General features: G+C 63.7%; 51 protein-coding genes, 1 tRNA gene, 1 rRNA gene and 1 riboswitch (1 of these 54 running past the window's edge). Of the genes, 21 read left to right on the plus strand and 32 right to left on the minus strand.

The window, feature by feature from the left end:
- From BT173_RS14600 to rplU, 9 genes are all read right to left on the minus strand, one after another.
- Positions 1 to 198: ribosomal RNA gene (locus tag BT173_RS14600) — 16S ribosomal RNA — on the minus strand; the annotation flags it as partial.
- Between the two features lie 452 nt (positions 199 to 650).
- Positions 651 to 1811, minus strand: a complete 1161-nt coding sequence (locus tag BT173_RS14605) for a THUMP domain-containing class I SAM-dependent RNA methyltransferase (protein WP_072429411.1) — start codon at positions 1809 to 1811, stop codon at positions 651 to 653.
- 11 nt (positions 1812 to 1822) lie between these two features.
- Positions 1823 to 2173, minus strand: coding sequence for an MmcQ/YjbR family DNA-binding protein (locus BT173_RS14610; RefSeq protein WP_072429412.1), 351 nt, complete (start codon positions 2171 to 2173; stop codon positions 1823 to 1825).
- 72 nt (positions 2174 to 2245) lie between these two features.
- Positions 2246 to 5056 (minus strand): ATP-binding protein, encoded by a 2811-nt coding sequence (locus BT173_RS14615; protein WP_072429413.1) that lies wholly within the window; start codon positions 5054 to 5056, stop codon positions 2246 to 2248.
- Between the two features lie 42 nt (positions 5057 to 5098).
- On the minus strand, positions 5099 to 5752 hold the full coding sequence (locus tag BT173_RS14620) for a hypothetical protein (RefSeq protein ID WP_072429414.1): 654 nt from the start codon (positions 5750 to 5752) through the stop codon (positions 5099 to 5101).
- Positions 5753 to 5789: 37 nt separating this feature from the next.
- Entirely contained in the window at positions 5790 to 7055 is a 1266-nt protein-coding gene (locus BT173_RS14625; RefSeq protein WP_217651481.1) for a hypothetical protein, read from the minus strand.
- A gap of 11 nt (positions 7056 to 7066) precedes the next feature.
- On the minus strand, positions 7067 to 8191 hold the full coding sequence (gene obgE / locus BT173_RS14630; RefSeq protein WP_072429416.1) for a GTPase ObgE: 1125 nt from the start codon (positions 8189 to 8191) through the stop codon (positions 7067 to 7069).
- Positions 8192 to 8315: 124 nt separating this feature from the next.
- On the minus strand, positions 8316 to 8588 hold the full coding sequence (gene rpmA / locus BT173_RS14635; RefSeq protein ID WP_072429417.1) for a 50S ribosomal protein L27: 273 nt from the start codon (positions 8586 to 8588) through the stop codon (positions 8316 to 8318).
- Between the two features lie 17 nt (positions 8589 to 8605).
- On the minus strand, positions 8606 to 8917 hold the full coding sequence (gene rplU, locus BT173_RS14640) for a 50S ribosomal protein L21 (RefSeq protein ID WP_072429418.1): 312 nt from the start codon (positions 8915 to 8917) through the stop codon (positions 8606 to 8608).
- Between the two features lie 223 nt (positions 8918 to 9140).
- Here rplU and BT173_RS14645 point away from each other — a divergent pair, with 223 nt between their 5' ends.
- On the plus strand, positions 9141 to 10109 hold the full coding sequence (locus BT173_RS14645) for a polyprenyl synthetase family protein (protein WP_072429419.1): 969 nt from the start codon (positions 9141 to 9143) through the stop codon (positions 10107 to 10109).
- A gap of 55 nt (positions 10110 to 10164) precedes the next feature.
- Positions 10165 to 10241 (plus strand) — tRNA-Pro (locus BT173_RS14650).
- 192 nt (positions 10242 to 10433) lie between these two features.
- Here BT173_RS14650 and gabD read toward each other — a convergent pair.
- From gabD to BT173_RS14690, 8 genes are all read right to left on the minus strand, one after another.
- The gene (gene gabD, locus BT173_RS14655) at positions 10434 to 11888 is read right to left on the minus strand and encodes an NADP-dependent succinate-semialdehyde dehydrogenase (protein WP_217651482.1); all 1455 of its coding nucleotides are present in this window, start codon (positions 11886 to 11888) and stop codon (positions 10434 to 10436) included.
- A gap of 54 nt (positions 11889 to 11942) precedes the next feature.
- On the minus strand, positions 11943 to 13205 hold the full coding sequence (gene gabT, locus BT173_RS14660; RefSeq protein ID WP_072429420.1) for a 4-aminobutyrate--2-oxoglutarate transaminase: 1263 nt from the start codon (positions 13203 to 13205) through the stop codon (positions 11943 to 11945).
- Between the two features lie 170 nt (positions 13206 to 13375).
- Complete coding sequence (locus tag BT173_RS14665; protein ID WP_072429421.1) at positions 13376 to 14800, minus strand: gamma-aminobutyraldehyde dehydrogenase; 1425 nt, start codon at positions 14798 to 14800, stop codon at positions 13376 to 13378.
- Positions 14801 to 14870: 70 nt separating this feature from the next.
- The gene (locus BT173_RS14670) at positions 14871 to 15698 is read right to left on the minus strand and encodes an ABC transporter permease (protein WP_072429422.1); all 828 of its coding nucleotides are present in this window, start codon (positions 15696 to 15698) and stop codon (positions 14871 to 14873) included.
- Positions 15688 to 16659, minus strand: coding sequence for an ABC transporter permease (locus BT173_RS14675; protein WP_139256177.1), 972 nt, complete (start codon positions 16657 to 16659; stop codon positions 15688 to 15690). The genes BT173_RS14670 and BT173_RS14675 overlap by 11 nt, the downstream gene beginning before the upstream one ends.
- Positions 16660 to 16662: 3 nt before the next feature.
- Positions 16663 to 17679, minus strand: a complete 1017-nt coding sequence (locus tag BT173_RS14680) for an ABC transporter ATP-binding protein (protein ID WP_072429423.1) — start codon at positions 17677 to 17679, stop codon at positions 16663 to 16665.
- A 193-nt stretch (positions 17680 to 17872) separates the two neighbouring features.
- On the minus strand, positions 17873 to 19018 hold the full coding sequence (locus BT173_RS14685; RefSeq protein ID WP_084658666.1) for an ABC transporter substrate-binding protein: 1146 nt from the start codon (positions 19016 to 19018) through the stop codon (positions 17873 to 17875).
- Positions 19019 to 19492: 474 nt separating this feature from the next.
- A complete protein-coding gene (locus BT173_RS14690; protein WP_072429424.1) occupies positions 19493 to 20050 on the minus strand; it encodes a thioredoxin family protein in 558 nt (185 codons plus the stop codon).
- An 88-nt stretch (positions 20051 to 20138) separates the two neighbouring features.
- Here BT173_RS14690 and BT173_RS14695 point away from each other — a divergent pair, with 88 nt between their 5' ends.
- Positions 20139 to 20861 carry a 16S rRNA (uracil(1498)-N(3))-methyltransferase gene (locus tag BT173_RS14695; protein WP_072429425.1) on the plus strand — a complete coding sequence of 241 codons (723 nt, stop codon included), beginning with the start codon at positions 20139 to 20141 and terminating at the stop codon, positions 20859 to 20861.
- A 36-nt stretch (positions 20862 to 20897) separates the two neighbouring features.
- Here the strand turns inward: BT173_RS14695 and BT173_RS14700 are convergent, their stop codons facing one another.
- The 5 genes from BT173_RS14700 to BT173_RS14720 all read right to left on the minus strand — a co-directional run bounded on the left by BT173_RS14700 (position 20898) and on the right by BT173_RS14720 (position 26296).
- Positions 20898 to 21791, minus strand: coding sequence for a DMT family transporter (locus BT173_RS14700; RefSeq protein WP_072429426.1), 894 nt, complete (start codon positions 21789 to 21791; stop codon positions 20898 to 20900).
- Entirely contained in the window at positions 21791 to 22300 is a 510-nt protein-coding gene (locus tag BT173_RS14705) for a GNAT family N-acetyltransferase (RefSeq protein WP_072429427.1), read from the minus strand. Before BT173_RS14705 ends, BT173_RS14700 begins: the two co-directional genes overlap by 1 nt.
- A 111-nt stretch (positions 22301 to 22411) precedes the next feature.
- Positions 22412 to 23569, minus strand: a complete 1158-nt coding sequence (ccsB, locus tag BT173_RS14710; protein WP_072429428.1) for a c-type cytochrome biogenesis protein CcsB — start codon at positions 23567 to 23569, stop codon at positions 22412 to 22414.
- Positions 23566 to 25542, minus strand: coding sequence for a cytochrome c biogenesis protein ResB (locus BT173_RS14715; protein WP_072429429.1), 1977 nt, complete (start codon positions 25540 to 25542; stop codon positions 23566 to 23568). The genes ccsB and BT173_RS14715 overlap by 4 nt, the downstream gene beginning before the upstream one ends.
- Positions 25543 to 25675: 133 nt before the next feature.
- Positions 25676 to 26296, minus strand: a complete 621-nt coding sequence (locus BT173_RS14720; RefSeq protein WP_072429430.1) for a c-type cytochrome — start codon at positions 26294 to 26296, stop codon at positions 25676 to 25678.
- A 187-nt stretch (positions 26297 to 26483) separates the two neighbouring features.
- Between BT173_RS14720 and yihA the strand changes: the two genes are divergently transcribed.
- From yihA to BT173_RS14750, 6 genes are all read left to right on the plus strand, one after another.
- Positions 26484 to 27089, plus strand: a complete 606-nt coding sequence (yihA, locus tag BT173_RS14725; RefSeq protein ID WP_072429431.1) for a ribosome biogenesis GTP-binding protein YihA/YsxC — start codon at positions 26484 to 26486, stop codon at positions 27087 to 27089.
- 272 nt (positions 27090 to 27361) lie between these two features.
- Positions 27362 to 27745: a twitching motility response regulator PilG gene (gene pilG, locus BT173_RS14730; RefSeq protein ID WP_072429432.1), complete on the plus strand. Its 384-nt coding sequence runs from the start codon at positions 27362 to 27364 to the stop codon at positions 27743 to 27745.
- Between the two features lie 26 nt (positions 27746 to 27771).
- Entirely contained in the window at positions 27772 to 28137 is a 366-nt protein-coding gene (locus tag BT173_RS14735; RefSeq protein ID WP_072429433.1) for a response regulator, read from the plus strand.
- 12 nt (positions 28138 to 28149) lie between these two features.
- A complete protein-coding gene (locus tag BT173_RS14740; RefSeq protein ID WP_072429434.1) occupies positions 28150 to 28665 on the plus strand; it encodes a chemotaxis protein CheW in 516 nt (171 codons plus the stop codon).
- Positions 28666 to 28754: 89 nt separating this feature from the next.
- Positions 28755 to 31001, plus strand: a complete 2247-nt coding sequence (locus BT173_RS14745; protein WP_217651483.1) for a methyl-accepting chemotaxis protein — start codon at positions 28755 to 28757, stop codon at positions 30999 to 31001.
- Positions 31002 to 31078: 77 nt separating this feature from the next.
- Positions 31079 to 37231: an Hpt domain-containing protein gene (locus BT173_RS14750; RefSeq protein WP_072429435.1), complete on the plus strand. Its 6153-nt coding sequence runs from the start codon at positions 31079 to 31081 to the stop codon at positions 37229 to 37231.
- A gap of 66 nt (positions 37232 to 37297) precedes the next feature.
- Here BT173_RS14750 and BT173_RS14755 read toward each other — a convergent pair whose 3' ends face one another.
- Positions 37298 to 37606, minus strand: a complete 309-nt coding sequence (locus BT173_RS14755) for a hypothetical protein (protein WP_072429436.1) — start codon at positions 37604 to 37606, stop codon at positions 37298 to 37300.
- A 118-nt stretch (positions 37607 to 37724) separates the two neighbouring features.
- Positions 37725 to 37919: riboswitch (cobalamin riboswitch) on the plus strand.
- Positions 37920 to 38069: 150 nt separating this feature from the next.
- Here BT173_RS14755 and BT173_RS14760 point away from each other — a divergent pair.
- From BT173_RS14760 to cobS, 12 genes are read left to right on the plus strand one after another with little or no spacing between them, the layout of a single operon-like run.
- A complete protein-coding gene (locus BT173_RS14760) occupies positions 38070 to 39950 on the plus strand; it encodes a TonB-dependent receptor plug domain-containing protein (protein ID WP_072429437.1) in 1881 nt (626 codons plus the stop codon).
- Positions 39947 to 40459: a bifunctional adenosylcobinamide kinase/adenosylcobinamide-phosphate guanylyltransferase gene (gene cobU, locus BT173_RS14765; RefSeq protein WP_072429438.1), complete on the plus strand. Its 513-nt coding sequence runs from the start codon at positions 39947 to 39949 to the stop codon at positions 40457 to 40459. The genes BT173_RS14760 and cobU overlap by 4 nt, the downstream gene beginning before the upstream one ends.
- 10 nt (positions 40460 to 40469) lie before the next feature.
- Complete coding sequence (cobT, locus tag BT173_RS14770) at positions 40470 to 41528, plus strand: nicotinate-nucleotide--dimethylbenzimidazole phosphoribosyltransferase (RefSeq protein ID WP_072429439.1); 1059 nt, start codon at positions 40470 to 40472, stop codon at positions 41526 to 41528.
- On the plus strand, positions 41521 to 42459 hold the full coding sequence (gene cbiB / locus BT173_RS14775; RefSeq protein ID WP_072429440.1) for an adenosylcobinamide-phosphate synthase CbiB: 939 nt from the start codon (positions 41521 to 41523) through the stop codon (positions 42457 to 42459). The genes cobT and cbiB overlap by 8 nt, the downstream gene beginning before the upstream one ends.
- A complete protein-coding gene (cobD, locus tag BT173_RS14780; RefSeq protein ID WP_245794188.1) occupies positions 42447 to 43463 on the plus strand; it encodes a threonine-phosphate decarboxylase CobD in 1017 nt (338 codons plus the stop codon). The genes cbiB and cobD overlap by 13 nt, the downstream gene beginning before the upstream one ends.
- The gene (cobO, locus tag BT173_RS14785; protein WP_072429441.1) at positions 43460 to 44062 is read left to right on the plus strand and encodes a cob(I)yrinic acid a,c-diamide adenosyltransferase; all 603 of its coding nucleotides are present in this window, start codon (positions 43460 to 43462) and stop codon (positions 44060 to 44062) included. Before cobD ends, cobO begins: the two co-directional genes overlap by 4 nt.
- On the plus strand, positions 44056 to 44928 hold the full coding sequence (locus BT173_RS14790) for a cobalamin-binding protein (protein WP_072429442.1): 873 nt from the start codon (positions 44056 to 44058) through the stop codon (positions 44926 to 44928). Before cobO ends, BT173_RS14790 begins: the two co-directional genes overlap by 7 nt.
- Complete coding sequence (locus BT173_RS14795) at positions 44925 to 45914, plus strand: FecCD family ABC transporter permease (protein WP_245794189.1); 990 nt, start codon at positions 44925 to 44927, stop codon at positions 45912 to 45914. Before BT173_RS14790 ends, BT173_RS14795 begins: the two co-directional genes overlap by 4 nt.
- On the plus strand, positions 45911 to 46693 hold the full coding sequence (locus tag BT173_RS14800; RefSeq protein WP_072429443.1) for an ABC transporter ATP-binding protein: 783 nt from the start codon (positions 45911 to 45913) through the stop codon (positions 46691 to 46693). Before BT173_RS14795 ends, BT173_RS14800 begins: the two co-directional genes overlap by 4 nt.
- Positions 46684 to 47202: a histidine phosphatase family protein gene (locus BT173_RS14805; protein WP_072429444.1), complete on the plus strand. Its 519-nt coding sequence runs from the start codon at positions 46684 to 46686 to the stop codon at positions 47200 to 47202. Before BT173_RS14800 ends, BT173_RS14805 begins: the two co-directional genes overlap by 10 nt.
- A gap of 15 nt (positions 47203 to 47217) precedes the next feature.
- Positions 47218 to 48693 carry a cobyric acid synthase gene (locus BT173_RS14810; RefSeq protein WP_072429445.1) on the plus strand — a complete coding sequence of 492 codons (1476 nt, stop codon included), beginning with the start codon at positions 47218 to 47220 and terminating at the stop codon, positions 48691 to 48693.
- The gene (gene cobS / locus BT173_RS14815; RefSeq protein WP_072429446.1) at positions 48690 to 49415 is read left to right on the plus strand and encodes an adenosylcobinamide-GDP ribazoletransferase; all 726 of its coding nucleotides are present in this window, start codon (positions 48690 to 48692) and stop codon (positions 49413 to 49415) included. Before BT173_RS14810 ends, cobS begins: the two co-directional genes overlap by 4 nt.
- A 178-nt stretch (positions 49416 to 49593) precedes the next feature.
- Here the strand turns inward: cobS and BT173_RS14820 are convergent, their stop codons facing one another.
- From BT173_RS14820 to BT173_RS14855, 9 genes are all read right to left on the minus strand, one after another.
- On the minus strand, positions 49594 to 50511 hold the full coding sequence (locus BT173_RS14820; protein WP_072429447.1) for a lipase secretion chaperone: 918 nt from the start codon (positions 50509 to 50511) through the stop codon (positions 49594 to 49596).
- Between the two features lie 2 nt (positions 50512 to 50513).
- Complete coding sequence (locus tag BT173_RS14825; protein WP_084658671.1) at positions 50514 to 51440, minus strand: esterase/lipase family protein; 927 nt, start codon at positions 51438 to 51440, stop codon at positions 50514 to 50516.
- A gap of 202 nt (positions 51441 to 51642) precedes the next feature.
- Positions 51643 to 51780, minus strand: a complete 138-nt coding sequence (locus BT173_RS19405; RefSeq protein WP_139256178.1) for a GNAT family N-acetyltransferase — start codon at positions 51778 to 51780, stop codon at positions 51643 to 51645.
- A gap of 64 nt (positions 51781 to 51844) precedes the next feature.
- Positions 51845 to 52438 (minus strand): glutathione S-transferase family protein, encoded by a 594-nt coding sequence (locus BT173_RS14830; RefSeq protein ID WP_072429574.1) that lies wholly within the window; start codon positions 52436 to 52438, stop codon positions 51845 to 51847.
- A gap of 34 nt (positions 52439 to 52472) precedes the next feature.
- A complete protein-coding gene (locus BT173_RS14835) occupies positions 52473 to 53342 on the minus strand; it encodes a hypothetical protein (protein ID WP_072429449.1) in 870 nt (289 codons plus the stop codon).
- Between the two features lie 1138 nt (positions 53343 to 54480).
- Positions 54481 to 55278, minus strand: coding sequence for an HNH endonuclease (locus tag BT173_RS14840; protein WP_072429450.1), 798 nt, complete (start codon positions 55276 to 55278; stop codon positions 54481 to 54483).
- 32 nt (positions 55279 to 55310) lie between these two features.
- Positions 55311 to 56105 carry an inositol monophosphatase family protein gene (locus tag BT173_RS14845; RefSeq protein WP_072429451.1) on the minus strand — a complete coding sequence of 265 codons (795 nt, stop codon included), beginning with the start codon at positions 56103 to 56105 and terminating at the stop codon, positions 55311 to 55313.
- A 315-nt stretch (positions 56106 to 56420) separates the two neighbouring features.
- Positions 56421 to 56966: a response regulator transcription factor gene (locus BT173_RS14850; protein WP_072429452.1), complete on the minus strand. Its 546-nt coding sequence runs from the start codon at positions 56964 to 56966 to the stop codon at positions 56421 to 56423.
- Positions 56963 to 57410, minus strand: partial view of an ATP-binding protein gene (locus BT173_RS14855; RefSeq protein ID WP_072429453.1) — the final stretch only. 770 nt of this gene lie beyond the right edge of the window; only the last 448 of its 1218 coding nucleotides appear in the window; the start codon falls outside the window, past its right edge — the gene reads right to left on this strand; its stop codon occupies positions 56963 to 56965. The genes BT173_RS14850 and BT173_RS14855 overlap by 4 nt, the downstream gene beginning before the upstream one ends.

The raw sequence follows: 57410 nt of genomic DNA on the forward strand, positions 1-57410 counted from the left end.
ATCCCCTGCTTTCATCCTTAGATCGTATGCGGTATTAATCCGACTTTCGCCGGGTTATCCCCCACTACACGGTACGTTCCGATGCATTACTCACCCGTTCGCCACTAACTTAGGTGCAAGCACCTAAGCCCGTTCGACTTGCATGTGTAAAGCATGCCGCCAGCGTTCAATCTGAGCCAGGATCAAACTCTTGAGTTCAATCTCTGTTTTGCTTCAATTTCTGGCTTGCAAAATCAAAACCGTCGAAACGATTTCAATATCTGCGTAAGCCTTGGCTTCTCAACCAAGCGCCTACGCTTATCGGTTGTATCTTGTTAAAGAGCGTTTGCTTCTTCAGACTCACTCAGCTAGACTCGTTTGTTTCGCTTCGTTTTTGTCTGCGTCAGCAGCAGAGAGGCGAACTATACGCAGCCCTTCGAATCGCGTCAACACCTCCAAACAACAAATTCCACAACACACCCCCACAAAACGCATAAGTGCCTGATTATTAATTGGCACCGCACCAAAAGATTTTTACGCCACCTCGCGCAAACCTGCGCATTGCCTCGCCCAGCCACCCTCACCGGCACGATCAAACAGCGCGAAACACCCACAACACCATGCAAAACGCCCCTTTTGGGGCGTTTTGACGTTCATACATACATAAGTTTCTAGCTAGCGTCGCTCTTGCGATTGCTGCCGGCCACCATGCGGTACTCGAACAAGCGGCATTCCAGCGAGCCGTTGAACAAGACCGTGCGCTTGCTGGCAGATAGGCGGATCAGCTTGGCCAGGCGCAGGTCGGCGGTGAAGTAATACGCGCGCCAACCGGCAAAGCGTTGCTTGAGCGCATGCCCAAGCATCGGATAGAGTGCATCCAGCCAGGTCTGCTCTTCCAGACGGATGCCATATGGCGGGTTACAGATCAGCACGCCCGAATCAGCCGGCGCATTGCGTTCCAATGCATCCGCCTCTTCCAGCACAACGGCGTCACTTACACCGGCTGCCGCGAGGTTGGCGCGCGCAGCATCCAGAACAGCGGGTGTATCGTCGCTGCCATAGATGGCAGCCGGTGATACCGCCAACTCGGCTTCGATGGCCGCTTGTTTGAGTTGCGCCCAGAGCGCCGCATCGAATTGCGTGAAGCGCTCGAAGGCAAAGTGGCGCCAGCGGCCTGGGGCAATCCGTTTGGCCATCATAGCGGCTTCGATCAGAAAGGTGCCGCTGCCGCACATCGGGTCCAGCAGCGGTTCATCCAGCTGCCAGCCCGTCAAGCGCAGGATGCCGGCCGCCAGGTTTTCACGCAGCGGTGCATCGCCGGTTTCGCGTCGATAGCCGCGCTTGAACAGCGCCTCGCCGCTGGTATCTATATATAGCGTTTGCTGACGCTCGGTCAGAAACACATGCAGGCGGATATCAGGCATCGCGGTATCCACGCTGGGGCGCTCACCGCAGGCGGCACGAAACGCATCGCACACTGCGTCTTTTACCTTGAGGGCGATGAAGTCGAGGCTGCGCAGCTTGCAGCCCACACCGGTGACAGCGACCTTGATGGTGCGGCTGACATCGAACAGCGCCGGCCACTCGAGTGCGCGCGCCGCCTTATAGATATCGTCTTCCGTCCGATAGCTGCGTTCAGCCAGGCGCCACAGGATGCGGCTGGCGATGCGGCTATGCAGATTGGCCCGGTACATCAGCGCCCAGTCGCCGTGAAAAGCCACGCCACCGTCGGTAGGCGACACGCCCTGTGCGCCCAGTTCAGCCAGCTCTTGGGCAAGGACGGTTTCCAGGCCACGTGGGCAAGGCGCAAAGTAATGGAAAACTTGTTTCATCGGGTTCCGTTTCAGGCAGACAGCGCGTCGCGCTGTTTTTTGGGCAGTTTCGCGCGCACCAGGCAATAGGACTGGTGCAAGAGTTCATGTAGCACAGCCGCCGGCAGCACATCGGGCCGGTCGAGCTGAATCCAGCCATGGCGGGCCAGATAGGGCGCCGCTTGAATACCGGGCTGGTCGGTCAGCTCCAGAAAACGCTCCGGGCTGACCTTGAAAGACATCGTCTGAGCGCCGACTTGTGGCTCGCGATACAGACAGAACATTTTGCCGCCGACCGAATGGACGCGCACATCGCGCCATTTCACATCGCTACTCACCCCAGGCCAACTGCCACACAGTTCGGCGATCTGAGCAAAATGCATTTGATACTCCAGACAAGGGGCTGCGCTTCATTCAAGCACGTATCCACCAGCTTGCCGAGTTCGCACAACGCCTCAGGCAGACTTATTCACCCGCCGGCGCGCCTGGCTGATCACCGGCGCCCAGCGCTCGCCCGGGCGCTTCTTATAAGTACACAGGGTTAGCTCGCTCGGCGCGAAGGCATTCACATTATGGGTAAGCGGCGTGGTGATCAGATATTGCGCCTGGGTCGCTTTCAGGAAGGCGCCTACCTTGTCGATGTTCAGCACGTCCAGGTGAGCAAATGGCTCGTCGATAAACACGAAGCCAGAAGGATTGCTCTCATCCATCATCAGGCCGATCAGCAGGATCAGCGACTTCATCACCTGCTGGCCACCCGACGCTTCGCCATCGTTGAGGCCCATCATGCCCTTCTGGTCGAAGTCGAAGCGCACAGCCAGGCCGGCCTGGGCCAGGGTCACATCATCGTTATCCAGATGGGGCGGATCCACTTCCACCACGATGCCGGACAGCTCACCCAAGCGTTTGATGTTGGCGCTGTAGGCGCGCACAGTCGCGCGCAGCTTGGCGATATACGCGCTGCGCGCCTCGTCGGTCAGCTCGCGCGCGCGCTCCACTTCACGGCTGCGTGCCGCGGTGTCACCGGCCAGCTGCTCATAGTCCTGCTGCATCTTTTCGCGCAGTTCCAGCACGCTGGCATCGCGCTCCCAGTCGCCATGCTCAAGCCGCTCGCGTTGGCGATGGATATCGTGGCGCACATTCTGGGCCGAGCCCCACTCTTCACGCAGGGCCGGCAAGGTTTGCGTGGCCAGCCCCTGCTCAATCAGCGTGGCGCGCAGCTGCTTGGCTTCTTCGATCTGACGCGTCTGCTCCTGCTGGCGGCTTTCCACCTGGGCCAGCAGATCGCTGACCTGCTTGAGCAGACCATTACGGCTGATCTCGATTTCCTTCATACGCAAGCGAGCATCCATGCCGGCCTTGCGCATGGTCTCCAGTCCCTGCTGCTGCTCAGCCAGTTCAGCGCCCAGGCGCTGGGCCTCGCTCTGCAGCTCGGGCAACATCTTTTCCGCGGCGTCGAATTCATCGCGGCGCGCGGCCAGCTGCTGGACTGCATCCATGCCGGCCAGTTGCAGCTGCAGCCCCGAAACCTCGCGCCCCAGCTCCACCGAGGCGCCTTCCCAATCGAGGATCTGCTGGTTCAAATCGCGCAGGCGGCGGCTCACCTCGGTCAGGCGCGATTGACGGGCGCCCTCGCCAAAATGGTGATCACGCGCGTCGACGCCGATATGGCGCGCGCCGCGACGCTCCTTGTGATAGCCCTCACGAGTGATCCAGTCGCTCTGCACGCCGGCCGCCGCCTCGATCGACTTCACCCGCTGCACCTGATTGAGCTGACGGGTCAACCAGGCCGGCGCATCGGTCTTGATGTCGAGGATTTCCAGGATCGAACCGGGCACCGCCTTCGGGGGCGCTTCGCGCTCGGGCACGATGAAATGGCGGTATTGCAGACGCTGGCCGATCTGGAAGGCGGCCTGACGATCCGACTCACGATTGAGCAGGATGATGTGCCGATACGGGGCGAGCAGCGCCTCGACCGCGCCTTGCCAGCTGTTATCGCGCACTTCAACAATTTCGCTCAGTAGCTGGTGGCCAATGCCGGCCTCATCCAGCGCGGCGCGCATCTGGCGCACAAACGGTTCGCTCGGCTGACGGCCGCCCTGCAGGGCAAATTGCAACTCGGATAGTTGCTCGCGCTCCAGCTTGGCTTGCTTGATGCGCGCCTGCAGCTCGGCCTGCTCGCCACGCAGACGGCCGAGCTTATCGCCCAGTTCCGCCGCATCGGCACCCGACTCCGCCTCGGCCAGCGCCTTCATGCGATCACGCTGCTCAAGCAACTTCTCGGCCGCGCGCGCCTCGGTCTTGGCTTGTTGGAAAGGCTCCCACAGCTGCTGATAGCTGGCCTCGGCCTGTTTTTCCGCGCCGATCACCGCCTCGGCCGCCGCCGCCTGCTCGCGCAGCTCGGCATCCGCGCGGTTCAGTTCATCCTGGCGCAGCTTAAGGTTGCGGCGCATGCCCTTGAACTGACCGACATAGCCCATCACCGAGTCATACGACTCCAGATAGCGCATGGCCGGCAGCACGCTGTTTTCCAGGCGCTGTACTTCCTGCTCGAGGGTTTGCCAGTCCAGATAGCGCTGGGCGCGCGTGCGCATATTGTTGACGCGCACCTCCAGGCCATCCAGCTGGCGGGTCAGCTCCTGCAGCTCGTTCTCGGCTTCCTTCTGTTCGTGCTTGGCCTGCTGGTAGTTGTCCAGCACCGCCTTATCGCCGAAAACCTGGAACACCAGGTCAAGCAGCGCCTTCGGGCCGTATTCGCATAACTTGTCGGTATCGCCCTGCTCAAGCGCCAGCACCTCGGCAATCGCACGGGTCAGGCCGGCCTGCTCAAGATTGAGCTTGTAATCGCGCACCCCAAGCCAGCTCAGGGTCTTTTCCGTTTCCGGGTTCAGCTCGACCACGCCTGAGGCGATCGCATAGTGGCGCACCCAGTCACCGCCCTGCTTGGACACCCGGCAGAACAGGGTGACCGCATCATCGGCAATCGCCCAGAACGGGCGCTGGCGGAAGAAGTCACCCGACTTCATAGTCGGGTTATCCACCACGGCGCGCAGCCAGGCGGTCGGTTCGGACGCATTGCGCACATAGCGCTTGTAATCGCGCCGGCCCGAGCAGGGCAGCGCCAGCAGGGTGCGCAAGGCATCCAGCAGGGTGGTCTTGCCCGAGCCATTCGGGCCGACGATGGTGACGATCTGGGCGTCGAGCGGGACTTCGATGCTCTGCCAGAAGTCCCAGTTACGCATTTCGAGTTTTCGGAATTGGAACATCGTGAACGCGATCTTTCCTGCCAGGCCGTGAAGGCGGCGTATTTATTCGGTTGTGCTGCCGGCGTCGGCAGCGCGGCGCTTGAGCACATCGCTCAGCGCACCTTCGATGATGCGTGGCGCCAGCGTGCTGTAGTCGAGCATCAGATCGAGCAGCGGCCCCTCCAGCAGCATCTTGTTGCGTCGTTCGATAAAGCCGAGGCGGGCCAGCTGGCCCAGATTGGCATTCATGCGCGTCTTGCCGCCCAGCTTGTCGCGGAAGTCGGCGAACAGCGCATCTTCGGGTACACCGACCGAGACGTCCTCGCCCTGGGCCAGCGGCTTCTCCGCGCCGAACATATCGGCCTGCCCCTCGCGCTCTTTCTCGGCTCGGGTCACCTGGCGCTCACGCTTGGGCAGGATGATCAGCGCCCACAGCACAATCAGCAGCGCGATCGCATCGCGCGGCAGATTCATATTGTTGCTGAGCCAGGCTTCACCTTCACCGAATACGAAGGCTTCCATGTCCTGCTGCAAGCCGACAGCGATATGCTCGGCGTAGGGGTTCTCCAGCAGAGTCAGGCCAACTTCATTCAGGCGGTGCTCGAGTGCACGGCGGAAATCCTCATCAACCAGCGCGCGGCGCGCGAGCGGATCGACACGGGGAATAAAGCGGTGCGCAATCAGGCGCGCGCACAGGATGGAGATCGCGTCATTCATAGCGGGACCAGGCAAGCAGCACAGGCGGCTTGCGCTTTCATGAGGTGGGCTTTGCAGTAGGCAGCAGCGCGCCACGGGTCAGCGCGGCTACTTCGGGATGATCGAGTTGATCCACTTCGGCGCCATGCGCCAGGCGCAGCGGCAGCTTGACGATATCGCCGACCACGCTTTGCTCCAGCGCCGCATCGGCATCGCCCAGCAAGGACAGCAGGGACAGGCGGTAGGCGGTTTCCGGATAGCTATCGACCAGCACGGCGCTGCGCAGATCGGCGCTTTGCGCCACGCCGGCCAAGAGCGCGTACAGCGCCTCGGCTTCGAACAGGCGTTCGGCCTCGGGTGCATCCAGCAGCGGGGCGGCCAGCTTGCTGGGCAGGGCCGCGCTTTGTGCGGCAACGCGTTCGCGCTCGAGCAGCTCGAACTCGGCCACATCGACCATCTCGGCACCGGTGGCCAGCGCCAGCTGCGGCGGGAAGCACAGCATGCCGCGCGCCATGCCGGCCAACTCGACCTGGCTCGCACCGCGTAGCCAATCGCCGATATCGCTCGAAGTCAGGCCGGACGCCCCCAGATGCACACGCTGCGCCTGCAGCTGGTTCAGACGGCGCTGGAAGCTGCCAGTCAGGCGCAGGATGCGCGATTGCGCCATGCCGATGGCCTGGACCTGGTCGAGCACGCGCCGGTCCAGCGCCTCGTCCTCGAACATGGCGCGAATCACTTCGGTGCCCTTCTGCACCCAGCGCCAGACGGCTTCGAGCCGCTTCTGGGCCTTCTGGATCTGGAATTCCGACTGCGACTCGAGCGCGTCCTCAAAGTGCTTGTAGAGCTCGTTCAGGCGTGCGAGCAGATGCTGGAGCGTTTCATTCGACACCCGCCCCATCTGCTGCTGACCGACGGCTTGCGAGGTCAGATAGCCGAGTTCGGCATCCTGATCCGAGAAGGCCAGCAGCGTCGATACCGACGCCAAGGCGATGCGGCCGGTCTCGGCGATCTGGTACAGGCTCTCGTCCGCATCCCATAGCAGCAGGCCGTTCTCGCGCAAACGGGCCAACACGGTGCGCAGCTTGACCGGGTTCACATAGGCGAAATGCGCCTCGAGCTGGGCCGGCGACCAGCGCGGCTCCTGCCCACGCGCGCCGATTTCGCGCAGCACCATCAGGCGCATCAACACCTGTTCCTCGTTGCCGTGGAACAGGGTGATGAAGGCATTGATCAGGGGTCGGGCCTGCAGGAGGTCCGCCAGCGGCGGCACCTCGGCCGGGTTCAGGCCGGCCGCCAGGAAATCGGCAAGCTTCTCGTCGGACACCGGCGTGCCTGTCAGGACTTGGTCGGATCGTAAGGTTCGTAAGCCGGCTGGTCTTGCGGCGCCACCACGGCCTCACGCTTGGGGCGAATCGCCTCCAGATATTCCATCAGCGCCCAGCACAGCTGCTGGGTGCCCTCGCCGGTCAGGCCGGAGATGGTGAAGACACGCTTGAGGTTGGGATCAAACGCACCATAGGCATCAGGCGTCTGCGCATCCCAGCCATAGGCAGCCAGAAAGTCCTTCACGCGTTGCTCGCGCTCGTCTTCCGCCACCATATCGAGCTTGTTCAGCACCAGCCAGCGCGGCTTGTTGTAGAGCGTTTCATCGTATTTGCGCAGCTCTTCCACAATGGCCTTCGCCTCGCGCACCGGGTCAACCTCTTCGCTGAACGGGGCGAGATCGACGATATGCAGCAGGATGCCGGTACGGGCCAAGTGCTTGAGGAAGCGATGGCCGAGACCGGCGCCTTCCGCCGCACCCTCGATCAGGCCAGGAATATCAGCAATCACAAAGCTGCGGTTGTGGTCGATGCGCACCACGCCCAGGTTTGGCGCCAGTGTGGTGAACGGATAATCGGCCACCTTGGGCTTGGCGGCCGACACCGCACGGATAAAGGTCGACTTGCCGGCATTCGGCATGCCCAGCAGGCCCACATCGGCCAGCACCTTCAGCTCTAGGCGCAGCTCGCGCTGCTCGCCTTCTTCGCCATAGGTGAATTTGCGCGGCGCGCGATTGGTGGAGGTCTTGAAATGCAGATTACCCAGGCCGCCCTTGCCACCCTTGGCAATCAGCACCTGCTGGCCGTCTTCGGCCAAGTCCGCAATCAGCTCACCGGTCAGGTTGTCGCTGATCACCGTACCAACCGGCATACGCAGGAAGATATCGTCCGCGCCCTTGCCGTAGCAGTCAGCGCCGCGGCCATTTTCGCCATGGTGCGCACGGTACTGCTTCACAAAGCGGTAATCGACCAGGGTATTGATGTCCTTGTCGGCCACCGCCCAAATACTGCCGCCGCGGCCGCCGTCACCACCATCCGGACCACCACGCGGCACGAACTTCTCGCGCCGCATGCTGGCCGAGCCGTTGCCGCCTTTGCCGGCGATCACTTCGATGCGGGCTTCGTCGATGAATTTCATGGTCGGACCATCCGGATATTGGTTAGCGCCGCAATGCGGCCAAAATGAAAAAGCCCTATCTGGCGATAGGGCTTCGATTTTAAGCGAAACGCCCTGGTGCCGGCGTTTCGCTTACCGGGGAGACTTAAGCCTCAACGCCGGTGTAGGGCAGGACCTCAACGGTCTTGCGCTTCAGCGCGCCCTTAACCACGAACTTCACGTAGCCATCAACCTTGGCGTACAGCGTGTGGTCTTTGCCCATGCCGACATTGTCGCCAGCGTGGAAGCGGGTACCGCGTTGACGGATGATGATCGAACCTGCGTTGATCAGCTCACCACCGTAAACCTTGGTGCCCAGTCGTTTGGCTTCTGAGTCGCGACCGTTACGCGAACTACCGCCGGCTTTTTTATGTGCCATGTTTCAGACTCCTTAGCTTACTTGACGATAGCGTCAATGCGAATTTCGGTGAAATTCTGACGATGACCTTGGCGCTTCTGGTAGTGCTTACGGCGACGCATCTTGAAGATACGGACCTTTTCGCCACGACCATGGGCAACAACCGTTGCCTTGATCGTTGCGCCAGCAACCAGAGGGGTGCCAACCGAAACCGCTTCACCGTCCACCACCATCAGCACTTCTTCAAGCACGATTTGGGCGTCGATGTCGGCGGCAATCTGTTCTACTTTGAGTTTTTCGCCGATGGCAACTTTGTACTGCTTGCCACCGGTTTTTACGACCGCATACATGACTGGGCTCCTAATGAGTAACTCCCCACGCAGAGCGCAGGGAGCCGCGGACTATACGGAAGTCGCTGAATTTGGTCAAGTTTTTCCAAACAAAGCAACGCTTTTGCCCCTACCGCCCATGTCATGCCGAGATCGATCACAAAGAGTTATGCCCTGCGGGGGCCAGCCTGCGCCCGCTCGGCTATAATCGCGCGGTTTTATTACCCAAGCCCAGCCCGCTGCCGTGACCATCGAATTCGTCAAAACCGTTACCGCCGCCGATATGCAAGCCGTGGATGCACTGATCCGCGATCGCCTTCACTCCGAGGTGGTACTGGTACGCCAGGTTGCGGAATACATCATCTCCTCGGGCGGCAAGCGCCTGCGCCCCATACTGACCCTGCTGTCCGCCAAGGCGCTGGCTTACGAAGGCCAGCACCATATCGAGTTGGCCGCCGTCGTGGAGTTCATCCACACCGCCACTCTGCTGCACGATGATGTGGTGGACGAATCCAGCCTGCGCCGCGGCCGCGATACCGCCAATGCGCTATTTGGCAATGCCGCCAGCGTGCTGGTCGGGGACTTCCTGTACTCGCGCGCCTTCCAGATGATGGTGGGCGTGAATGATATGCGGGTGATGCAGGTACTGGCCGATGCGACCAATGTGATCGCTGAGGGCGAGGTGCTGCAACTGATGAATATCGGCGATGCCGAGCTCGATGAGTCCGCCTACCTGAAGGTGATCCGCTACAAGACCGCCAAGCTGTTCGAAGCCGCCGCGCGCCTGGGTGCGCTGCTGACCCAGCAGGACGAGCAGACCGAAACGGCTATGGCCAGCTACGGCATGCACCTGGGTACGGCCTTCCAGATCGTCGACGATGTGCTCGATTACTCGGGCGAGGCCACCGAGATCGGCAAGAACCTCGGTGATGATCTAGCCGAGGGCAAGTGCACACTGCCGCTGATTCACGCCATGCGTCTCGGCACGCCCGAGCAGGCGCAGGTGGTGCGCGACGCGATCGTGCATGCGCAACGCGAGAATTTCCCGGCCGTGCTAGCGGCCGTACAAGGCAGCGGCGCGCTGGCGGCCGCCCTGAGTGCGGCACACGCCGAAGCGCAGCTGGCACTGGATGCCATTGCCAGCCTGCCCGACAACCCAGCCAGCCAAGCCTTGCGCGCCCTGGCCCGGGTGGCGGTAGAAAGAAACAGTTAAGCACGCCAAGGGCTTTACAGCCCGCGGTCGAGTCGCCATAATGCGCGACTCATTTCGGCGTGTAGCGCAGCCTGGTAGCGCACTTGCTTCGGGAGCAAGGGGTCGGAGGTTCGAATCCTCTCACGCCGACCAAATACAAAAAGCCGACGCGCCAGCGTCGGCTTTTTTCATGTCTGCATGCGCAACTGTCCAGCAGATGATCAGCATGCTGCATTTCCTACCCATAAAAAAAGTTCCCGCCGATCCGAAGACCTAAGCGGGAAGAGGAGGAGGAAATGGTTCGCGTCCGAGTGCAACGCGATTGGTGTAATCCTAACGCCGAAGTTACATTCCTGCAAGGCAAAGGTACTTGATTTCCAAGTAATCCTCGATGCCATGACGTGAACCTTCGCGGCCCAGACCCGACTGCTTGACGCCGCCGAACGGCGCCACCTCGGTGGAAATCAGCCCGGAATTGACGCCGACCATGCCGTATTCCAGCGCCTCGCCAACCCGGAAAGCCCGCGCCAGATCACGGGTGTAGAAGTAGGAAGCCAGGCCGAACTCGGTATCGTTGGCGCGCTCGATCACCTCTTGTTCAGTCTCGAACTTGAAGAGCGGCGCCAGCGGGCCGAAGGTCTCTTCACGCGCTACCTTCATTTCGGCGGTCACGCCGGTCACGATGGTCGGCTCGAAGAAGCTGTGGCCGAGTGCATGGCGCTTGCCACCCGCAATGACCTTGCCGCCCTTGGCCAGCGCGTCAGCGATGTGCTCCTCGACCTTCTCGACCGCCTTGGTATCGATCATCGGCCCCTGGGTCACGCCGGCTTCCAGGCCATTGCCCACCTTGAGCTTGCCGACGGCCGTGGCCAGCTTCTCGGCGAAGACGTCGTACACGCCAGCCTGCACATACAGGCGGTTCGCGCACACGCAGGTCTGGCCGGCATTGCGGTACTTGGAAGCAATCGCGCCCTCGACCGCAGCGTCGAGATCCGCATCATCGAAGACGATGAAGGGCGCGTTGCCGCCCAGCTCCAGCGACACCTTCTTTACCGTCGGCGCGCAGGCGGCCGCCAGCTGGCGGCCGATCTCGGTCGAGCCGGTGAAGGTGAACTTACGCACGGTGGGATTACTGGTCAGCTCGGCGCCGATCTCGGCCGCCGAGCCGGTCAGCACATTGAATACCCCGGCCGGCACGCCAGCACGATGAGCAAGCTCGGCCATGGCCAGCGCCGATAACGGCGTCTGCGAGGCGGGCTTGATCACGATAGGGCAACCGGCAGCCAGCGCAGGACCGGCCTTGCGGGTAATCATCGCATTGGGGAAATTCCACGGTGTGACCGCAGCACAGACACCGATAGGCTGCTTGATGGCCAGCAGGCGGCGATCGCCCAGCGTGGCCGGAATGGTCTCGCCATACACGCGCTTAGCTTCTTCGGCGAACCATTCGAGGAAGGAAGCGCCATAGGCGATCTCACCCTTGGCTTCGGTCAGCGGCTTGCCTTGCTCCACGGTCAGGATGGCGGCCAGATCATCCTGATTGGCCATCATCAGATCGAAGAACTTGCGCAGGATGGCGGCGCGGTCTTTCGCGGTACGCGCCTTCCAGGCCGGCCAAGCCTTATCAGCCGCAGCGATGGCGCGTCGGGTCTCGGCCGTGCCCATTTTGGGCACCTGGGCGATGATCTCGCCAGTGGCCGGATTGTTCACCGCCAGGGTAGCGCCGGAATCGGCATCGCACCATTGGCCATCGATATAGCACTGCTGCTTGAGCAGGCTGGGGTCTTTCAGATTCAGCACGGGCAACTCCCAGGGCAAGCGGTTTGGCGGCCGGTCAGTGCCGGCCGCGATCAATCAGGCCTTCAGCGCAGCGTCGAGGATATCGAGCGCCTCAGCGAACACCGCGTCTTCAATGGTCAGCGGGGCGAGGAAACGGATCACATTCGAGTACACGCCACAGGTGAGCAGGATCAGGCCGCGCTTCATCGCCTCGGTCTGTACCTTCTTGGCAAAGTCGGCATCCGGCTCATGGCTGCCCGGCTTGTTGAATTCGACGGCCACCATAAAGCCCAGGCCACGCACATCGGCGATCTGCGGCACGGCGCTCTTCAGGCTGTTCAGTCTTTCCTTCAGCGCGGCGCCCAGGCGTTCGGCGCGGGCATTCAGCTGCTCTTCCTCGATCACTTCCAGCACGGCCAGCGCGGCCGCCACGGCCAGCGGGCTACCCGCATAGGTGCCACCCAGGCCACCCGGGGCGGCGGCGTCCATCAGCTCGGCACGGCCGGTCAGCGCGGAAAGCGGGAAGCCGCCGGCCAGGCTCTTGGCCATAGTCACCAGGTCGGCTTTCACCGCATGGTGTTCCATGGCGAAGGTCTTGCCGGTACGGGCAAAGCCGGTCTGGATTTCATCCGCGATCAGCAGGATGCCGTGTTCGTCGCAGATCTTGCGCAGACCGGCCATCAGCTCGGCCGGCACCACATAGAAACCACCCTCACCCTGTACTGGCTCGATGATGATGGCCGCCACGCGCTTGGGATCCACATCGGCCTTGAACAGGTGCTGCACATACTTGAGCGAATCGGCCACCGACACCCCGTGCACCGGGAAGGGGGCGTGGAAGACATCGGCCGGCATCGGGCCGAAGTTGATCTTGTAGGGGTTGACCTTACCGGTCAGCGCCATGCCCATCAGGGTGCGGCCATGGAAGGCGCCCGAGAAGGCGATGATGCCGCTGCGACCGGTGGCAGCACGCGCCACCTTGACCGCGTTTTCCACCGCTTCGGCACCGGTAGTGAAGAAGGCGGTCTTCTTCGGGCCGTCGATCGGGACGATCTCGTTCAGCTTCTCAGCCAGGCGCACATAGCCCTCATAGGGCACTACCTGGTAGCAGGTGTGGCTGAACGCATCCAACTGCGCCTTGACCGCGGCCGTCACCTTGGGGTGACGATGGCCGGTGTTGAGCACGGCAATACCGGCGGCGAAGTCGATGAAGCGCCGACCTTCCGCATCCCACAGCAGGCTGTTTTCGGCGCGTTCGGCGAAGAAATCACCCAGCACCCCCACACCGCGCGGTGTGGCGGCCAGACGGCGGGCGTGGAGATCGGCGTTCTTGGACATGATGGAATCCTTGTGGGTCGGTTTGCGTGGGTGGAATTTAATCACAAGCGGTGAATAAATTCACCACAAGCGATGAATTTAATCATCGCTGCATTGCAACATCCAATCGCTTGATTCCAATGACAAAGGGCAGCTTACGCTGCCCCCAAAGCCACCCTGCCCTGCGCTGGTTAGTTCTTCACCATCACATGCCGCACGCAGCTGTAGTCCTCCAGCGCGTAGACCGACATATCCTTGCCGTAGCCGGACTTCTTCATTCCGCCGTGTGGCATCTCGTTCACCAGCATGAAGTGGGTATTGATCCAGGTGCAGCCGTACTGGAGCTGGGCGGCAGTCTGCATCGCCTTGGACACATCGCGCGTCCACACCGAGCTGGCCAGGCCATATTCGGAGTCATTCGCCCAACTCACCGCCTGCTCGACTGCGTCGAAACGGGTCACCGACACCACCGGGCCGAACACCTCCTTGCGCACGATCTCATCCTGCTGACGTGCGCCGGCAATCACGGTTGGCTCGAAGAAGAAGCCGCGCCCGGCGCCGAGCTTACCGCCGGCCGTCACCTCGATATGCGACTCGGCCGCCGCGCGTTCAACAAAGCTGGCCACGCGCTTGCGCTGGCGTTCCGAGATCAGCGGGCCCATTTCCACGCCTTCCAGATGCTGATCGCCAAACTTGATGCTGGCCACCGCGCTGGACAGATCGGCGACCAGCTTGTCGTAGATCTTCGGTCCGGCATAGATGCGGCAGGCGGCCGTGCAGTCCTGGCCCGCGTTGTAGTAGCCGAAGGTACGGATACCAGCCACCACCTCGTCGAGGTCGGCATCGTCGAACACGATGACCGGCGCCTTGCCGCCCAGCTCCAGATGGGTGCGTTTGAGCGATTTGGAAGCCGTCTCCAGTATCTTCTGCCCGGTCGATACATCCCCGGTCAGCGAGATCATGCGCACCTCGGGCTGCGAGATCAGCGGCGAGCCGACCGTATCGCCGCGCCCGCACACCACATTCACCACCCCGGCCGGGAAGATGTCGGCCAGCAGCTCGGCCAGCTTCAGCGTCGTCAGCGGCGTCTGCTCGGATGGCTTGATCACCACGGTATTGCCGGCGGCGATGGCTGGGGCAATCTTCCAGGCCGCCATCATCAGCGGGTAGTTCCACGGCGCGATGCTGGCCACCACGCCGAGTGGATCGCGACGGATCATGCTGGTGTGGCCGGGCAGGTATTCGCCGGCCAGCGCACCCATCTGGTTGCGCACGGCGCCGGCAAAGAAGCGGAAGACATCGGCCACGGCCGGGATTTCATCGTTGAGGGCAAACAGATAAGGCTTGCCGCAGTTCAGCGACTCGATGCGCGCGAACTCGGTCGCGCGCGACTCGATCGCGTCAGCCAGCTTAAGTAGCAGCGTCGCCTTGTCCTTGGGCGTGCTGCGCCCCCAGCTGGCAAAGGCCGCCTGGGCGGCCGCCACCGCGGCCTGCACCTGTTCGAGCGAAGCCTCGGCCACCCGCGCGATCACCTCGCCGGTAGCTGGATTCAACACCTCCTCGATTTCACCCTCGCCGGCGACGAACTGGCCATTGATCAACAGTTGGGTATTCATTGCAGCGCTCCTGTGCGGGATAAGAACGGGCGGGGCCAGCAGCGCCCTGCCCGCTTCGATACGAATGCATTCACTTGCCGCTGCCGGCCACGGCCTCGGTGCCCTGGGTCAGCTTCCAGGCCAGCAGAATCGGCCCCATGGTCAGCAGCATCACCAGCATGGCCACCACATTGGTGATGGGTACATCGCGCGGCCGGCCGAGCTGGTTCAGCAGCCAGATCGGCAGCGTCTTCTCATGTCCGGCGGTAAAGGTGGTGACGATGATTTCGTCGAAACTGAGCGCGAAGGCCAGCACGCCGCCCGCCAGCAGCGCGGTAGCGATCTGCGGCAGCACCACATGGCGGAAGGTCTGCAGGCTGTCAGCGCCCAGGTCCATCGAGGCCTCCACCAGGCTGTAGGGCATGCGCCGAAAGCGCGCGATCACATTGTTGTACACGACCACCATGCAGAAGGTGGCGTGGCCGATCAGGATGGTCCAGAAGTTCGGATCGACCTCGGCCAGCTTGAAGGTGGACAGCAGTGCGATGCCGGTCACAATGCCGGGCAAGGCAATCGGCAGGCTGAGCATGACGGTGATCGCATCGCGGCCAAGGAAGTTACGCCGATACAGCGCGGCCGCGGCCAGGCCGCCCAGTAGCAGGGCCAGCAGGGTGGCGCCACTGGCCACTTTCAACGATAGCCAGATCGCCTGCAGCACATCCTCGCGCGCCAGCGCGGCTTCGAACCAGTGCAGGGTGAAGCCCTGTAGCGGGAAGCTGAAGGCGGATGCCTCGGTATTGAAGGCATACAAGCACACCACCACGAGCGGGAAATGCAGGAAGAGCAGCCCGCCCCAGGCCAGTCCGCGCAACCAGAGCGGCGCTGCGGGCTGCATGCCGCTGGCGGTATCAGAGCGCATCGAAAGCTCCCAGACGTTTGGCCAGGGCCAGGTAGACGGTGATGATCACGATGGGTACCACGGTAAACGCGGCGGCCATGGGAATATTCCCGATCGAGCCCTGCATGGTGTAAACCATATTGCCGATGAAATAGCCGCTCGGCCCGACCAGGGTGGGGATGATGTAGTCGCCCAGCGTGAGGCTGAAGGTGAAGATGGAACCGGCCACCACGCCTGGGAAGGCCAGCGGCAGCAGCACGGTACGGAAGGTCTGCGCCGGCGTGGCACCCAGATCGCTGGAGGCCTGCAGCAGGGATGGCGGCACCCGCTCCAGCGCAGCCTGGGTGGGCAGGATCATGAAGGGCAGCCAGATATAGGTAAACACCAGGAAGCGACCGAGATTGCTGGTGGATAGCGAGCTGCCGCCGATTACCGGCAGGGCCAGAATCGCCTCCAACACACCGTTCAGACCGAGCGCACCAATCAGCCAGTACACGATGCCACCCTTGGCCAGAATCACCGTCCAGGAATAGGCCTTGACGATATAGCTGGCCCACATGGGCAGCATGACCGCGATATACCAGACGCCTTTCCAGCGCCCGTGCACATAGCGCGCCATATAGTAGGCGATAGGGAAAGCCAGCAGCGCGCTGGCCAGGGTGACCGCGCTGGCCATGCCCAGGGTGCGCAGCACGATATCGATATTCGCGCCGAACAATGGATTGGATGGGTCGGCAATCGCGCGGAAATTATCCAGGGTCAGCTCAGGACTGACCGCCATGGTGAAGTCGTCGAAGGTGTAGAAGGCCTGCGCGAGCAGGGCCAGCAGCGAGCCGAGGTAGATGACCCCAAACCACAGCAGCGGCGGCGCCAGCAGCAGGAAGAGCGTGAGAGTGCTGCGCCGGTAAAGCAGCGTGGACAGCTGCACACGCCAGCGCGCCAAGTGCGTCGGTGGGGTCAAGGTCAGGCTTGCACTTGCCATGATCTAGCCCTGCTCGCTCAGCCAGACCATGGCCTCGGGCGCCCAAGCAAGGCGCACCGCGCTGCCGGGCTCGGGCCGGTACTGGGCGAGCGTCTGGCCATTCGGCACTGCCACGGCCAGGCGCTGTCCGCCGGCCACCTCCACCTCGAAGCGGCTGACGGCGCCGTGGTACTGGATGTCCAGCACCTGGCCGGGCAGCTGCAGGCCAGCGCCGTGCTCGCTGAGGAAGTAAATCTGCTCGGGGCGAATCGCACAGGCCTGCGCGCGTCCGGTCAAGGTCTCGGCCAGCGCAGCGGGCAGCACATTCGCACCGCCGACGAAATCGGCCACGAAGGCGGTGCGCGGCTGGGTGTACAGCTGCTGCGGGCTATCTACCTGCTCGATACGGCCCTTATTGAACACCGCCACCCGGTCCGACATCGACAGCGCCTCACCCTGATCATGGGTCACATAGATAAAGGTGATGCCGAGCTGCTTTTGCAGCGCCTTCAATTCACTCTGCATGGCCTCGCGCAGCTTGAGGTCGAGCGCGCCCAACGGTTCGTCCAACAGCAAGACGCGCGGCTGGTTGATCAGCGCGCGCGCCAGCGCCACCCGCTGGCGCTGGCCGCCCGACAAGGCAGCCGGTTTACGCATGCCATAGTCGGCCAGCTTGACCATGGCCAGCATCTGCTCGGCGCGCGCCAGGCGTGTGGACTTGGCCACGCCCTTCACCATCAGGCCATAGGCCACGTTATCCAGCACGCTCATATGCGGGAACAGCGCGTAGTCCTGGAACACGGTATTCACATCGCGCAGATAGGGCGGCACGCCGGCCGCCTCCTGGCCATGAATGCGCAGACTGCCGGCGCTCGGTTGCTCGAAGCCGGCGATCAAACGCAAGCAGGTGGTCTTGCCCGAGCCGGATGGGCCGAGCATGGAGAAGAACTCGCCATCGGCGATGGCCAGGCTGACATTGTCGACCGCGCGCACCGCATCGTAGTGACGGCTGATCTGGCTGAATTCAACGGCTAAGGTCATGGGTACATTTCAGCTGGCCAAGGCTTGCGTCAGCCGTGGCAGCAGATTTCAGGAGGAAACAAGAAACATCCCGGCCGGCTGGCGCGCCGCGCTGGCACGGCCGGGACCAAAGACAGCCCGGGGAGCATCCGCCGGACTGCCGAGCGCTACGTCAGCCTGGGCGCACCCGTGCAGCACGGGTACGCCCCTGGCATCAACGCCCCCCCATGATCGCGATGTAGTCCTGAGTCCAGCGGCTATACGGCACGCAAGCGCCCTGCGTCGCGCACTTGGCCTGCGGCGTCTTCCAGAACTTGATCTGGCTAATGCGGGCAAAGCCATTCGACTTGCAGAAGTCCGAGCCGCCAGGCGCCTTGTCGCCGCAGGCTGCCGGCACAGCAGGCACCGAGCCAAACCACTCAGCCAAGGAGGACTGCAGCTTGCGGTTCAGCGAATGTTCCATCCACTTGTAGGCACAGACCGGGTTCTTGGCCTCGGCATGCAGCATGGTCGAATCGGCCCAGCCGGTCGCCCCCTCCTTCGGTATCACCCCTTCGATGGGGAATTTCTCCGCCTGCAGCGCATTGATCTGGTAACCCCAGGCACTGCTGGCCGCCACGCCCTCATTCTTGAAGTCGTTCATCTGCACGGTCACATCGTGCCAATAGCGGTGGGTCAGCTGCTTTTGCGCACGCAAGAGCTTGAGCACCTCGGCGTACTGGGCCTCATTCAGCTCATACGGATCCTTGATACCGAGGGCGGGATTCTTGTGCATTAGATAGAGCGCCGCATCGGCGATATAGATCGGGCCATCGTAGGCCTGCACGCGTCCCTTGTTCGGCTTGCCATCGGGCAGTTTCTGAGCCTCGAACACCACCGACCAGCTATCGGGCGCACTAGGGAAAATCTTGGTGTTGTAGGCGAGGAAGTTGGCGCCCCACTGATAAGGCACGCCGTAGTGCTTACCATCTACCGTATGCCAGGGCGCCTTCTGCAGGCGCGGGTCGATCGTGGCATAGGATGGCACCAGCTTCAGATTGATCTCCTGCACCTTGCGCCCATACACGAGGCGCAGACTGGCATCACCCGAGGCGGTGACCAGGTCGTAGCCCCTCTGGTTCATCAGGCTAACCATCTCGTCCGAAGTGGCTGCCGTCTTCACATTCACCTTGCAGCCGCTGGCCTGCTCGAAATCGCTCACCCAGTTGTAGTTCTTGTCGGTCTCGCCACGCTCGATATAACCGGGCCAAGCAATGATATTGAGCTTGCCCTCGGGCTTGCCCAGGCTTTGCAGCGGGGCAGCGAAGGCAGCGGTATTCAGGGCCAGGACCAGGGCAAGCAAGGGGTAGCGCGCATGCATGGAAATCTCCTCGACAGGATGGGTTCGGCGCGCCGGGCATGGCGCAGCAGATGACGCGGTGATTGTTTTCCCGGCCAGCCAGCGCCGGCCAGCCATGAGGGGAGATACAAGTCATCTGAAAAACCTATAGCTCACGCGCCAAGCCAGTGCCAGCTGCATAGTGCGGCGCGCCAAAACCGTGCGGCGCTGCACGATGCTCGGCCAGCCCCACATGCAGAGCAATCACCGAAGCCCATATAGATCAAGGACAAAAATCCGATGCTGCAGCGCAGAAGCCGAGCCAAGCCAGCCTGGTGCCTAGCTATCGGCGTATCAGATCGGCCTGTACCAAGCACTGCTTGCGAACAGGCTGATTTCGTTTTTTCCGATTGATATCGACGTTGTATCGAATTTACGGATAGTGATTTGCGCACTGCAGGCAGCCGCCGCGGCCCCGCCGTAGGTCGGCAAACTCGCGCGCTGTGGCAAAAAAGCTCAGGGATGGCGCCACTTGATCGAGCAACCGAGACCAGCGATCTGCTCCTGCGGCCCCTTGCCGGTCATGGCGATCTGCTTCATGGCCTCGAACAGGTCGCGGTTGGCGCCAGGCTGGGGGCCATTGCGGCCCGAGGCATCGAAACGACCGCGGTATTGCAGCTGCAGCTCGCTGTTGTAGCCAAAAAAATCCGGCGTGCACACCGCGCCATAGGCGCGCGCCACGCGCTGATCCTCGTCATACAGATAGGGGAAGGGGAAGCGGTAGGCCTTGGCATAGGCCTTCATATGCTCGAAGTCGTCCTCTGGATAGAGGCTGGGATCATTGCTGCTGATCGCCGCACAGCCTATGCCATAGCTAGCCAGCTCGCGGCAGGTGTCCACCAGCGCCTCGCGTATCGCCTTCACATACGGGCAGTGGTTGCAGATGAACATCAGCAGAAAGCCGCTACTGCCACGCAGCTCATCCAGGCGATAGCTGCGTCCATCAGTAGCGGGCAGCAGGAAATCCGGGGCGGCAAGGCCGAACTGGCAGATCGGGGTGGTCAGGCTGGCCATGCGTGCGGTCCGCTAAATGGTGATGACCGAAGTATAGGCAAGGTCGGGCTGGCATAATCGGCGCCATTACTGGCTATATCGTTGCCCTATGCCCCGTCTCTATCTCGATGCACCGCTCAGCAGCGGCCTGGAATTTGATCTCCCCGAAGCCTGCGCCCGCCATGTGCAGGTGCTGCGCCTGCAACCGGGCGATGCGCTGACCCTGTTCAACGGCCAGGGCGGCGAGTACGCCGCCAGCGTCCTGGCCATGGGCAAGCGCCATGTGTCGGTACAGGTGGGCGCCTTCGATGCCAGCGAACGCGAGTCGCCACTGCAGCTGACCCTGGTGCAGGCGCTCTCGGCCACCGAACGCATGGATTACACCGTACAGAAGGCGACCGAGCTCGGTGTGCAGACGATACAGATCGTGCAATCGGCCTATTGCGGCTACAAGCTGGCGGCCGAACGGGCCGAGAAGCGTCTGCAGCACTGGCAGGCCGTAGCCGAGTCGGCGGCCGAGCAATGCGGGCGTACACGCGTGCCGCGCATCCTGGCGCCGATCAAGCTCGAACACTGGCTGGCCCAGGCGCCGGCCGCCGAACTCAAGCTGTTGCTGTCGCCGATCGACGGTCAGCGCCTAAATGCGCTGCCAGCCCAGGCGGCTTCGGTGCAGATGCTGGTTGGCCCTGAGGGTGGCTTTTCGCTGGAGGAAGAGGCGAGCGCCAAGGCGGCCGGCTTCCAGGCCCTGCTGCTTGGCCCACGTATCTTCCGCACCGAGACGGTGGCCCCCGTGGTGGCTGCCCTCTTGCAGGCGCGCTACGGCGACTTCTGAACACGGCGCATGGCGCGCCCTAGGTAATCGCTGCGCTTACTCCGCCTCGCGGCTCAGCCTTTCCGCCCACTGCTTCCAGAGCGGCAGCTGGTGCACCAACAGGCCGAACACGATCAGCGCGCTGCCGGCCAGTACGCCGCCGGAAACCGTTTCCCCATTTGCGACATGGCCAAGCCAGAGTGCGGTCACCGGGGTGATCAGCGTGATCAGCGCGACATGGGCGGTGGGCAGGCGCTTAATCAGTAGGTAGTACAAGCTCATCGCCAGCACCGAACCCACGCTGGCCAGATAGACGACCGCGCCCCAGTGCTTCAGCTCAGCCGCCAGCGGCCACTGCCCGTCAAGACACCACCAGGCCAGCAGGGTACAGACGGCGCTGACCAGCAGGGCACCGGTGGCGGTGGCCAGGGGCGGCGTAGCCGCGCCATGGCGCTTGGTCAGCACCGCGCCCAGGGCCTGCAGCACATTGCCTGCCAAGCCACCGAGAATCCCCCAATACGCTTCCGGCCCCAGGCTGAGTCGGTCGCGGAAGATCAGCCATAGCCCGGCCAGCCCAAGCAGCATGCCCAACCACTGGCCACGCCCCGGCCGCTCGCCAATCAGTGCACTGGCGAAGAGCGCGGTCACCAGCGGCGACAGGCCGAACAGCACGGCCATCAAGCCAGACGAGATGTAGCGCGCGCCGAAATAGGTACAGGCCATCGAAGACGACATGGCGAGGCCGGCAATCAGATAGGTACGCCGCGCAGCGGCATCCAGCGGCAAGGGCCGGCGCAGGACGAGCAGCAGCAGACCAGCCAGCAGTGCGCCCAAGCTCATCCGCCCGGCAAGCGCGGCCAGAAAAGACATGCCGGCCACCGACCAGTTGATGGCCAAGGCGGTGGTGGACCAGACGAAGACCACCCCTAGATAGGCGAGCGAGGTCGGCACTAGAGTGGCTTCTCCAGCAGGATGGTGTCGGCCAGGAAGCTCAGGTCGCGGCGGCGTTCGCCCGTCTCGCGAAAGCCCATGCGGTGCCAGAAGGGAAAGGCCGGCGTATTGCTGGCGATGATGCCGATGCGCACCACGCGCATGCCGGGCCAGCTGCGGATGATGCCCTCGATCGCCTCGTACACTGCCCGCCCCAGCCCCTTGCCCTGCCAGCGTTCGGACAGCAGCAACAGGCCTATCATGGTCTGCTCGGGATAGCGCCAGCCGCGCAAGGCCATCACCATGCCGATCAGCTCGGCACCCAGGCGCACGCCATAGATCTGCTGGTCATCCGGCTTGCGCCCCACCGGCAGCTCGCTGCCATCGAACCAGCCGGCAATGGCGGCCTTGCCCGGCAGCAGCTTGCCCTCGGTCAACTGCCAGTAATTGGGCGCCTGGCTACACACCGCATACAGCTCGGCCAGCTGGGCTGCGCTGGGGGAAATGATGCGTTCCAGCCGGATACTCACGCGACGACTCCACGAACAAGCCAACGGCCAAGCGTCGACTTGGCCGTTGTAGCAATAAATATTAGGAATCGTTAATTATACCAAAGCGAGCCAGGCGGCGCGCTGGCCGTCTTAGAGCGAGCCGTAGGAATGCAGGCCGGACAGGAACATATTCACGCCCAGAAAGGCAAAGCTGGTCACGAACAGACCGATCACCGCCCACCAGGCCAGCACATTGCCGCGCCAGCCTTTGACCAGACGCACATGCAGCCAGGCCGCGTAATTGAGCCAGACGATCAGCGCCCAGGTCTCTTTCGGGTCCCAGCTCCAGTAACCGCCCCAGGCATCGGCCGCCCACATGGCGCCCAGGATGGTGGCGATGGTGAAGAACAGGAAGCCGACGGCAATCGCCTTGTACATGACTTCACCCAGCGTGTCGTAACTGGGCAGGCGGCTGGCCAGGATGCCGCGCGACGCGAGCAGCTGGGCCACGCCTAGCATGGCAGCCAGGGCAAAGGCGCCATAGCCGACGAAGTTGGCCGGCACATGGATCTTCATCCACCACGACTGCAGGGCGGGGATCAGCGGCTGGATTTCATGCGCGCCGCGCTCGAACGAGTACCAGAGGATGAAACCGACCGCGGCGCTGATGATGAGCAGCACAAAGCCGCCCATGCGTCGGGTGGCGAAGCGCTGCTCGTAATACAGATACATGAGCGCGGTGATCTGGCAGAACAGCACGAATACTTCGTACAGATTGGAAACCGGCACATGGCCGACATCCGGGCCGATCAGATAGCTCTCGTACCAGCGCACGAAGAACCAGCTCATCGCCGCACCGGCGGCCGCCCAGGTCATGCCGGAGGCAATCGACTCGGCGGTGGACGAGCGGCGCGCCAGGCCCAGCCAGTACAAACCCGTGGCCAACACGAATAGCACGCACATCCACATCACCAGTGACTGACTGGCCAGCACGTATTTGAGCCAGAACGCGCTCTGCCCGCGCGTCAGGTCATCGCCATACAGGCCGATGCCGGCCAGCGCGACTAGGCCGCTGAGCGGCAGGTAGAGGCGCACCGGCTTCCAGAACCAGCCCAGCGCAATCGCGCCCAGGGTACAGCCGAGCAGGATGGCCTGCTCATAGCCATCCATGAAGCTGCGGTAGCGGCCAAAGGCCACGCCGGCCGCGATCAGCATCACGAGCGCAAACAGATGATCGCCCAACTTCAGGCCGCGCCAGAACGGCTGGGCCAGCGTGGCCTTGGGGGCATTCAGGGTGGTGGTGTTCATGACTGTACTTCCTTGTGCTCGCCAGCCAGGTCGGCCAGCTTGTCGGTATGCACGGCGAACTCGCGCTCGGTCTGCTCATCGCGCCGGTTGGCACTCATGGCCAGCAGCACGCGGCCATCACCGGCCCAGATCCAGATGCGATTCTCGCGAATATAGAACATGCAGAAAATGCCTAGCACCATCAGCAAGCTGCCCAGATAGACCAGGTTCTTGCCCGGGCTGCGGGTCAGCTGGAAGCCGCTCGACTTCACTTCCTTGAAGCTGCGCGGCTGCAGATAGAAATCGCTGCCGTAATCGAAGCTGGCCGATACCGCCACCAGGCTATCCATCAGGAAGCGGTAGTGCGCTTCATCGAGCGCAATCTCAGGCAGGCCGGCACGCGTCTGCGCCACCGCCATCGCATCGATGACCGCGCCCTGCAGCAGCTTGATATAGGTCTGCGCGACTGCCTGGCGCTTGTCCTGCGGCACCTTGTCGTCGAGGAAGCGCTCCAGCGCAACGAAGCCCCCTTCCGAGAAGCGCTGCAGCACCCAGTTCAGACTCTGCTCGAACTCGGGCCGATACGGCGCGCTGATCGCCCCTTCGCTCTGCGCCTTGTCGGCCGTGCGACGGGCAATCTGCGGCCAGGCGGTCGGATCGAACAGCGTCGCGCGCAAGCGCATGAAGGTATCGAGGGTGAAATTGCTATCCAAGGGCAGACGCACGAAGGCAAACGGGGCAGCCACCTCGCTGCGTACACCGCTCATCAGGTAATAGCGGCCGTCCTGCTCGAACGGCGCCAGATAGTTCAGATACTCGCGCGCCTGGCCCTGTGCATCGCGCACCTTGAACTGTATGGATGGACCGACGTTCTTGACCTTCTTGTCCGCCTTCACCTGGCGGGCGTCCTGCATCATCTTGGCCATGCCCGGCACTTCGGCGGCCTCGGCCAGGTTTTCGATATTGAAGGCACGGAAGTCGCCAAACTCGAGCGTCAGCGGCTTGCCATTCCACTCGATGGCCTGGCTGTTCTGCGATACCGCGTTCAAGGTCTGCGGTGCGGCCTGTTTGCCGAACCAGTCCCAGGCCGCAAACTCGAGCTGCGAGCCGCCATCGCCAAAGCTGGATTGGTAAATGGCGATGCCGTTGACGATCAGCGGATGGTTGACCTTAACCGTAGCACTGGTCACCTTGCCGCTGGCCTTGTCGGTCACTTCGATATCGCTGGCAAACAGCTTGGGCTGACCGGTGCTGTAGTGCTCGATATGGAATTGCTTGAGGCGCAGCGTGAACGGCAGCTCCTGCACGAAGTAGCCGCGCCCGGCATTCAGGAACACCACATCACCCGCCGCACCCTCAGGCAGATCAAGCACGCCACGGAAGGACAGATTGGCCTCGCCCAGGCGGCTATGGGGCGGAATCTGGCTCTGCGGCACATTGCGCAGCTCGGGCGCCTTCTGGCCAAAGATTTCCTGCAGCTTGAGGGGCAGATTGCCATCCATCAGCCCGCCGATACAGATGATGACGATGGCCGCATGGGCCAGCAGATAACCGAGACGCTGCAGGCTGCCCTTCTTGGCGGCCAGCATGGTGCCGTCCTGGCGCTCGACCTGCTTGAAGCGATAGCCCTGCGCCTGCAACCACTGCGCCGATTGCGCGAGCAGCTCGGTGGGCTGCGCTGCCGGCAGCTCGACATGGTGGGCCATCGCGCGCAAGGACTTCAGCGAGGCCTGCTCGCGGTACTGACGCACATCGCGCATCACACCCGGAAGCTGGCGATAGATGCATAGCGAGGTGGACAGCACCAGGAAAGCCAGGATCCCGAGAAACCAGCCTGCATGGTAGACATCGAACAGGCCCAGCCATTGGAAGGGCTGGAACCAGAAATCACCGAACTCGATCGCATAGTTCGGATAGGGCTGGTTCTGCTGCAGCACGGTGCCGATCACCGAAGCAATGGCGATGATGGTCAGCAAGCTGATGGCAAAGCGCATGGAGCTGAGTAGCTCGTAGACAGCTCGCCAGAAGGGAAGACGGCGCAATTGGAATCCCGTAGACAAGTCAAAGGGGTGGCGATGCCACCCCTTGGGTACTGCAGACCGGGAAAGTTCCCGGCCAGAGCCAGGCTTAACGCAAGCCGGCGATGTATTCGGCCACGGCCTTCATGTCCGATTCAGACAGCTTGCTGGCGATTGGCTTCATGATGGGGTTCACACGCTCGCCACCAGCCTTGTAGTCCTTGAGCGACTTCTCGATATAGGCCGCATGCTGGGCACCCAGACGTGGGTACTGAACCGGGATGCCGGCGCCGTTCGGACCATGGCAGGCCATGCAGGCCGGCAAGCCGGTTTCGCGATTGCCACCGCGGTAGATCTTCTTACCCGCTTCCATCAGCGCCTTATTGGTGCTCGCGCGCTCTTTCGGCTTCTGCTCACCGAAGTAGGCGGCCAGATTCTTCATATCGGCATCGGACAGCGCGGCAACCTGACCCATCATGATTGGGTTCTTGCGCTCGCCTTTTTTGAAGGCGTTCAGCTGGGCGTACAGGTATTCCGGATGCTGGCCGGCCAGGCTCGGGTTGGCGCTGGCGGCGCTATTGCCATCGACACCGTGGCAGGCAGCACACACTTGCTCGACGATGGCCTTGCCCTTGGCCGGATCGGCCTTGGCGGCCGGGGCCGGCGCTTCCGAGGCAAAGGCAAAGGAAGCCGCGAAGCCAAGCAAAACTGCCAGCGCGCTACGTTTCATAGAGGTAACTCCTTGATGACGATGGGTGCGGCGCTCGCGCCGTCGTTGCTCTGTTTATCCGGGTACTACGAGTCAGCCCAGGCAGGCGATCGGTACCGCCCAGGCCAAAGTGTTTGATTCAAACCTGATATTCTATCCGAACCTGCAGGTGCCGCAAAAGGCACGCAACATAACGAGAATTGCTCCCATGTCGCTGTTCAGCCAACTTCGCTTCCACACCACCGTCAATGAGCTGCACATGCTACCGCAGCACGGCCTGGAAGTCGCCTTCGTCGGCCGATCCAATGCCGGCAAATCCAGCGCCATCAACACATTGGCCAATCATGTCCGCCTAGCCTTCGTCTCCAAGACACCAGGACGCACGCAACATATCAACTATTTCAATCTGGGCGATGATCGCTTTCTAGTCGACCTGCCCGGCTATGGCTATGCCCAGGTACCGGAAGCCATCCGCGCCCATTGGCAGCAATTGCTTGGTAATTACCTGGCCACCCGCCCAAACCTGATCGGCCTGGTGCTGATCATGGACTCGCGCCATCCGCTCAAGCCGCTGGATGTAAACATGCTCGACTGGTTCCTGCCCACCGGCAAACCCGTGCATGTACTGCTGACCAAGTCGGACAAGCTGACCCGCCAGGAACAGACCAAGACCCTGGCACAGGTGCGCGGTGCGCTCGAGCAATGGCCCAATTGCAGCGTGCAGCTGTTCTCCAGCCTGAAAAAGCAGGGCATGGAAGAAACCGAGACGGTAATTGGCAACTGGTTTGCGCAGGCACAAACGCCGGAAATGTAAATTTGCCGGAACCAAATCAATCCGGCCCGCTCGTATTGCACAGGTGTATTGCACGCCTCCCGCTTTCCCTCCCTGAGCGGGTGCCGGCCACAAGACCGGCTTTCCTACCCCAGCCACCTCCCCTTTGGCTGGGGTATTTTATTTATTCACTCTGATATAAAACGAGATAACTGCCAATTTGCGGCAATAGTGATTTGATTGTCATTGTGCTATGTTAGCGTTCGCCATTCCGGTGTCCTATCGCACCGAACAGGCAAAAGGAGACAAGCTCGATGCAGAATCTCGCCGGCATCAAGGTTATGGTGATCGACGACAGCAATACCATCCGCCGCAGCGCCGAGATCTTTCTTGGTCAGGCGGGTTGTGAGGTCATACTGGCCGAAGACGGTTTCGACGCGCTGGCAAAAATCAGCGACCATCATCCGGATGTGATTTTTGTCGATGTGATGATGCCGCGGCTGGACGGTTACCAGACTTGTTCGCTCATCAAGAAGAACCCAAAATTCAAAGCGACACCGGTCATCATGCTGTCCTCCAAGGACGGCCTGTTTGATCGGGCCCGAGGCCGCATGGTCGGCTCGGACGAATACCTTACCAAGCCATTTACAAAAGACAGCTTGCTGCAGGCCGTTGGCGCCCACGCCACCCACGCCTGAGCAAGCATCAAGGGACTGATACACGCATGACTATCAAGAAAATCCTGATCGTCGACGACTCTCCGACCGAACGCCATTTCCTCGGCGAGTTGCTGACCAAGAACGGCTTCCAAGTGATGACCCTGGAAAGCGGTGAAGAAGCCGTCGCCCGCGTCAAGGAGCTGATGCCTGACCTGATCTTGATGGACGTGGTCATGCCCGGCCTGAACGGCTTCCAGGCAACGCGCACCATCTCCAAGGATGATGTGACCGCGCACATCCCCATCATCATGTGCACGTCCAAGGGTCAGGAAACCGACATCGTCTGGGGCAAGCGCCAGGGTGCACGCGGCTATGTGGTCAAGCCAGTCAACCCGGACGAGCTGCTGCAGCAGATCGCCGCTCTGGGCTGAGCCGCTTAGACCATGGCCAAACGCGTCAGTCTTCGCGAATTCCAGGAAAGCGTGGTTGCCAGGCTCAAGGCCTTGCCTACCACGCACACCGCGACCACCAAGCTGGGCATCCAGGTTGGTGATTCTTCATGGCTGGTCGACCTTACCGACGTCAGCGAAGTGCTGCCGGTGCCGAATATGGTCAACGTGCCGCTGACCCGGCGCTGGTTCAAGGGTCTGGCTAATATCCGCGGTAATTTGTTCAGCGTGGTCGATCTGCCGGGCTTTCTCGGCGATGAACCAGTGCAGCCTGCGGTCAGCAGCCGCCTGCTGCTCATCCATCCGCGCCACATCATGAATTCGGCTCTGTTGGTCAATCGCATGCTCGGTCTGCGCAATGTGCAGGATATGCAGGAAGTGGCGCCAGCCGACCCTGCCGTTCCCTGGTGCGGCCCGACCCGACGCGATGCAAATGGCAAGGAATGGCGCGAACTGCGCATTCAGGAATTGGTGCAGCAGGCACCTTTCCTGCAAGTGGGCACCATCTGAGCCCGCTGAGTACAAGCACTGAATCGATTTAAAACATGCGGTAGTGGGCCTGCCCGGCCCGAAAAATAGCAACAGGGAGATTTTCGAACATGGCGCTGTTGGACAAACTGAAATCGCGCAGCAAGGAACAAGCCGCAGAAGCGAGCGACGGTGCGTCCGCGCCCACGCAAAGCAGCCTGGCAAGTTCCCTGCTTAGCAAGCTGAAGATGAAGCCGTCTGCAGATGATGGCAAGGCCGACAAGGCCTATGACCCATTGCGCACGGTGTCGATCCTCGACCGTATCCGCCCGCAGACCGAAGGCGGCGCCAGCCGGCCACTGCCGCTGATTGGTCATCTGCCCGCGCGGCGTCAGATCGAGATCTGCCTGTACACCATGCTGATCTTTATCGCCCTGTTCGCGATCACTACTTTCATGATGGTGCGCTCATCCGGCCACGATGCGGCCTACCGTGCCACCTCGACAGAAATGCAGATGCTCTCGCAGCGGATGGCACGTTCGTCCGCCCAGGCTATCCAGGGTAATGCCGAAGCCTTCCCGCTGCTCAGCGAAGCCTATACCCAGTTCGATACCGACCTGACCCGTCTAGTCAGCGGCGGCGATGGCCTGCCGGCCTCCAAGGGCCAGGCGGCGGAAATCCTCGCCAAGATCAAGCAGAACTGGGACACCAACTTCCGGCCGAACCAGAAGAAGCCGACGGTTGAGACCATCCTCAAGCAACGCGAAACCCTGGTGTCGGTGACCCAGAACGTGAGCGAAATTAACCGCAACGATGCCAAGCTGCTGGAACTGACCCAGCAGCTGGTGTCGCTGCTGGGCGAAGCCAATGCCTCCAGCCACGAGCTGGAACTGGCCAACCAGCAGGTGATGCTGTCGCAGCGTATGGCCAAGAACGCCAACGCCATGCTCGCCGGTGAAATCATCAACCCAGAAGTGGTGTTCCTGCTGGGTAAGGACACCAACACCTTCCGCGACACCCTGGCCGGCATGATCGAGGGTAGCGAAGAGCTGCGCATCCCCGCCGCCAGCAATCCGGAAGTGAAGGAAAAGCTGGTTGAAATCCGCGACCTGTTCAAGGACTTCGAGACCGTGGTGGGCGCCTTCTCGCGCAATATGCAGAACCTGGTAAACACACGTCTGGCCAACCAGACCATTTACAAGGAAAGCGAAACCCTGCTGAAGGACACCAAGGCACTGACCGAAGCCTATGAAAGCCAGGCGAGCGGTGTGTTGTCCATCATCCTGGAAATCATCTTCGCCGCGCTGGCCTTTGCTGGCCTCTACGGTCTGATCCGCGTGTACAACGCCGAATCGCAACGTCGTCGCGCCGAAATCGAAGCGGAAAACAAGCGTAACCAGGAGGCCATTCTGCGCCTGCTGAACGAAATGTCCGACCTCGCCGACGGTGACTTGACGGTGCGCGCTTCGGTGACCGAAGACCTGACCGGCGCCATCGCCGACTCGATGAACTACACGATCGACGAGCTGCGCAGCCTGATTATCGGTATTAACCGCGCCACCGATCAGGTGACGGCCGCATCCCAGCAAGCCCAGGCAATTTCGGGCGAACTGCTGCAAGCCGCCCAGCGCCAGTCCGAAGAAATTATCGACACCAACGAAGTGGTGCAGAACATCACCCGCTCGATTAACGAGGTGTCCGGTACCACGGTTGAATCAGCCCGCGTGGCGCGCCAGTCGCTGGAAGCCGCTAACAAAGGTACCGAGGCGGTACAGAACCAGATCAAGGGCATGAATGAAATTCGTGAACAGATCCAGGAAACCGCCAAGCGGATCAAGCGTCTGGGTGAAAGCTCGCAGGAAATTACCGAAATCGTGGAACTGATTTCGGACATTACCGAGCAGACCAACGTGCTGGCCCTGAACGCCGCCATTCAGGCCGCCTCGGCCGGTGAAGCCGGTCGCGGCTTCACGGTGGTGGCGGAAGAAGTGCAGCGTCTGGCTGAACGTTCGGGCGAAGCAACCAAGCAGATCGGTGCGATTGTGAAGACCATTCAGGCCGATACCCATGATGCGGTGGCCGCTATGGAAATCTCCACCCAGGGTGTGGTGGAAGGTGCCAAGCTGTCCGATGCCGCAGGTCAAGCGCTGAACGAGATCGGTCAGGTGTCGAACGAGCTGGCAGGTCTGATTCAGACCATTGCCCACGCAACCGAATCGCAGCAGCAACTGGCCGACAAGGTGGCGGTATCGATGCAGGACATTCTGCGCATTACCGAACAGACCACCGCCGGCACCAAGCAAACTGCCGTACAGATTGGTCAGCTGACCGGTCTGGCTGCCGAACTGAAGGGTTCGGTCGCAGGCTTCAAGCTCTGATCCGCTCGCGGCCACCTTGTCTCTCGCAGCAAGGTGGCCAGCTATCTATCTAGCCCTCTCGCGGAACGACAATACTGATGAGCGCGCACACCGAATTCGACCTGGGATCGCTGATATGGGTCAAAGGTGAAATTGACCAGGCCTTGGACAAGGCACGTCAGTGCCTGGACAAATACGCTGCCAAGGCCGATGCAGCCGAACTGAAATTTGTACAAACCCATCTGCACCAGGTACGTGGTGCGGTGGAAATGGTCGGCTTATCGGGCGCAGCCCGCTTTGCCGAAGAGCTGGAAGTCGCGGTTGGTGCGGTCGAGCGCGGTGAGGCAAGTGCCTCCCTGCTTGGCCTGATCGCCGAAGCCGCCACCAGCCTGAGCCAATACCTGGAAGCCTTGGTCAATGGCTCGCCCGATCTGGCACTCAAGCTCTTGCCGGCCTACCGGCGCGTGCGCGCCGAGCGCGGCGAGCGCCAGTCCAGCGGCGCCGATCTATTCTTCCCCTCGCTCTCTGCCGAGCTGCCCCCTCAACTGAGCGCCACCAAGCGCGCCGATGCCGAACAGGCTGCCTATTTGAAAGCAGCCCGCGCGCGCTTCGAAGCCGGCCTGCTCAAGTGGCTCAAGGGTGAGCGCAAGGAAAGTGGCACCTGGATGGCACAAGCGCTGTATGGCGTGGCGCGCAGCCAGTCCAGCAGCCTGCAGCGCAGCTTCTGGTGGGCCGCGGCCGCTCTGGCGGAAGGCTCGCTGGACAATACCGCCCAGCTTGATATCGACCTCAAGCAGCTGTTCTCACGCCTGAACCAGCAACTGAAGCGCCTGAACGAAGGCGCCGGCAAGGTGGCAGAGCGCCTGTTCCGCGATGTGCTGTATACGGTTGCCCATCTGGAAACCCGCAGCCCGCAATGCGCGGCCGTACGTCAGGCCTTCAATCTGGCCGAGATGCTGCCTGCCGGCGCACTCGAGGATGACACCCAGCAGCTGGCTACGCTGCAGCTGGTGCGCGAGCTGCGTGAGCTGGTGGCCCAGATGAAGGACAACTGGGCCCGCGTGGGCAGCGGCGGCACCGATCGCCTGCCGAGCTTCAAGCAACAACTGGCTGACCTGAGCCGACGTAGCGCGCAGATCCAGCTGAGTGGTTTCGACAGCCTGTTGCAGGCGCTCAGCGATGTGCTGACCAAGCAGGACAAGACCCCGAGCGAAGCGTTGGCTCTGGAAGTGGCTACGGCACTGCTGCTGCTGGAAAACGCCCTGCTGATCTTCCCCGAGCGTTCGAACGACTTCCCTGCCCAGTCCGAAGCCATGCAGGCACGTCTGCGCAATGGCAGCACGGGCGAGCTCGATGTCAGCCTGCTGGACGAAGTATCCCGTCGCGCGCAGGAACGCCTGCTGATGGTGCAGGTCGCCCAGGAGATCCTCACCAATCTGGCCCAGATCGAACAGACACTGGATGACTTCTTCCGCGATAGCAGCACGCGTGGCGAACTGCAGCAGACCGATGCGCCGCTGCGGCAGATTCGCGGTGCGCTGACCATTCTGGACGAGCGCGATGCCCTGGCCCTGCTGGATGCGGGTGCCGAAATCGTGCGTCGCTGCCAGATCGAAGGCTACGATGCCGCACCCGATGAGCTGGAATTCCTGGCCGAGGCCTTCTCCAGCCTGGGCTTCTATATCGACGCACTCAAGCGCGAAGAGACTGATCGCATCCGCCTGATCGCCCCGTGGTTGCAGAAGATTGGCCACGAACCGGCCCAGCCTGTGGTCGACGAGGCCCAGGAAGCGGCCGCCGCCCAACAGGAAGCCCAGGCCCAGGAACGGGTCGAGGCGCTGGAGGTGGAAGAAGGTAAGCCGATCGCCGCACCGGCGACCACGGCACCCGCTCCCGCCAGCCAGGTGGTCAGCGAAGCGGCCGTGGATGCCGAATTGCTCGATGTCTATCTGGAAGAGGCGGTCGAGGTACTGGCTGCCATCAATAGTCATGTCGACATCGTGCGCGAGCAGGCCGGCAATAAGGATGCGCTGACCGTGATCCGCCGCGGCTTCCACACCCTCAAGGGCAGTGGTCGCATGGTGGGCTTGAATCAGCTTGGTGAAGTCGCCTGGGCGATTGAGCAGGTGATGAATAAATGGCTGCAGGATGAGAAGCAGGCCTCGCCGGCCTTGCTGCGCCTGCTGGAAAGCACCTCGGCCCACTTCACCCAGTGGGTGGGCGAGCTACAGGCCAGCGGTACCGCGCAGGTGGATGCCGCCGCCCTGTTCGCCGAGGCCGAGCGCCTGAAGAGCGGCGCCGACCAGGACGAGCCGGCTGTTGGCGAGACAGTGGCGGTCGCCACTGAAGCGCAGCCCGCTGCCGATCAGGCCGCGCCGCCGGAATTGCCCGTGCTGGAGGGTGATGCTGGCGCACTGGAAACCGACCCTATCGAACTGGCGCTTGATCTGCCCGAAGTCGCGGTCGAAGCATCGGCCGCTGAGGACGAGCACAGCCTGGACTTCGATCTGGGCGATATCGCGCTGGAGCCCGGCTCGCTGACGCTGCCACACGCAGAGGCAACGCCGGAAGCGGCCGATCTGCAGATTGGCGAGATCAGTATCTCCAAGTCGTTGTTCGGCATTTTCCTCGACGAGGCTTATCGCCATTTCGCCACGCTGAACAACGCCTTCATCGATTTCAACAGCAGCGGTGAGGTCGAAGCGGCCTTTGTGCATGCGGCCCACACTCTGTGCGGCATTGCCAATACCACCGGCTTCCATGCCCTAGGCGAACTCGGTTATGCGATCGAGCAAGCGCTGCTCGCCTATCAGAAGGCTGGCGTAGCCCCGGTACAGGTCGATTACGACACCCTGTCGATGGCGATCGACAAGGTTGGCGTGATGCTCGGCCAGATCAGCCGCTATGAAACCCCGGGCGAAGAGGCGCAGACCGTTGCCATGCTACAAGTGGTGTCGAACCGCCTGAAGGACGCCGATCTGGCGCCGACCAGCGTGGCCGAAGCCATCAGTACCGAATTGCCAGCTGAACCCGCGAGCGAGGCCGAGCTGCCTAGCCTGGATATCCCGCTGGAGCTTGATCTGCCGGATGAGCTGGTTAACGCCGAACTGCCGGCCGCTGGCGAAGAACTGACGCTGGAGCTCGATAGCGCAGCGCCGCTGGATCTGGACTTCGACAGCCTGATGGCCAGCGATGCCGCGCCGAGCGTGCAGTCCGAGGCTCAAATCGACCTGATCAGCGAGCCACTGGCCGTGGCACCTGTGCCGGTCGAGGTCGAAGCGCCAGCCGCCGATCTACCCGATCTGGATGGCTTGAGCCTGGATATCGAACTCGATGATGTGGCCCTGGATGCCGATGTCGCAGCCGAGCCGCAGACCGAGACGATCGCTGCCGCCCCGGCACCGCTTGATATTGAACAGACTGCAGCCGAGGTCGATCTCGACCTGAACCTACCGGTTGACCTTCCCGCAATCAGCGAGGCCGACGATGCGCTCGAGCAGGCCGTCACGGCACCGCAGGCATTCGAGACGATCGAAGCGATCGAAGTAGCGGAAGTCAGCCTGCCCGAAGCAGAGACGGATGCTGATCTGCTGTTCGATACCGACCTGCCGCTTGAACTGACCGCGGTCGCGGACAGCGTCTCCGCCACCGAAGAAGCCGCGCCACTGGTGCTGGATGACTTGGTGGAGGTGATGGCGCCGCCAGAGTCGCTCGAGGATGCGCTGAGCGAGATCCCGCTCGCCCAGGTGGACGAGGCACTGATCGTCGAGCATGCGACGCCGGTCGAAGCCGAGCTGGAAGCCGTCGCACAAGATGTAATCGAAATGCCGGCCGTCGAACTGGCCCCTGTCGAAATCGATCTGCCCAGCAGCACGGCAGCCGAGCCCGATGGCGTCGGCAGCGTGGCTGCATTGGGTGGTGGCGATCGCCTGGCAGAGATCACCGTACTGGACGAGTTGGACGAGCAGCTGCTGCCTATCTTCATCGAAGAAGCGCAGGAACTGCTGCCTCAGGTATCGGCCGAGCTACGTGCCCTGGGCGAGGAATCGACCCGCCACGAGGCGCTCGAATCGCTCAAGCGTGTGCTACACACGCTCAAGGGCAGCGCGCGCATGGCCGGTGCGATGCGTCTGGGTGAAGCCACCCACAATATGGAAACCCGCCTGCTCAACGCCGGTGAGGCCGTGGTACCGGCCTTGCTCGACGAGCTGGAAGCCGACCTCGACACCATCACCCTGCTGCAGGACCGCCTGATCAATGGCGAGCCGGCCACGGATGAGCTAGATGAAGCGCTACCTGCCGATGCAGTAGTGTTGCCGCAGGCCGTCGCCACGCCGGGCGCCGCGCCAGTCGCAGCGGCCCGCACTGCACCGGCACAGGCACAGGCACAGGCACTCGGCCTGTCCGATCCGGAAGCCGGCAAGAGCACGGTGCGTGTCCGCGCCGACCTGGTCGACCGTCTGGTGAACCAGGCTGGCGAGGTGTCGATCTCGCGTACGCGGATCGAATCGGAAATGCTGGCGCTCAAGCGCTCGCTGCTCGACCTGACCGATAACGTCGGCCGTCTGCGCGGCCAGCTGCGCGAGATCGAGATCCAGGCCGAGTCGCAAATGCAGTCGCGCATGGCCCAGGCCAGCGATCTGCCGGACTTCGACCCGCTTGAGTTCGACCGCTTCTCGCGCCTGCAGGAACTGACCCGCTTCATGGCCGAGAGCGTGAACGACGTGGCCACCGTGCAGCACAACCTGTTGAAGAACCTGGACGAGTCGAGTGCCGCTCTAGTGCAGCAGGCACGCATGACGCGTGATCTGCAGCAGGAACTGATGCGCGTGCGCATGGTGCCCTTCTCCTCGGTGTCCGAGCGTCTGTACCGCGTGGTGCGCCAGACCGGCAAGGAAACCGGCAAGAAGGTCAACCTGGAAATCAAGGGCGGTCGGGTAGAAATCGACCGTTCGGTGCTGGAAAAGATGGTGTCGCCGTTCGAGCACATGCTGCGTAACGGTATTGACCATGGCCTGGAAAGCACCGAGGTGCGCCTGGCCGCCGGCAAGAATGAATTCGGCGAAATCGTCGTGGAAGCCCGCCAGGAAGGTAATGAACTGGTGCTGGTACTGCGCGACGACGGCGCCGGCCTGAATCTGGAGCGCATCCGTCAGAAGGGCCTCGAGCAGGGCCTGATCGAAGCCGGCGGGGATTACACCGACGCGCAGATCATGGCGCTAATCTTCGAAGCCGGCTTCTCCACCGCCAACCAAGTCACCCAGCTGTCCGGACGCGGCATTGGCATGGACGTGGTGAAGAGCGAGCTGGAAGACCTCGGCGGTCGGGTGGAAGTGTCATCCGAAGCCGGTCGCGGTACCACCTTCACGATTCACCTGCCGCTGACCCTGGCCGTTACCCAGGCCGTGCTGATCAAGGTGGCCGGTAAGCTGTTCGCCATCCCCTCGGTGATGGTCGAGCAGGTGCAGGAACTGAAGATGGAGCCGCTGCATCAGCTCTATCAACGCCATCAGCTCGAGTGGATGGGCAATCAATACCCGTTCCACTACCTGCCACGCCTCCTGGGCGACTACGACAGCCAGCCCGAGCAGAAGCGTTACAACACCATCATGTTGCTGCGCTCCGGTGTCAGCCGCATCGCCATCCACGTCGACGAACTGGTGAAGAACCAGGAAGTGGTGGTGAAGAACATCGGTCCACAGCTGGTGCGCGTGGCCGGTGTGGCCGGTGCCACGGTGCTCGGTAATGGTGAAATCGTGCTGCTGCTCAACCCGCTGGCCCTGCTGCAGCGCCGTGCCGACGCGCCGGTGGCCGACTTCGATGCCGCCATGGCCGCCAGCGCGCCGCTGCCGGAAGAGCAGCTGCAGGTCGCCCCGGTGGTGATGGTGGTCGACGATTCGCTCACCGTGCGTAAGATCACCGGCCGTCTGCTGGCCCGCGAAGGCTATCAGGTGGAAACCGCCAAGGACGGCGTGGATGCGCTGCAGAAGCTGCAGGACATCCGCCCGGCTGTGATGCTGCTGGACGTGGAAATGCCGCGTATGGACGGCTTCGAACTGACGCGCAATCTGCGCGCCAACGCCGACACGCGCGATATCCCGATCATCATGATCACCTCGCGTACTGCCGATAAGCATAAGAACTACGCGTTTGAACTGGGCGTGAACGCCTTCCTGGGTAAGCCTTATCAGGAAGACGAGCTGCTCGAGCACATCCGCAAGTTCACTGGTGAGGAAATGCCGATCGCCTGATCGGTACCCGCCAAACAAAACGCCCCGGCAACGGGGCGTTTTGTTTTTCTGCTAGCACCAGGCACGTCAATCAAAGGGCGGGGACTCCTGCGCATCCGCCGCATCCTGGGCGCGCTGGCTGGGTAGGCCGAAGGCGGTCAGGATGAAATCGTAGCGGCTGGCATCGAGCTGTTCGGCCACATAGGGCTGCAGGGCAGCAAGCTTATCGGGGCTGAGGAAGTAGCCAAGCAGCATGTCGGGGTCGGGCCTTTGCTGCTCGGCCGCAAACAGCTGGAGCAGAAAGACCGGCGAGATCGTATCGGCCACTGGCCAGGTAGCGACGAAGGCGCCGTCCATGCCCTTCTCCCACACTTCGATGGCACGTTTGATCTGCATGGCGGTGGTCCTTTCTGGCCCGACTGGCAGGCGAATGCGATATGGCCGCCATTATGCGGGAACTCGCCCCTGCCGCGACACGCCCGTCGGGCGCCGCGCGCGCATCAGTGCCAGCTGATAGAATGCGCGGCCTCAAGGTGCTGGCGGCCATGTCTGGCCATCAGTTAAACGGGAAACAGGTGAGAAGCCTGTGCTGTCCCTGCAACGGTAAGCAAGTGTGGGTGTAGCTATCGAGCCACTGTGACCTCGGTCATGGGAAGGCGCTACATCAAGTCTTGTGAGCCCGGATACCGGCCTTGTTGTGCCGCCTGCGCCCTTGCGCCAGGCGGTAATCATTCGACGCGCGGCAGGGTGCACGCAGCGGCTAGCGAGGTGGCCTGCGGCTGCCTGCCTGTCGCCTGGCTTGTCTCCTGTCGCCAGCTAGCTCGCAGCCCCGCGAGCGTGGTTCAGGAGACCCCACGCTTTGTTCCGCCCTACCCTTGCCCTACCCCTGCTCGTCGCCAGCCTGCCTGGTTTTGCCGCCACCCCGCCTATCGCCGCCGATAGCATCGTCGTCACCGCCGCCCGCCTCGCACAGTCGCAGGCCGATGTGCTGGGTGACCTGACTCTGATCGAACGCGCCACGCTCGAACGTTTCCGCGGCCAGAGCCTCGCTGATGTGCTGCAACAGCAGGCCGGCGTGCAATTCACCAGCAATGGCGGCCCCGGCAAGGCCAGCAGCCTGTTCCTGCGCGGCAGCAATGCCGGTCACACCATCGTCTTGATCGACGGCGTGCGCTGGGGTTCCGCCACCCTGGGCAGCCCCTCCTTGCAGAACCTGCCGGTTGACCAGATCGAGCGGGTGGAAATCCTGCGCGGTGCGGCCGCCAGCCTGTACGGCTCGGATGCGATTGGTGGCGTGGTCCAAGTGTTCACCCGCCGGGGTCAAAACACTAGCCAGCCCAGCCTCAGCCTCGGTGCCGGCAGCGACGGTCAGTACCAGGCCAGCGGCCGCCTGGCAGGCCAGAGTGGCAAGACCCGCTATGCACTCGGCCTTGCGCACAGCTACACCGATGGGGTGAGCAGCATCGCCAACCCGGCCAACCCCGGCTATTACGCTGACCGCGATGGCTACCAGAACAGCAGCCTGAGCGCCGCGCTCAGCCACCAGCTGGTGGAAAGCCTGGAGCTGGGTGGCAATCTGCTCTACGCGCGTACCGAAAGCGCCTACGACAGCTATGTCAGCGATGCCAACTGGAATAGCGTGGCGCAGTCCTACGACTACCGCGACAAGAGCACCCAGACCAGCGGTGCGCTGTGGGCGCGCGCGCAGTTCAGCCCCGACTGGCAGGCAGAGTTCAAGGCTGGCAATAGCCGTGACGAGAGCCGCAGTTTCACACCGCTGTCGGCCACCGATCTGCGCGATGCGCCGACCAGCATCAACACCCGCCAGCAGTCGTTCAGCTGGCAGAACGATATTGCCCTTGGCGGCGGCACTGCCACGCTGGGTGCGGAAACGCTCGAACAGACGGTGAGCGGCGAAACCGACTATGCGGTGCGCAAGCGCCGCATCAACAGCCTGTTGGCCGGCTACCTGCTCACCCAGGACACGCTGCGCGGGCAGATCAATCTGCGCCAGGACAATAACTCGCAGTTTGGCGAGCATCTGAGCGGCCAACTCGGCGCCAGCTGGTCCTTCCTGCCCGATTGGCAGCTGGGCAGCAATCTGGGCACCGGTTTTCGCGCGCCATCGTTCAACGATCTGTACTGGCCGGGCGCGGAAAGCCCCGATCTACAGGCGGAGAAGTCCTTCAACCGCGAGGCCTTCCTGCGCTATCGCAGCAAGCCGCTGCAAGTCAGCTTCACCGTGTACCGCAACACCGTGCGCAATCTGATTGCCTGGGCGCCGATCGCGCCCGGCTCCTGGACCTGGAAACCGGCCAATATCGGCCGCGCCCAGCTCAGCGGCAGCACGCTGGCGCTGGACTGGCAGGCGAATGGCTGGCTGGCTGGCGGCCATTGGGATTGGCTGGATGCCAAGGACGTGTCGGGCGGTGACAACGACGGCAAGCAGCTGCTGCGCCGCGCACGTCAATCGGGCGCGCTATATGGCGGCCTACGCGTAGGCAGCCTCGAAACCCGCCTGGAAGTGGTGGCACAGGGCAAACGCTATAACGATGCCGCCAATACCAGCCGCCTGGCCGGCTACGGCCTGCTCAACCTGAGCGCAAGCTGGCAGCTCACACGCGACTGGCAGCTGGCCGCCCGCATCAACAATCTGGCCGACAAGCAGTATGCGCTGGTGCAGGACTACGGCAGCCTGGGCCGCAACGGCATGCTGTCGCTGAACTGGCAGCCCAAGTGAGCACAGAGCTGCTGATTGGCGGTGCACGTAGCGGCAAGAGCGGCTACGCGCTGCGTGCCGCACTAGCCCATGGTGGGCCGGTGTACTGGATCGCCACCGCGGAAGCGTTTGACCCGGAAATGGCGGAGCGCATCCGCCAGCATCGCGCCGAGCGCCCCGCACACTGGCAGACCTGCGAGGAGGCGCTGGAGCTGGGCGCCGCCTTGCGGGCCAGCCAGGCCGACTTCGTGGTGATTGACTGCCTGACGCTCTGGTTGTCGAACTGGCTGTGCCGTGCCGACCCGGATGGTTGGGCACGCGCGCGTGCCGACCTGCTCGCGGCCGTGGCCGAATTCCGTGGCCAGCTCTATCTGATCAGCAATGAGGTGGGCAGCGGTATCGTGCCGGACAATCCGCTCGCGCGGCAGTTTCGCGACGAAGCCGGCCGCCTGCATCAGGATCTGGCCGCCCAAGTCGCGGCCGTCACCCTGATCGTGGCCGGCCTGCCCCTGGCCCTGAAACGTCCTTGAGGATTTCACCATGCAGCCCTCCCCTTGGTGGCAAGCGCCGACCCAAGCCCCCAGCCAGGACGCCCTGGCGGCCGCCACACAGCGCCAGAGCCAGCTGACCAAGCCAGCCGGTGCGCTGGGCGAGCTCGAGCAGATCGCCCTCCAACTGGCCAGCCTGCAAGGGCGCGAGTGCCCGACGCTGCAACGGCCGTGGATCAGCATCTTCGCGGCTGACCACGGTATCGCTGCGGCCGGCGTCTCGGCCTACCCGCAGGCGGTGACCGCGCAGATGGTGGCCAACTTCGCCCACGGCGGTGCAGCCATCTGCGTGCTGGCGCGCCAGATTGGCGCGGCCTTCGAAGTGGTCGATGTCGGCGTACTCAGCAGCACTGCCGCGCTGCCCGAGGTGGTGCAGGCCAAGGTGGCGCCGGGTACGGCCAATCTGCTTGAAGCGCCGGCCATGACTGAAGACCAATGCCTGGCCGCACTGGCCGTGGGCCAGGCTGCCGTGGCGCGCGCACTGGCCCATGGCGCCGATATCTTCATCGGCGGCGAGATGGGCATCGGCAATACCAGCAGCGCCAGCGCGCTGGCGACGATATTTCTGAATACCGAGGTCGTGCAGCTGGTCGGCCCCGGCACCGGCCTGGATGCCGCCGGGGTGATCCGCAAAGCCAGCCTGCTCAGCCAGGCTTTGCAGCTGCATGCCGCGCGCTGTCATACGCCGCTCGGTGCGCTCACCACCCTAGGCGGCTTCGAAATTGCCGCGCTGTGCGGCGCCTATATCGCCGCCGCCCAAGCCGGCCTGCCGGTGCTGGTCGATGGTCTGATCAGCAGCGTGGCCGCGCTGGCCGCCTGCCGGCTCCATGCCGGCGTACGCGACTGGCTGATCTTCGGCCACCAGTCGGCCGAGCCCGCCCATGTGCGCGTGCTGGCCGAACTCGACGCCCGACCGCTGTTGCAGCTCGGCATGCGCCTGGGTGAAGGCAGTGGCGCGGCCAGTGCCTACCCGCTGCTGCAATTGGCTTGCGCGCTGCATGGCCAGATGGCGACCTTCGCCAGCGCCGGGGTCAGCACGCGCGATGCTTGAACTATCGCCCGGCCACTGGCTGGCCGCCTTCGCGCTTGGCCTGGGGCTTGAGGCACTGCTGGGCGAGCCGCGCCGCTGGCATGCGCTGGTCGGCTTCGGCCGGCTGGCCCAGGGCCTGGAAGCCAGCTTGAACCGTGGCCGGGCACGCATCGCGCGCGGCCTGCTGGCCTGGTGCGGGCTGGTGCTCGGTGGCGTGGCACTGTTCATCGCGCTGCGCAGCCTGCTGCCCGACGCGCTGCAGTGGCTGGCCGATGGCCTGGCACTGTGGTTTGCGCTCGGCGCGCGCAGCCTGTTTACACATATCGCCGCCATTGCCACACCCCTGGCAGCGGGCGATCTGGCCACCGCACGCGCGGCCGTGGCGCGCATTGTCAGCCGTGACTGCAGCACGCTGGAGGCGGACGGCATTGCCGCAGCCGGGCTGGAATCGGCACTCGAGAACGGCGCCGATGCGATCTTTGCCAGCCTGTGCTGGTTTGCCCTGCTGGGCGGGCCAGGCGTGCTGCTGCACCGACTGGCCAATACCCTTGACGCGATGTGGGGCTACCGTAGCGCGCGCTTTCTGCAGTTTGGCCGTGTGGCCGCGCGTGCCGACGATGTGCTGTGCTGGCTGCCGGCGCGGCTGACTGCGCTCAGCTATGCGCTGCTTGGCCACCGCCGCAGCGCCCTGCACAGCTGGCGTAGGCAAGCCCCGCTGTGGGATAGCCCGAACGCCGGCCCGGTCATGGCAGCCGGTGCCGGGGCGCTGGGCGTACAGCTGGGCGGGCCGGCCTGCTACCACGGGCAGTGGGAAACACGGCCACTGCTCGGTCAGGGCCATAAGGCCACCGCGGCGGATCTGATGCGTGGCGTGCAGCTGCTACGCCGCACGCTGCTGCTCTGGTTGCTCGTACTCGGCCTGCTCGGGGGCTTGCGCCTGTGCTGGTCCTGAGCCCACCTCGCCACGGCGGCGATCTGCTGCGCGCGATGGCCGAATATGGCGGCGAGCGCGCCGACTGGCTCGATTGCTCGAGCGGCATCGCCCCCGAGCCCTATCCGCTGCCGCCCGTGCCTGCCAGCATCTGGCAGCGCCTACCCGAACAGGATGCCGCCCTCTTGGCCGCCGCGCGCGACTACTATGGCTGTGACACGCTGCTGGCCGTGCCAGGCAGCCAGGCGGCGATTGCCCTGCTGCCGCAGCTGCGCGCGCCATGCCGGGTCGGTGTGCTCTCGCCCAGCTATGCCGAGCATGCCTGGCAGTGGCAGCAGCACGGTCACCCGCTGCGGACGCTGGCCGCCGAGCAGATCGACGCTGCGCTGCCCGAGCTGGATGTGCTGGTAGTCGTCAACCCAAACAACCCGACCGGGGCGCTGATCGATACGGCGCGCCTGCGCGACTGGCATGGTCAGCTGGCGACACGCGGTGGCTGGCTGGTAGTGGACGAGGCCTTTGCCGATGCGGCACCAGCCGACAGCCTGCTCGCTGCACGACTGCCAGAGGGCCTGATCGTGCTGCGCTCACTGGGCAAGTTCTTTGGCCTGGCCGGTGTGCGGCTGGGCTTTGTGGCAGCGGCTCCGGCGCTGCTGGATGCGCTGGCACTTCGCCTCGGGCCGTGGTCGGTCAGCGCACCCGCACAGTGGGCGGGCGAGATGGCGCTTCGCGACCGCGCCTGGCAGACCGCCCAGCGCTACAGGCTGGCGCAGGCCAGCCAAAAGCTCAGCAGCTTGCTGAACGAAGTAGGCCTGGTGGTAGCAGGCCAGCAGGCGCTGCTACATTGGTGTCCACACCCACAGGCTGCGCTATGGCATGCGGCCTTGGCGCAGCAGCGGCTGTGGTGCCGTTATTTTGCCGCGCCAGCCGGGCTACGCTTTGGGCTGCCCCAGCCCGAGCAATTCGATCTGTTTGCCGCGCGCCTAAAGGCCGCGGCCCATACGCTGAACAAGGATGCACGATGACTCTGGATGAAGAACGCAATGCCCGCCACGCCGCCCGTATGGCGCGCAAGAAGGCGCTGATCGACAGCCGCATCGCCGAAGCCAATCTCGACACCGGCGTGTTGCTGGTGCTGACCGGCAATGGCAAGGGCAAATCGTCCTCGGCCTTTGGCATGGTGGCGCGTGCGATTGGGCATGGCATGAAGGTGGGCGTGGTGCAGTTCATCAAGAGCCGCACCGATACCGGCGAGGAAGCGCTTTTGGGCCGCCATTGCGAATGGCATGTGATGGGCGATGGCTTTACCTGGGACACCCAGAATCGTGAAGGCGACACGCGCAAGGCCGAGGAAGCTTGGGCGATTGCCAGCCGGATGCTGGCCGACCCCGCTTACGAGCTGGTGGTGCTGGACGAGCTCACCTATTGCCTCAGCTATGGCTACCTCGACAAGGCGCGCGTGCTGGCCGATCTCGAATCGCGCCCCGATATGCAACATGTGGTGGTTACCGGGCGCGCCGCCGCCAAGGAGTTGCTGGAGATTGCCGACACCGTATCGGTGATCGAAAACGACAAGCATGCCTACAACGCCGGAATCCGCGCCCAGAAGGGGGTCGAATGGTAAGCCGCCTCGTCTGCGCCTTACTGGCTGCCGCCCTGATGGCTCCGGCCATGGCGGCCGTCAGCGTGAAGGACGACAAGGGCCGCACCGTGACGCTGGCTCAGCCGGCCCAGCGCATCATCAGCCTGGCCCCGCACCTGACCGAGAACCTGTTCGCGATTGGCGCCGGCAGCCGCATCGTCGGCGCCACCAGCTTCAGCGACTACCCGGCCGAAGCGCGCCGCCTGCCCCAGGTGGGCAGCTATAACAGCTTCGACCTCGAACAGATCCGCGCGCTGAAGCCCGATCTGATCGTGGCCTGGCCGAGCGGTAACCCGGCGCGTCAGCTCGCCCAGCTGGAAAAGCTCGGCATCCCGCTGTTCTACGACGATCCGCAGCGCTTGGCTGATATCCCAGGCGTGCTGGAGCGGCTAGGCGTGCTAGCTGGTCTCGACGCACAGGCGCGCAGCGCAGCCCAGGGCCTGCGCGAACGTGCGGCCACCCTGGCGCGCCAGCATGCGGGCAAGAAGCCGGTGCGCGTGTTCTACCAGGTGTGGGATAGACCCTTGATGACCATCAATGGCGAGCAGGTGATCACCGACGCTATGCGCCTGTGTGGCGCGGTCAATGTGTTTGCCAGCCTGCCCGCACGCGCACCCACCATCGATGAGGAAGCCGTGCTGGCCGCCAACCCGGAACTGATCGCCACTAGCGGCGACAGCACCGCCAAGAACAGCTGGCTGACCCGCTGGGAGCGCTTCCCGCGCATGGCGGCGGTGGCCAATAAGCAGCTGTATATGCTGCCGCCCGATCTGCTCAGCCGCATGGGCCCACGCCTAGTGGACGGTGCCGAGGCGCTGTGCGCGGCGGTGGAGAAAGCACGCCAGTGAGCGCAGCCCCGCTGACCCGCACGCGCCTGATCGGCCTGCTTGCGCTTTTGCTGGTGCTGGCACTCGCGCTGCTGACTGCCAGCCTCTGCCTTGGCAGCACCGCCTACCGACCCTGGCAGCTGTGGCAGAACACGCCCGATGCGCTGCTGGCGCGCGATGTGGTGCTGCAGCTACGCCTGCCGCGCAGCCTGGCCGCGCTCGCGGTGGGTGGCCTCCTGGCCGTGGCCGGCCTCGCCCAGCAGATCCTGCTGCGCAATCCGCTGGCCGAACCCTATGTGCTCGGCACCTCGGGCGGCGCCAGCGTCGGCGCGCTGACTGCCCTGCTGCTCAGCGGTGGCACGGCGCTGGTGTCGCTGTCGGCCGGCCTCGGTGCACTGCTCAGCACGCTGCTGGTGTTCGGTCTGGCGCGCCATGACCATTCCAGCCAGCAGGCACGTCTCTTACTGACCGGCATTGCCGTCACCTCTTTTACCGGCGCGCTCAGCTCGCTGCTGCTGGCCATCGCGCCCGAAGGCCTGTTACGCGGCATGGTGTTCTGGATGCTCGGCGATCTATCGGGTGCAGACTGGCACCTGCCGCTGTTCAGCCTGGTGCTGCTGGCGGTACTGCTGTGGCCGTTTGCACGCGAGCTGAATCTGCTCAGCCACGGCCAGCAAGCCGCCCATGCGCTCGGTGGGCGCACGCGTCTGCTGCAATGGCTGCTCTATTTCAGCTCGGCGGCCGCCACCGCGGTGGCGGTGACCACGGCCGGCATGATCGGCTTTATCGGCCTGATCGTGCCGCATGCCTTGCGCCTCTTGCTTGGCCAGGATGTACGCCTCTTGCTACCGGCCGCGGCGCTCGGCGGTGGCTGCCTGTTGCTGGCGGCCGATCTGGTCGGCCGCACACTGATCGCACCGCAGCAGCTGCCGGTAGGGGTGGTGACCGCACTGGCCGGCGTGCCGGTATTCCTGTGGCTGCTGCAGCAGCGCGGAGTACGCCGATGAGCGCGCTGCTGCAGGTCCACGATCTGGCGCTGCGCCAAGGTGGCCGCCTCTTATGCGCCGACCTGCGGTTCACCGTGCAGGCTGGCCAGCGCTGGCTGGTGCTGGGCGAGAACGGTAGCGGCAAGAGCACACTCCTGGCCGCGCTGGCCGGCTGGCTAGCCTGCCCCGGCCGCGTGGAGCTAGCCGGGCGTGCGCTGGGCGATTGGCCGGCGCGTGAACGCGCGCGCCAGCTGGCCTGGCTCAATCAGCACGATGACTGCCCGTTTCCACTGAGCGTGCGCGAAAAGGCGCTGACTGGCCGCCACCCGCACCTGGGCCGCTGGGACTGGGAAAGCGCGGCCGATGTGGCCTTGGCCGAGGCGCAGCTGGCGCGCCTCGACCTCCTGGACCTGGCCGGGCGCGACCTGGCCACCCTGTCGGGCGGCGAGCGACGCCGTGCCGGCCTTGCGGCCAGTCTGACCCAGCAGGCTGCCCTGCTGCTGCTGGATGAACCGCTGTCCCAGCTCGATCTGCGCCACCAGCAGCAGGCGCTCGATGTGCTGGCCGAAGAGGCCGCGGCGGGCCGTGCGCTAATCATGGTCAGCCATGACCCCAACCATGCGATCGGCTTTGCCAGCCATGTGCTGCTCTTGTATGGCGATGGGCGCTGGCAGGCCGGCCCGGTGGACGAGGTGCTGAACGAGGCCAATCTGAGCGCGCTCTACCGCCACCCGGTGCAGCGCGGCCTGATCACCGGCCAGCCCTGCTTCCTGCCCCAGCGCGGCCAGCCATGCGCCTGATCCTAGTGCGCCACCCGCCTTGCCTGGCCGGCGCCGGGCGCTGCTATGGCCGGCTCGACCTGCCGGTGGCTGCGGCCGAACTGGCCAGCGCCGCCGCGCAATTGCGCACGCAACTGCCCGCCCTGCCCGTCTTCAGCAGCCCGCTACGCCGCTGCCTGGCACTGGCGCGCCGCCTGCATGCGCGGCCCACCGTGCTGGCAGATTTGCGCGAACTCGACTTCGGCCGCTGGGAAGGCCAGCCCTGGGAGGCGATAGACCGCAGCGAACTCGACGCCTGGGCGGCCGATATCTGGCAGTACCGGCCCGGTGGCGGCGAGAACGCGCTGGAACTCAAACAACGCTGGCTGCGCGTGTATGCGCATCTGGAACAGCAGGCGCCCGCGGGCGCCATCCTGATCGCCCATGCCGGGCTGATCCGCCTGGCCCTGGCCGAGGCTGGCCTGCTGGCCGGACGCGAGCGCTGGGCGGCGCCCATCGTGCATGCCACCCCCTACTACCTCGATCTGTAAAGCGCTGCGACGCCCATGCCCACCCTGATGATTCAAGGCTGCACCTCGGACGCCGGCAAGAGCACGCTGGTCGCCGCACTCGGGCGCCTACTTAAACGCCGTGGCCTGCACGTGGCGCCGTTCAAACCGCAGAATATGGCGCTCAATAGCGCGGTGACGGCGGACGGCGGCGAAATCGGCCGCGCCCAGGCCGTGCAGGCGGTGGCTTGCGGCATTGCCGCGCATACCGACCATAACCCGGTGCTGCTCAAGCCGAGCAGCGACTGCCGCGCCCAGGTCATCATCCAGGGCCGCGCGATCGGCAATCTCGACGCGGTCGACTATCACGCTTACAAGGCCAGCGCTCGCGCGGCGGTGTTCGACAGCTGGCAGCGCCTGGCTGCGCACTACGAATGGGTGGTGGTCGAGGGCGCCGGCAGCCCGGCCGAGATCAATCTGCGCGCCAACGACATCGCCAATATGGGCTTTGCCGAGGAGGCTGACTGCCCGGTGTGGCTGGTGGCCGATATCGACCGCGGCGGGGTGTTCGCGCATATCGTCGGCACGCTGGCCTGCCTGTCGGCGAGTGAGCAGGCACGCGTGCGCGGCTTCATCATCAACCGCTTCCGCGGTGACCTTAGCCTTTTACAAGGCGGGCTGGACTGGTTGGAGGCGCAGACCGGCAAGCCGGTGCTGGCGGTACTGCCCTATTTGCATGGCCTCGATATCGCCGCCGAAGATGCCGTGCCGCGCACACAGGGCCAGGGCGGCGCGTTTCGCGTGGTCATCCTCACCCTACCGCATATCAGCAACCACACCGATTTCGACCCGCTGCGCCGGCAGGCCGGGCTCGACTGCGTGTATGCGACACCCAATCAACCGCTACCGCTGGCCGAGCTGTATATCTTGCCAGGCAGCAAGAACACACGCGCCGATCTGGCCTGGCTGCGCGCCCAGGGCTGGGACGCCGCCATTGCGCGCCATCTGCGCTATGGCGGCAAAGTCATCGGCATCTGCGGCGGCTACCAGCTGCTGGGCCAGCGCGTGGCTGATCCACTTGGCCTGGAGGGCGAGCCGGGCACGAGCGCTGGCCTTGGCTATCTGCCCAGCACCACCACGTTGGCGCGCGACAAGCAGCTGCGCAATGTGGCTGGCCAGCTGCGGCTGCCCGGCCAACCGGCCGCCGCCGTGCATGGCTATGAAATCCACCACGGCGAAACCGTGGGCGCGGATGCGGCCTGCCCGATCGCCCTGGCCGATGGCCGCCAGGACGGCCAGTTGTCGGCCGATGACCAGGTGTTCGGCTGCTATCTGCACGGCCTGTTCGACTCGCCCCCCGCCTTGCAGGCGCTGCTGGCCTGGGCCGGCTGGCACGGTGATGCGAGCGCGGCGACCGATGCCGGCCAGCATCTGGAGGCCGAGATCGACCGGCTGGCCGATGCGCTCGATACCGCACTCGACTGGGACAAGGCGCGTGCCGCCGGCCTGGATCTCGCCACGGAGGCCGTATGACGCGATTCTGGCTGGCCGTGCAATTCCTGACCCGCCTGCCCACCCCAGCCACGCCCGATTTCCAGCCCCAGTTGCTGGTCGAATCGGCGCGCTGGTTTCCGCTGGTGGGCTTGCTGCTGGGTGCGCTGCTTGCCCTGCCGCTGTGGCTGGGTGCACAGCTCGACCCTTGGCTCTTGGCCTGGCTGGGCCTCATGGCCTGGGCCTGGCTGACCGGCGGCCTGCACCTGGATGGCCTGGCCGACCTGGCCGACGGCCTGGGTGCCGCGCATCGCGACCGGGCGCGGCTGCTGGCGGTGATGAAGGACCCGCATCTGGGCAGCTTCGGTGTACTAGCGCTGATTTTGCAGTGCAGCGCCAAGCTGGTGCTGCTGATGCTGCTGGCGCGCGCCCAGGGCTGGGCTGCGCTATGGCTGATTCCGGCCTGGGCGCGGCTTGGGCCGCTGTTCTGGCAGGGTCTGCCGCCGCTGGCGCCGGGCCTGGCCGAGGCCTTCAGCTGGCGCATTCCTCAGCGTGCGCGCCTGCTATGGCTATTGGCCCTGCTCGCCCTGTCGGCCTGGCTGGCGCCTGCCCTGCTGCTGGCTCCGTTGCTGCTATGGACCTATCACGCTTGGCTGCGCCGCAAGCTGGGCGGGGTCAGTGGCGACTGCCTGGGTGCTGGCATCGAGCTGGTGGAAAGCGCCTTGCTGCTGGCCGCCGTGCTGGGCCTGAAGCTGCTCAACTAGGCAGCCAGGGTATCCAGCACAGGCCCGATGTGGGCAAGAAAGGAAACAGGGCAGCTTTTGGCTGCCCTGTTTCACTTGCCCAGCCCGCGCGTTTAGCGCGCCGGCCGGGGCTCACTCCTCTCCGTTTTTATCCACGCCCGACCGGGGAGAGACTGGCCAGGGCGCGGTGATCCGTCCTTTATTCATAGGCGCTCAGGCGTAGCCTTTCCTGGGCATCGAAACCGGCCTCGCGCAGCTGGGCGATGCGCGCCTCCCGCTCCGCCTGGCTCAGCGTGCTGTCAGCGCGCAGCGCGGCCAGCGTCTGCTGGTAAGCCTGGATGCGGCGCTGCCAGTCGGCTTCCTCCGTATCGAGCTTGGCCAGGCGCTCGGCTGCTGCCTCCCCCACATTGGCCGCACGGATGCGGAACACCTCGGCGGCATCGGCGCCCTGCTCGCGCGCCTTGGCCACCTGTTCGGCCACCGCCAGGTGCTGCACCGGCTGCTGGCGCGCGGCCAGAATGGCCGGGTCAAGCTGGCGGTCGAGTTCGGCCAGACGCGCGCGCTTGTCCGCCGCACTCAGGCTGCCATCCTGCTGAATCTGCATGCGCGCCAGCGCGTCATCGTCGTAGCGGTCTTCCCAGCCAAACAGACCGGCCGCCTCGGCTGCGCTGAAATGCCGGCTGCGCAAGGCACGCGCGGCATCCAGGCGTTGACGCGCCACACCCAGCGCATTGCCCTGCAGGCTGGCCACACCATCCAGCGCCTGCAAATCCCGCTTATAGGCAAGGTAGCGCTGGAACAGCTGCTTGGCGGCCTGCGCGGCCGCCGGGGCAAAGCGCCGCGCAAGTTCGGCCTCCACCGCGGCCACGATGGCCGCCAGCGACTGCTCTCCCTCGGTGGCCAGGTAGTAGTCGAACAGGCGGCGCAGGCTGTCATCCACCGGCAGCTGCGCCGCCGGGCTGGCCGGCGCGCCATCGGGCTGGGTGCCGGCCAGCGAGGCGGCGAAGGGCGCGCTCGCGCCGCCCCCCGCCAGTTCGGCCTCAGCCGGTCTCGGCCACACCGCAGCCAGCGCCACACCGGCCGCCAGGGCGGCCAGCAGATACACCGACTTGTGCATGCTCAGACGCCCGCGTTCTTCAGACGGTTGGCATGCTGGCGATACAGGGTGACCGGATTGGTCTCGAACAGATGCACGATGCCGAAGAAGTGGTTGATCTCGTCGATATGGTTCATGCGGTAGTCGGCGCGGATCACCTTACCGAGGCGGCTCGAACAGGTGCCGACCAGGCCGTCGTTCTGCTCGCCATAGATAAGGCCGGTCAGCGCCAGCGCACCATCGCCCGGGTCGAGCACATTGGTCAGCGTGCTGCCGCCACTCCACGAGTAATACAGCACGCCCTTGTGGCTATACGCGCCCTCGCCGCAGGCCGTGCTGGGCACGCCACCCGGGAAGCGCTGGTTGAAGTCGGCCAGCTTCTGGGTGGTCAGCGCCTCGAGCGCCTGTACCGGGTCTTGCGGCAGGCTGCTGCCGCCCGATACCAGCGAGATCAGCCCGGCCAGACCCTTGGCCACGCCCGCCGCCACGCTTTCCGATACCGAGCCGGGCTTGAGCGTGCCGCGCACCAGATCGGCGATCTTGCTGCCCTTGTTCACCCCGCCCACCGTGGTGGTAGAGGCCACCAGCTGCGGTGCCACGCCGGCCACATAGCGCACGGTGGGGCCGCCATGGCTGTGGCCAATCAGGTTCACCTTGCTGGCGCCGGTAATGGCCAGCACCTGCTTGACCTGGGCCAGCAGCTGCTCGCCGCGCAGCTCGGTGCTATGGGTGGCCGACACTTGGGCCACATAGACCTTGGCGCCGTCCTTCTGCAGCTCGGCGGGGATGCGATACCAGTAATCAATGCCCAGGGCCTGGTCCCAACCGAACAGGCCGTGCACGAGCACGATCGGATACTTGGTCTGGGTGTAGCCGCTGGCGGCATGGGCGGGCAGCAGCAGGGCACAGGCGAGCCCTAGCGCCGCCATCAGACGTGCGAAGTGTTGCATCGGGGTTGTCTCCATTATGGTTAAGTACTTGATCCGCCTTTGTTTTGTGGCGGTAGCAGCAACTTAGACAACGTTATGACAAATGTCTAGAGCAATCGCTCGATAGACGAAAATGCCACAGTTGCACACACCCATGCCGGCCCAGAAAGCGCAACGCCCCGGCCTAAAGACCGGGGCTTTGGCTGGGGCCAGCGGCTGCGATTCAGCGTATCGCCGCGTAGAGGCGGGTATTGCGCAGTGTGCCGTCCGGGTCCTTGCGCTCGTGGCGCAGCACGCCTTCCAGCTGCATGCCGGCGCGCTCGCACACGCGCCAGCTGGCCCTATTCAGCTCAGCAGGCAAGGCCTCCAGCACGCGAGTGCCGAGATGGATAAAAGCGACAGCAGGTATCAAAGGCGGACCGTGATCAGGGTAAGCGTGCAGCAGCCAGATAGGCGGGGCGCGTCAGGCAGCGCTGCAACCAGTCTGCCACGGCCGGGTAGTGGGTGAAGTCGAAGCGGCGCAGGCCGTTGATCACGCCGGCCACATTCAGATCGGCCACGCTGAAGGCGCTGCCGAGCAGGTAGTCACGGTCTTGTAGCGCCACGTTCAGGCGCGCCAAGGGTCGCTGCAAAGCCTGACAAGCCTGCGCAAGCTGCCCGGCATCGCGCTTCGCTTCAGGCAGCCACAGCGCCTGGCTTGCCCATTGCAGATAGGGCGCTTCTAGGCTGCTGCTTGCCCACAGCGTCCATTGCCAGAAGCATGCCTCGTCCTGCTCACCTTGTGGCCACAGCCGTCCATCTCGGCGCGCCAGGTAGGCATTGATAGCCAGCGACTCGGCCAGCACGAAATCGCCATCGACCAGGGCCGGAATGGTGCCGGCCGGGTTCAACGCGAGGTAGGCGGCATCTTGGCCGCATTGCTGCCAGTCGAGCGGAATATGTTCGAAAGCTAGGCCCAGCTCCTGGGCCAACCACAAGACCCGCAAGCTGCGCGAGCGGCTGGTACCGTAAATCTGCATCGTGATCATCACTTCCTGTTTGGCGCGGTTCGGCTCAAGCTTGCCCGAGTTCAGCCAGCTCGGCCACGCACCAGCGCAGGTCGTCCGCGCTCAGTTGAGCATGGCAGGCAAGGGCCTGTGCACGGTGTGCGCTAAAGGCCGCTGCATCACCTGCCGCCCGCGCGGCCAGGGCCAGCACGGCGTTGGCGAAGAATTGCTCGAAATACGGCGCGGCATGGGCCAGGCAGATATCCAGGCAGCGCTGCGCATGCTGGCTAGCCGCCTCGGGCAACTCCGCCTGCAGCAGGCTGCGCGCCAAGCGGTACTCGGCGCGCTCCTCTTCCAACCAGGTGCCGGCACGGCACCAACAGGCGAGGCCGGTCTCGGCCGCTGCCAGCATGGCGGCAGTCTGCTCGGGTGTGCGCCCCGCAGTCTGCTCAAGCTGCAGGGCCAGATTGTTGCCGGCCACGGCCAGCGCACGCCAAGCGTCGTCATGCGCTGCCAGCACCTGTTCGGCTTCGGCACAGGCTGCACGCAGGGCGGCCATGCCTTCGCCCAGGCGCTCCCGCCCGGCCAAGGCCGTGGCACTCGTAGCCAGCGCCGCCACCCGGTCGGCCGCGTTCAAGACCTGTAGAGCGGATTCATTCCCAGCGCAAAAAGCCAAGCTAGCCTGCCCACGCCGCAGCGCCTGCTCGGCCAGCCCATGGCCCAGCAGCGGCAGGGCCTCAATCTGTGCCAGCAGCGCGCTACCAGCCGCCCACTGACCCAGATGCTCGCCATACACATGCACGACCAAGCGCACATAGGCCGGCACCTGCTCAGCCGTCTGCAGCAGGGCCAGCGACTCGCTCAGCTGCGTCGCCACGGCCGCGGTGTCATCGGCATGGGCCCGCCAGGCGGATTGGATAAACGCATCGAAGGACATATTGGCTCCGAGGTGGAAGATGGCGGTGAGCTTGGTTTAGGTGACTGAGGCCAACGCTGTGGCTATGTGTCTAAGGCGGTCTTTTGCCAAGCGGCTAACGCCGCAGTGTCCACGCTATGCGTGGTTTAGGGCGGGAGTGCGTCCCGCAGCCGCCTGACTTTCTTTGTCTTGCCAAAGAAAGTCAGCAAAGAAAGGCGCACCCGCGGTCTCGCCCGGCTGCGCCGGGTTCCCTGCGCTGCGCGAAGCTCGGCGAGTACCGAGGGCATTGGGCGCTTCGTAGAGCGAGCAGTACTGTTGAATACCCTTGCCGAAAACCACAAATCAAACCAGGTGGAGCTGCGCCCTTATGCCCTCTAAGCCGCCGGAGCTTGGGTGCTTTGGCGGGGGTAGTCGGCGGCAGCTGTTTGAGCCCGCGCAGCGGGCGAGTTCTGCCGCCGCCCGCCACAGCGCCCAAGCGCAGGGCAGTCGCGCAGCGACCGGCTTAGCGGGCGCGCCTTCTTTTGCTTACTTTTCTTGGCAAGACAAGAAAAGTAAGGCGGCTGCGGGACGCACTCCCGCTCTAAACCACGCGCAGCGTGGAGTGCGCGGCGTTAGCCGCTAAATACCAGCGCGGTGGGCAACACGCTGCCCACCCTACTCGGCTGAAGAGCCAGGGCTTGGCTAGCGGGCTTGAAGCAGGCTGGGAGAAGCGCCGTGGATGGGGAATTGAAGCAAGTGCAGTACATAGCACCCTCACCCCAACCCCTCTCCCGGATGGAGAGGGGCAGAGCAGCGCGCCGTTTTTTGCGGCGCCGGCTCAAGCACTGCCAGCTCTACGGAGCGCCCAATGCCCTCGGTACTCGCCGAGCAGCACAGAAGCTCGCGGGGCATTCCGGGGCAAGCTGTTTGAGGGCGGCTGCAAGCCGACCGAGTTCTTGCCCCGGCCGCGAGCTTCGCGCAGCGCAGGGAACCGGCCGAAGGCCGGCGAGACCGCGGGCGCGCCTTCTTTGCCTTCTTTCTTGGCAAGACAAGAAAGAAGGGCGGCTGCGGGACGCACTCCCGCCCTAAACCACGCGCAGCGTGGAATTCGCGGCGTTAGCCGCTAAACCGAAAATCCAGTGGGCGAAGCCGCCCACCCTCGGCTACACGCATGGCAGGCTCAAAAGAGCTGATTAATTATCGCAACGTATCTATCTCGTAGCAGTTCAACCTCACGATACGCCAAATCCAATATTTTTTTGAACTGCTCATTTTGTTCAAGCGGCACATAATTCTTACTATCCATATACGCATCAATCTTAGCGATTGCATCTATATTGCCTTCAAGGAACTCTCTGTAGGTTTTATTTCCCTTACGAGCGTTGCACGGGTAACAACTGGGTACTAAGTTACCAAGGCGGTGCTCTCCTAGCCTTTCTCGATTTATAGGCACAGCATGTTCCATAATCAGCTTGGTCTTAGCGCCGCAGTATGCACATGCATTCCCAAAACAATCCCGAGTATCGATCCAATCCTTTTCCGAGAACGACTCAAACCCTATGTTTCCAAGTATATTTCTAATGAAAAGATTTTGGGCATTAGCTATGTGGCTCTCACCATATCTTGGGCGTCGGCCTGGCAACGTGGCCTTCTTTGTTGGCTCGCCGACGGCATGAAAAACATCGGGAATCGACAAAGATTTTTCTTTCAAATAACCAAGGAAGCTAGCACGACTTGATTCAAACCATTGGCTTGACACTCGAACACTAACACCTCGCACGAGATAAATTTCTGTCCAAAATCTTTTAGAACGACCTATCTCAATAGCATCAACAGCAACACAGAATGGGAAATTTATTCCAAAGACTTTTTTGCAGTAATCAACATCTTGTAGCCGCAGAAATTCTTGATGGTCATTCGATTCACAATATCGAAAAATGCTTCCAATACTATTCTTAACGAGTGTTCCGATCTTCATACCTTTTCCTAAAGGACTGAATTCCACAAGGCCTACAAGTTGTACTTCACCCACTTCACCCACTGCCCAAACAAACCCGGATTCAGCGCGGCGATCACCGAGCGTTGCCAGACGTCGTCGTCCCAGTAGTCGTCGTGATACAGGCTGGTCATGTGCCCACCGGCCTCGGCCAGGATCAGGCAGCCGGCGGCGTAGTCCCATAGGCGTTGGCCGCCGTGCACATAGATATCGAAGCGACCGGCGGCCAGATAGCACCAGTCCAGCGTGGAGGCGCCGAAGTTGCGCTGGCTGCCAAAGGGCGGCAGGGCGGCCAGGCGCTGGGGCAGCTTGCCGCCCAGCCATTTCACTTCCACACCGGCAATCGCCTCGGGCATGGTCGGCACATGCTTCTTCAGCGGCAGGCGCTGGCCGTTGAGATAGGCGCCCTGCCCCGCTTCGGCAGTGAACATCTCATTCGCCACCGGGTTGTAGATGACGGCCAGGCGCGGGCGGCCGTGTTCCATCAAGGCCACCGAGATGGCGAAGTAAGGCAGGCCATGCACGAAGTTGGTGGTGCCATCGATGGGGTCGATCACCCAGATCTGCGCGTTCGCCTCCCACAGCGCCTGCTGTTCCTCGCTGCTCATTTCCTCGCCCAGCACCGGGCAGGGCACGATTTGCGGTAGGCGTTCGATCAGTGCGCGCTGGGTTTCCAGGTCGGCCTCGGTAAACAGCGTGCCATCGTCCTTGCGGCTGCCACCCACACGCAAAAAACGCGGCATGACTTCGATGGCGGCCACTTCGCGGACGGCGGCGATAACGAGATCAAGCGGGCGGGCTGCAGACATGGTGGCACCTGACGAGGCGCTGATGAATATCCACTGACGCGCTTGCGCGGTTCCCTCCAAGCCCGTGCAACTTGGACTGCCGCCGCGGCGGCGGGGGCGGAGGGGGTGGAATCAATCAGCGAGGAATCATTGAGTTATCACGGTCGATTCGCGCCCGGCTATGCCGGGCGGTGAACTGATCGTGGCGTTATCGAATCAAGCCGCGTTTCCCCAAGGGAAACGAGCGTCGATTCTAAACGCAAAGCACGCTGTGGCGCGGCTTGGGCGGCTGGGGATGACCCGAATGTGGCGCGGAACCCGCCGGGCGCGTTGGCGCTACAGATTGCGCTCGGGCGGGTTGGGGCTGGGGCGCTTGAGCAGTTTGCGCTGCAAGGTGCGCCGGTGCATGTTCAAGGCGCGCGCGGTGGCGCTGATATTGCCGCCATGTTCGGCCAGCACCTTCTGGATATGCTCCCATTCGAGCCGGTCCACACTAAGCGGCTGGGCCTCCAGCTCAGCCGCCGCATCGCCGTCCAGCTTGTCCAGCGCAGCCAGTATCTCATCCACCGTGGCCGGCTTGGCCAGGTAGTGCACGGCACCCAGCTTGATCGCCTCGATGGCGGTGGCGATGCTGGCATAGCCGGTCAGCATCACGATGCGGCAATCGGGAATCGCGGCATGCAGGGCCTGGATCAGGCGCAGGCCGGAGTCCGGGCCGAGCTTGAGGTCGAGCACCGCGCAGTCGGGCGCGTGCGTCTGAGCACAGGCCAGCGCCGTAGCGGCGTCCTGCGCGCTGTCCACCAGCCAGCCGCGGCGCAAAAACGCGCGTTGCAGCACGGCCAGCAAGGCCGCATCGTCGTCCACCAGCAGGATGCGCTTCATGGGTGCACCTCGCGCGGCAGGCAGATTTCCACCGCAGTGCCGCCTTCGGCTGGCGTTTGCCAGCGCACGCGGCCGCCGCAGCGCTCGATGGCCGACACCGCCAGCGCCACGCCCATGCCCAGCCCCTCGCCTGCACCGACCGGCACCTTGCCGTCGAAGCCGGGGCCACGGTCGCTGATGGTGATCTTCAGCTGGGCGGCCGACCAGTCGAGTGCAATGCACTGCCAGTCCGGGCTCGCATCGGCAGCGTTATCGAGCAGATTGAGCAAGGCCTGGCGCAGGGCGAACGGCCAGACCACGGTGGGCGGCGCAGTCCCCAGAATCTGCACCTCGGTGCGCGCGGCCGGGCGCACCACGCGCCAGTCATCCATCAGCGCCAACAGAGCCAGGTCGGCCGGCTGAGGCGCTGGCTGCTCACCATCGGCGCGCAGCCGGCCCAGCTCG

The sequence above is a fragment of the Chitinimonas taiwanensis DSM 18899 genome, from assembly GCF_900119825.1.
Classification (GTDB): domain Bacteria; phylum Pseudomonadota; class Gammaproteobacteria; order Burkholderiales; family Chitinimonadaceae; genus Chitinimonas; species Chitinimonas taiwanensis.

What these genes read in the sequence shown, in the direction of transcription:
- BT173_RS14615 (WP_072429413.1), bottom strand. Translation starts at nt 5,056, where the DNA reads ATGTTCCAATTCCGAAAACTCGAAATGCGTAACTGGGACTTCTGGCAG.
- BT173_RS14675 (WP_139256177.1), bottom strand. Translation starts at nt 16,659, where the DNA reads ATGGCAAGTGCAAGCCTGACCTTGACCCCACCGACGCACTTGGCGCGC.
- BT173_RS14810 (WP_072429445.1), top strand. Translation starts at nt 47,218, where the DNA reads ATGCCCACCCTGATGATTCAAGGCTGCACCTCGGACGCCGGCAAGAGC.
- cobT (WP_072429439.1), top strand. Translation starts at nt 40,470, where the DNA reads ATGCAGCCCTCCCCTTGGTGGCAAGCGCCGACCCAAGCCCCCAGCCAG.
- BT173_RS14665 (WP_072429421.1), bottom strand. Translation starts at nt 14,800, where the DNA reads ATGAATACCCAACTGTTGATCAATGGCCAGTTCGTCGCCGGCGAGGGT.
- yihA (WP_072429431.1), top strand. Translation starts at nt 26,484, where the DNA reads ATGTCGCTGTTCAGCCAACTTCGCTTCCACACCACCGTCAATGAGCTG.
- BT173_RS14830 (WP_072429574.1), bottom strand. Translation starts at nt 52,438, where the DNA reads ATGCAGATTTACGGTACCAGCCGCTCGCGCAGCTTGCGGGTCTTGTGG.
- BT173_RS14745 (WP_217651483.1), top strand. Translation starts at nt 28,755, where the DNA reads ATGGCGCTGTTGGACAAACTGAAATCGCGCAGCAAGGAACAAGCCGCA.
- BT173_RS14850 (WP_072429452.1), bottom strand. Translation starts at nt 56,966, where the DNA reads ATGAAGCGCATCCTGCTGGTGGACGACGATGCGGCCTTGCTGGCCGTG.
- cobO (WP_072429441.1), top strand. Translation starts at nt 43,460, where the DNA reads ATGACTCTGGATGAAGAACGCAATGCCCGCCACGCCGCCCGTATGGCG.
- BT173_RS14800 (WP_072429443.1), top strand. Translation starts at nt 45,911, where the DNA reads ATGAGCGCGCTGCTGCAGGTCCACGATCTGGCGCTGCGCCAAGGTGGC.
- rpmA (WP_072429417.1), bottom strand. Translation starts at nt 8,588, where the DNA reads ATGGCACATAAAAAAGCCGGCGGTAGTTCGCGTAACGGTCGCGACTCA.
- BT173_RS14735 (WP_072429433.1), top strand. Translation starts at nt 27,772, where the DNA reads ATGACTATCAAGAAAATCCTGATCGTCGACGACTCTCCGACCGAACGC.
- BT173_RS14605 (WP_072429411.1), bottom strand. Translation starts at nt 1,811, where the DNA reads ATGAAACAAGTTTTCCATTACTTTGCGCCTTGCCCACGTGGCCTGGAA.
- BT173_RS14820 (WP_072429447.1), bottom strand. Translation starts at nt 50,511, where the DNA reads ATGCACAAGTCGGTGTATCTGCTGGCCGCCCTGGCGGCCGGTGTGGCG.
- BT173_RS14835 (WP_072429449.1), bottom strand. Translation starts at nt 53,342, where the DNA reads ATGTCCTTCGATGCGTTTATCCAATCCGCCTGGCGGGCCCATGCCGAT.
- BT173_RS14685 (WP_084658666.1), bottom strand. Translation starts at nt 19,018, where the DNA reads ATGCATGCGCGCTACCCCTTGCTTGCCCTGGTCCTGGCCCTGAATACC.
- BT173_RS14715 (WP_072429429.1), bottom strand. Translation starts at nt 25,542, where the DNA reads ATGCGCTTTGCCATCAGCTTGCTGACCATCATCGCCATTGCTTCGGTG.
- BT173_RS14840 (WP_072429450.1), bottom strand. Translation starts at nt 55,278, where the DNA reads ATGAAGATCGGAACACTCGTTAAGAATAGTATTGGAAGCATTTTTCGA.
- BT173_RS14845 (WP_072429451.1), bottom strand. Translation starts at nt 56,105, where the DNA reads ATGTCTGCAGCCCGCCCGCTTGATCTCGTTATCGCCGCCGTCCGCGAA.
- BT173_RS14755 (WP_072429436.1), bottom strand. Translation starts at nt 37,606, where the DNA reads ATGCAGATCAAACGTGCCATCGAAGTGTGGGAGAAGGGCATGGACGGC.
- BT173_RS14670 (WP_072429422.1), bottom strand. Translation starts at nt 15,698, where the DNA reads ATGCGCTCTGATACCGCCAGCGGCATGCAGCCCGCAGCGCCGCTCTGG.
- BT173_RS14805 (WP_072429444.1), top strand. Translation starts at nt 46,684, where the DNA reads ATGCGCCTGATCCTAGTGCGCCACCCGCCTTGCCTGGCCGGCGCCGGG.
- obgE (WP_072429416.1), bottom strand. Translation starts at nt 8,191, where the DNA reads ATGAAATTCATCGACGAAGCCCGCATCGAAGTGATCGCCGGCAAAGGC.
- pilG (WP_072429432.1), top strand. Translation starts at nt 27,362, where the DNA reads ATGCAGAATCTCGCCGGCATCAAGGTTATGGTGATCGACGACAGCAAT.
- BT173_RS14740 (WP_072429434.1), top strand. Translation starts at nt 28,150, where the DNA reads ATGGCCAAACGCGTCAGTCTTCGCGAATTCCAGGAAAGCGTGGTTGCC.
- BT173_RS14690 (WP_072429424.1), bottom strand. Translation starts at nt 20,050, where the DNA reads ATGGCCAGCCTGACCACCCCGATCTGCCAGTTCGGCCTTGCCGCCCCG.
- ccsB (WP_072429428.1), bottom strand. Translation starts at nt 23,569, where the DNA reads ATGAACACCACCACCCTGAATGCCCCCAAGGCCACGCTGGCCCAGCCG.
- BT173_RS14750 (WP_072429435.1), top strand. Translation starts at nt 31,079, where the DNA reads ATGAGCGCGCACACCGAATTCGACCTGGGATCGCTGATATGGGTCAAA.
- cobS (WP_072429446.1), top strand. Translation starts at nt 48,690, where the DNA reads ATGACGCGATTCTGGCTGGCCGTGCAATTCCTGACCCGCCTGCCCACC.
- BT173_RS14790 (WP_072429442.1), top strand. Translation starts at nt 44,056, where the DNA reads ATGGTAAGCCGCCTCGTCTGCGCCTTACTGGCTGCCGCCCTGATGGCT.
- BT173_RS14825 (WP_084658671.1), bottom strand. Translation starts at nt 51,440, where the DNA reads ATGCAACACTTCGCACGTCTGATGGCGGCGCTAGGGCTCGCCTGTGCC.
- cbiB (WP_072429440.1), top strand. Translation starts at nt 41,521, where the DNA reads ATGCTTGAACTATCGCCCGGCCACTGGCTGGCCGCCTTCGCGCTTGGC.
- BT173_RS14720 (WP_072429430.1), bottom strand. Translation starts at nt 26,296, where the DNA reads ATGAAACGTAGCGCGCTGGCAGTTTTGCTTGGCTTCGCGGCTTCCTTT.
- rplU (WP_072429418.1), bottom strand. Translation starts at nt 8,917, where the DNA reads ATGTATGCGGTCGTAAAAACCGGTGGCAAGCAGTACAAAGTTGCCATC.
- BT173_RS14695 (WP_072429425.1), top strand. Translation starts at nt 20,139, where the DNA reads ATGCCCCGTCTCTATCTCGATGCACCGCTCAGCAGCGGCCTGGAATTT.
- BT173_RS14610 (WP_072429412.1), bottom strand. Translation starts at nt 2,173, where the DNA reads ATGCATTTTGCTCAGATCGCCGAACTGTGTGGCAGTTGGCCTGGGGTG.
- gabT (WP_072429420.1), bottom strand. Translation starts at nt 13,205, where the DNA reads ATGTCCAAGAACGCCGATCTCCACGCCCGCCGTCTGGCCGCCACACCG.
- BT173_RS14620 (WP_072429414.1), bottom strand. Translation starts at nt 5,752, where the DNA reads ATGAATGACGCGATCTCCATCCTGTGCGCGCGCCTGATTGCGCACCGC.
- BT173_RS14680 (WP_072429423.1), bottom strand. Translation starts at nt 17,679, where the DNA reads ATGACCTTAGCCGTTGAATTCAGCCAGATCAGCCGTCACTACGATGCG.